A 57,671-nucleotide genomic window follows, 5' to 3' on the forward strand; every position below is an offset into this window, starting at 1 on the left:
AATCGAAGCAGACAACCAGATTGAAGGCGCATTGAAGTCAATCTTCGCACTGGCAGAATCGTATCCGGATTTGAAAGCGAACCAGAACTTTCTGCAGCTTCAGGAAGAACTAGCGACAACGGAAAATAAAGTGGCTTATTCACGCCAGCTGTATAACAAAACGGTAAAAGACTACAACATTAAAAGGGAATCTTTCCCGAGCAATATCATTGCCAAAATGTTTGGATTTCAAAGAGAAGAGTTGCTTACTATTCCTGAGGCGGATCGTGAAGTGCCAAAGGTTACCTTTTAATGGAGGCTGCTCATGCTCTATCAACAAATTCAGCAAAATAAGCGAAAGACCCTTGTTCTACTCACGTTTTTCTGTCTGCTGGTATTGGCGATCGGCTGGGCGGTTGGCTATTTTTTGAATGGCGATTCCATTTCAGGGCCGGTGATCGCAGCAGTCGTTCTCGCTTTTTATATCCCGATTACCTTTGCCAGCGCACGTGCGCAGGTACTTGGCATGGCTGGTGCACGTGAAATCAAGAAAAGTGACAATCCGATGGTGTTCAATGTTGTGGAGGAGCTGGCGCTCGCTGCTAATGTGCCGATGCCGAAGATTTACATTGTCGATGATCCGTCACCGAATGCCTTCGCAACCGGGATGAAGCCGGAATCGAGCGTGATCGCTTTCACCAGCGGCCTGCTGGATCGATTAAATCGCGAAGAAATCGCTGCGGTAGCTGCTCATGAGTTCTCACACATCAGAAATTATGATATCCGGTTGATGACGCTTTGCATCGCGCTCGTCGGAGTCATTGTCATTGTTGCCGATATTGGGCAGCGAATGTTTTTCTGGGGCGGGGGACGGGGCAACAAGCGAAATAATGAAAAATCAAATCCCATTTTTATGGTGATTGCGCTTGTTCTGATTATCCTCGCGCCGCTCGTCGCCCAGTTTGTCCAGCTAGCGGTGTCGCGCAACCGTGAATATCTGGCCGATGCTTCAGCCGTTGAACTGACCCGCGATCCGCAGGGATTAATCAACGCACTGAGCAAAATCAGCAGCGATTCCCAAGGCATGAAGCATGTAAAAGATGCCACTGCCTCGATGTATATTTCAAACCCATTTGGCAAAAAGCATAAGAAAACCAACTGGTTTGCCACTCATCCGCCAATTGAAAGCAGAATCGAACGGCTCAGGGCGATGTGAACGGGTTGAAAGATTAATAGATTTGAATAGAAAACATACGCCGCATGGATACACCGTGCGGTTTTTAGTGTTTATTGACGCTTCAAAATAAAAGCAGAACCCAGAAATAGGTGGGAATTACAAGAGAAGATGGGGAGATTCAAAGCTTTTTAATGTAATTATTTCCAATTTGAATTTTTTCTCCTAGTCTGTAAGACCTATTTGTATTACGTTTGCGTAACAGATATGTAAAAATGTTAATGGATGTAAGCATACGCTTTCATAACATCAGTTATTACAACAGATCATCGCGCGCAACGTGATGCTCCACGGAAGAGACTTCTCAATTAATTTTTGCGAAGTCTCTTTTTTATCGCGAAAGATTACGAGATTTTTTTACAAACGTAAAAATAATCCGTCAAAAAGACCTAGAAAATCCGCAGTTTCCGGAAGGGAAATTCCCTCTGATTTCCTTGATTTGGTGCATTGACGGTTTCGGCTGATACCAAGTATTCTTGTGGAGACCCATCAGCAGAAGCGCTGCTGGTTGAGCAGAGAACTCCGGATTTACCGAAGTCGCTACAACAGAGAGAAGCGGGCACATGATGTCTACTCAGGTTTCGGGAAATGGTGATCTCAAACTAACAGACAGGGAGAGGACAACATGAAGATTGGAAGACGCGTAAAACAGACGGCTGCTCTTGCCTTGGCTGCTGCATTCCTATTTGGCGGCACAGGGCATGTGTCAGCGAAACAGAAAGATAACTCAGGAATAAACGAGACTTATGGGATTTCACATCTCACACGTTACAATATGAGCAAAATACCTGATCAACAGAAGAATGAACGTTTTCAAGTGCCGAAATTCGACGCTTCAACGATAAAAAATCTGCCGTCAGCGATTGGCAAAGATAAAGACGGAAACAAAATTGACCTGGATGTTTGGGACAGCTGGCCGCTGCAGAATGCGGACGGAACTGTGGCAAATTACAAAGGCTACAATATTGTTTTTGCACTCGCCGGTGATCCGAAAGTCAGCAGTGACACGTTCATCTATCTGTTCTATCAAAAGAAAGGCGACACATCGATTGACAGCTGGAAGAATGCAGGACGCGTATTCAAAGCGGATGACCATCTGAAAGCAAATGATCCGATCCTGAAAAATCAGGCAGAAGAATGGTCCGGTTCAGCAACGCTGACCTCCGACGGCAAGGTTCGCTTATTTTACACCGACCGCCATCCGTGGGATCCGGATAAAAAGCTTTATGGTAAACAGACGTTGACGACCGCTCAAATCAACCTTTCTCAGCCGGATGCGGATTCATTGAAGGTTGACGGCATTGAAGATTTGAAATCTATTTTTGATGGCGACGGCAAGTACTATCAGAACGTTGACCAATCCTTTAATGTAGACGGAGACAACCATACTTTCCGTGATCCGCACTATGTTGAAGACAATGGACACAAGTATCTCGTATTTGAAGCGAACACCGGCACTGATGTTGGTTACCAAGGCGATGATCAATTTGACAACCGCGCATTCTATGGCGGTGACAACGAATTCTTCCAGAAGGAAAGACAAGCACTGCTTGACAGCCCTAAGAAAAAGCTTGCCTCTCTTGCGAACGGAGCATTGGGTATCATCGAACTGAACGACGACTACACCTTGAAGAAAGTTATGAAGCCATTACTTGCATCGAATACAGTTACTGATGAGATTGAACGGGCAAACGTATTTAAAATGAATGGAAAATGGTACCTGTTCACCGACTCTCGAGGAGCGAAGATGACGATTGACGGCATCGGAGACAAAGATGTCTACATGCTCGGCTTTGTGTCTGATTCTCTGACTGGGGAATACCGTCCGTTGAATGACACTGGCCTAGTACTGCAAATGGATTTGAACCAAAATGATGTGACCTGGTCATACTCCCACTTCGCTGTTCCGCAGCAACATGGGAACAAGGTAGTCATTACAAGTTACATGACCAACAGAGGGACATTTAATGACCATCATTCCACCTTTGCGCCGAGCTTCCAAGTGAAGCTTAATGGTTCAAAATCATCGGTTATAAAGGACAGCATTCTGGAACAAGGTCAGTTGACGGTTGGAGATTAATTACTGAATTGGTTTATAAATAGGAAGAACTGTAGAAAATGTCGTATATAGGCGACATTTTCTTTTTTTTTCGTGAAAATGTGCGAAAATGAAAAGGCATTTTCGATTGGCAGAATGTTGGGGGTTTTGGATGTGCATTGGCATTTAAAAAAGAAATTATTTGTGAGCACCAGCTTAGTTATTCTAGGCTTGCTTGTTCTGATCATAGCACTATTGTTTTATAGGTATTTCAATCCAAAGGAGAAACCAGTGGTGAAAAAGCCGGTACTTACTTACAGGTCGGTCTATCATTTTACTGTGCCGGACAAATGGATGAACGATCCGCAGCGGCCACTTTATTTTGACGGCAAGTACCACTACTATTACTTGTATAACCGTGATTATCCAAAAGGGAACGGTACGGAATGGCGCCAAGCGACATCCAAGGATTTGATCCACTGGCAGGATGCGGGTGTGGCCATTCCAAAATATACGAACAAAAACGGAGACATTTGGACCGGGTCGGCGGTGATTGATTCAGAAAACAGCGCCGGTTTTGGCAAAGGCGCTTTGGTCGCGATTATGACCCAGCCGCCGGCAAATGGCGGACAGGAGCAGTATCTTTGGTACAGCACGAATCACGGAAAAACGTTTAAAGCATATGGAGAAAATTCGGTTTTGCCCAATCCCGGTGTGAAGGACTTCAGAGACCCTAAGGTGATTTGGGACAGCCAGCGCCATAAATGGGTACTTTTGCTCGCCGAAGGAACGAAAATCGGATTTTATGAATCGGAAAATCTGAAAAACTGGCGCTATACAGGTGGTTTTTTTACACAAAATATCGGGATCGTCGAATGCCCGGATTTATTCCAATTGCGTGCTGATGACGGGACGGTAAAATGGGTGCTTGGCACAAGCGCGAATGGTAAGGCTGCCGCGCTGCCAAATACCTATGCTTATTGGACCGGCGATTATAATGGGAAAGAATTTGTCGCAGATCAGGATACACCGCAATGGCTGGATCACGGGTTCGACTGGTATGCGGCTGTGACATTCGAAAATGAACCGGCTGCCGACAAGCTTTCTTCGCGTTACGCGATCGGTTGGTTGAACAATTGGGATTATCCGAACAACACGCCGACAATGAAAGAAAATTTTAATGGTGTGAACTCGATTGTCCGCCAGATCAGGCTAATCAAGCGGAACGGGCAATACAGTCTTGCTTCGCAGCCTGTTGATACGTTGAACAAGCTTACCAAATCACCGGAGCACTTGAAAACGGTTCGAGTAAACGGTACTCAAAAGCTTGGCGTACATGGAACTGCTTATCAACTTGACGCTGATCTTACTTTGCAGGATGCACAGAATGCCGGGTTCAGGCTACGCGAATCCAAAGATGACCAACGTCATATAGACGTTGGCGTTGTTGCGAATGAAGGCTATCTCTACGTTAATCGTGCGTTTACCGGACAACCGGATCAAAGCATGAAGTATGTGGAAAGCAGGGTGCCTCTTGCCAGTGGCCAAAAAAATGTTCATCTGAAAATTTTGGTGGACCATACAAGTATTGAAGTTTTTGTTGATGACGGCCGAAACGTTTTTTCTGATGAAGTATTCCCGCGTTTAAAAGATGACGGCATCAGCTTATATTCCGATGGAGGAACAACCGTTTTCAAAAATATGGTGATCAAGACCTTTCGTTCGATTCACTAAAGCTCCAAGATAAAACGAATAAGTGAAAAATTAAAACGAATGAGGAAAAAGTAAAAGCTAACAGAGTGAGAGTTAAAACGAATACAAAGAAAGTTAAAACCAATGCTCGAAGTTAAAACAAAAAAATGAAAAGTGAAATCCAAAAATGAAACACCAAAAAGTAGAAACTAAATAAGAAAAAATCGTAACTAATCTAAGTGAAGTAGTAACAAAAACCAAAAGTGGTAACGAAACACCAAAAAGTTGTAACTAAATAAGAAAAAATCGTAACTAATCCAAGTGAAGTCGTAACAAAAACCAAAAGTAGTAACAAAACCTGAAAAGTACGCCTGGAACCCTACAAAAAAAGAGCTGTGAGCAATCCGCCCACAGCTCTTTTCCTCATTCGAATCATTCAAACACATTGATAACGCTTTTGAATAGGTCTTTGTTCTGCTGAATTTTGCTTTCGTTACCGAGCACGCACACGAGTCCTTGGTCTGTAACTGCTTTTAACAGCTTGGCGAATTCGTGAATGTCAGCGAGTGTTGTTGCCAGTACATTGTCACGCGTTTCTTGAATATCGGCTTGTGTAATCTTTTTAAAGTACTGGGCGTCCGCCATGCTACCCTTGCTTCTTGGGGTCAGTGGCGTATCAAGATCGGACAGGGTTCCGATAATGTATTTCGTCATTTCGAAATCATCGGCGTCGAAGGATTCGGCGAATTTAGCCGATTCATCATAGATCGTCAAGGTTTCCTTCAGGTTCGGGTCACGATACGACCAGAAAATGATGTTTCCAGCCGATTCGAGCGCAATGCCGCATCCGTAAGCGCCGCCCATCACGCGCACCTGATTCCACAAATAATCGAGCGACAGAATCTTTTTCAAAACCTGAAGCTTGCCACTATAGGAGAAGCCAAGCGATTTGAAGTTTGCACCTTTGGCCGCGTATTGAACCTTGCTCGAGGTCATCAGGCCTTCATTTTTCGAAGTCGGTTCAGGCAGCTTCTCCGTACTTGTTTCACGGGAAGCAGCTTGCGTCTGCAGATCCAGCTGATTAAACTGGCCTTGAACCGCGCTGAAAATCGACGCGTCTCCGGTAATGCTGGCCACAAGCTGATCCTTGCTGAACAGTTGTTTCGCCAGATCGGATAGGGTACCGGTCAGTTGATCGAAACGATCATCCCAATTTTTGTCGAGATCAGAAATAAACTGGTAAAAATCAAGACCTCTCAGTTTCTCGCTATAGGCGGCTGCCTGAGAAAAATAGGAGCCTAGCCGGCGGACAACGACCGATTGACCGTTCTGATTAAAAGCCATTTCCACCCGAGATTTGATTTCTTTGACAATCTCTCGGATTCGCGATGCATCGTCAAATTTGCTATGGTAGAGGATCTCATGGATCAGCGCGAACGCTTGTGGCAATTTCTCTGTAAGAACTTTAGTTTTCACTGAGAATTTCGGTGCATAAGCGTCGTCATCTGATTTATCGCCATAGGTCTGGTTATCAAAATCGATACCGCCGGTTTGAATATTGATTTCGCTGACGAGATCCGAGTACGGATATTTTTCCGTGTCGACTTTGCCGAGGATTTCCTGTAAAAGCGACAGGCAGGAGATCTGATCGACCGAGACATTGGATGCATCAAAGTACAGGCTGACATAAGCGATTTTATTGGTTTCAAGATCATGCTGAAGTGTTTTGATTCCTTCAATAGAGACTTCCTTCAGAGGGAGCTCTTCCGCTTTCTTCTCTACGTCATCAAGCGAAAGCATCGGGATCTTGCGCAGATCTTCAGGCTTGTCGGCACTGGACTGCCGTTCTTTCAACTGTTTTGTTTCTTCGATGATTTGCTGCAGGCCATCTGCGTTCAGATTTTTCTTAACGTCCGCAAGCTTGGCTTCGACTTGCTTGGCTTCTTTATCCGCAATGGTTTTCGAAGGGGCAATCGTCACAAACGTTTGGTGATTGCTGTTCAGCAAGTATTTTTCAATCAGCGCTTCAAAATAATTTGAAGTCAGCGCTTGTTTGATTTTAGTCAGTGTGCCTTCGAATTTCAGGTGGATGGTCGGATCCTCATCATAGAGCCAGCTGTCCATTGCCATAATGCTGTAGATCAGACCTTTTGGCATGGAGCCGTAATCAGCCTCGCGCAGCTGGAATTCTTTCACAGTGATGGCAGCTTCGATTTGTTTTTTATCGAGTCCATCTTTGACCAGTTTCTTGAGCGTGTCGACAACGACTTTTTTGAAGTCCTCTTTCTGGTTCTCGTTTGCGTTCTTAACATTTACTGAGAAAAACGGTTGAAGAATGCTGTTGTCGTAAGCGCCGAACACGTCCTGACCGATGCCTGCGTCGAGAATCGCTTTTTTCAGCGGCGCCGCCGGGCTATCGAGGAGCAGATAGTCCAGAATGTCGAAAGCAAGATACGTTTCCGGATCGGTAGATGTTGATACCGCAAAGTTCATGCTCAGGTAGGTTTTATCGTTCAGATCTGAATCGGGCAGAACAGGATATTCTTTGATCACTTCATTAATCTTGCCAATCGGCTTTTGCACAGCGATGGCAGAGTCGACATCGATACGGTCATAGCTGCTTAGATATGCTTGATCCAAATAAGCAAGTTTTTCTTCAATATCCATGTTCCCGTAGAGGTAGATATAACTGTTGGCGGGACTGTAATACTTTTTATGGCACTGTTCGAAATAGTCTTGGGTTAGGTCGGGGATGTAGAGCGGATCGCCGCCGGACTCATATCCGTAGCTCGTGTCGGGAAATAGTGAGTTCTGGTTGGCGCGCATCAGCAAACCTTCCGGCGAAGAGAACGCACCTTTCATTTCGTTATACACGACACCTTTGTAATTGATCGGATCCTCAGCGTTTTCCAGTTCGTAATGCCAACCTTCCTGCTGAAGAATTTCCTTGTATTTATAAATATTCGGATGGAAAACGGCATCGAGATAGACATCCATCAGGTTTTTAAAATCCTTGTCATTTTTACTGGCAACCGGATACATCGTTTTGTCACTGAATGTGAATGCATTTAGAAAAGTATTCAGTGAACCCTTGAGTAATTCAACAAATGGTTCTTTGACGGGGTATTTGTCGGAGCCGCAAAGGACGGAATGCTCAAGAATGTGAAAAACGCCGGTGTTATTTTCCGGAGGTGTGCGGAAACTGATCGAGAAGACCTTGTTGTCGTCATCGTTTTTCAGAAACAATAATCTCGCACCGCTTTTCTCATGCTCGAACACGTATGCTTCTGAGTGAATGTCTTGAATCGTGTCGGTATGGAGAAGTCGAAAACCGTGGCATAACTTGTTTTGAATGAGTGTTTCCATTAAGTAACCTCCTAATCAAACGTGTTTCATTCCCGAGAAAACGGCACCATGCTAATCGGAAAATGGCAACACCTTTATTATACAGTATTATTTAGAAAAAAATGCCTTTGACAAACCGTACTTTCTTGATCTCACGCCTTTGTTTAAAATGTACAGTAAGGGTTTATTTCATACCAAAAAGAGTTATGAGAATATGAGTAGCGATTATAAAATGGACGAGGTGAGCGGATATGGTATATGAATTGAAGACAAAAGAAAACGAGAACAGCGTCATTGAATTCATTGAATCGGTGGAAAGTCCCAAAAAAAGGGAAGACGCATATCGTTTACTCGATCTTTTTACGGCAGTGACCAGTTATCCGGCAAAAATGTGGGGACCAAGCATTATCGGTTTCGGCTCTTATCATTATAAATATGCCTCCGGCCATGAAGGCGATGCACCGCTCACCGGGTTTTCACCGCGTAAAGCGAAAATCAGCCTGTATTTATCTATGGAGGAAGGAACATACAAACGGTTGGCGGCCAATTTCGGCAAACACACAAGAGGTAAAGCATGTATTTACGTGAATAAAGTCGCTGATATAGATGTCGAGGTGCTGAAAGAAATGATCAAGCAATCCGTCAACTTTTCGAAAAAAATGGGTCAATCATAACAAGGTCTGGGGCGGGGGGAATAAGGCATATGGTAACTCAATTAAAGGAAGCATTTTTACACGGTGATTTGATTCAGCTTGTGCCAACAAATGAGGAAGATCTGGACTTCGTAAAAATGGCGGAGCAGGCGCCTGAAAATGCGCAGTTTGTCGGCGACTGGCCTCGTGAGCAGCATCGCGCTGCCTTGTCTGATCCAGATATTCTTCATTTTACCGTGTTCAACACCAGCCATAAACGTGCGGGTTATGTGATTTTGACAGGTGTGTCCGGCAGCGATCACAATATTAATCTCAGGCGTCTTGTTGTCACACAAAAAGGGACAGGGTATGGTACTGAAGTGTTGCACCTTGTGAAACGGGTGTGTTTTGAATCACTGGATGCTCATCGTCTTTGGCTGGATGTCGTCGATGACAATACTAAGGCTCAGCATATATACAAGAAAGCAGGTTTTGTTTGTGAGGGCGTAATGCGAGAATGTATGCGTTATCCGGACAAGTATAAATCGCTGATTATTATGTCAATTCTCAGTCAGGAATACGATTTAGTGAAATAGGTGAACGTCATCCGATTTTTGAAAAAAACTTTTTGCGGCACTTTTCATGGATGGGTACTTTTTAGTACCTATAGCACATTAATGTGCGTACTTCCGAAAAAAGGATCCATAGATTAAACTGAATATGAATCATGATTGTGAAATAAGGAGGGACTCATTTTGTCACTTACAAGTTTGCAAGATACAGTTACTTTAAATAATAGCGTTGAGATGCCATGGCTAGGCTTAGGCGTCTTCAGAGTGGAAGATGATGCGATTGCAGCGGATTCCGTGAAAGCCGCAATCAAAGCCGGCTATCGACTGATCGACACAGCAGCGATTTACCAGAATGAAAAAGGTGTCGGCCAGGGCATTAAGGAAGTACTCGCAGAAACAGGTCTTTCCAGGGAAGATTTGTTCATCACGTCCAAAGTATGGAACGCGGATCAAGGATATGACACAACGATCGCAGCTTATCAAGCGAGCTTGGACAAGCTCGGTCTTGACTACCTAGATCTCTATCTGATCCATTGGCCGGTCGAAGGAAAATACAAAGATACTTGGAAAGCCTTGGAGTACCTGTACAAAGAAGGTAAAATCCGTTCAATCGGCGTCAGCAATTTTCAGATCCATCATCTAGAAGATTTGTTGAAGGATGCTGAGGTGATTCCGGTTGTTAATCAGGTAGAACGTCACCCGCGCCTGACCCAAGAACCACTGAAAAAATTCAGCGAAGCACACGGCATTCGCTTGGAAGCATGGGCACCACTTATGGTTGGCGGTCTTTTTGATAATGAAACAGTTGTCCGGATTGCCGAAAAGCATCAAAAGACGCCGGCACAGATTATCCTTCGCTGGCACATCCAAGATGGCGTCATCGTCATTCCGAAATCAACGAAAGAAAAACGTATTATTGAAAACGGCGACGTGTTTGACTTTGAACTATCTGCCGAAGATATGGCAGCGATCAGCGCATTAAACCAGGATCACCGCACAGGTCCAGATCCCGATAATTTTGATTTTTAATAAGATAAAAACAATGCCGGTTCCCCATGGAGGGAGCCGGCATTGTTTTTTTACGAAGTGAAACACGATCGGGCTATGAAAAAAGTTAGACCGATCCCATTGAAAGTTACACCGAAATCCGAAAAACGGAACCGAAAGTAAGAAAAACCATAATTAGCGGAAACAGAAGAGGAGCAACTTTCCCTCAACCTTTAGAAGAAAAAGTTGGGTCGATTTTCAAAATGTATTAGTTCCTATTCCGATATTTGGATACAACTTTGAAACAATTAGTTACCACTTTCTCGGAATTGGTTACAACTTTTTGAGTGTTGGTTACTGCCCGGGATTTTCGATCTTTTCAATAACTAGTTCACCTGTCTCAAATCCTTTTACTCCTGCTTTGTTTATCACGAAACCATTTTGATACATTTCAGCACTACAACAGCTTGCAAATGGATTAATTTTGACTCAAGAACTGGAGCAAAGCTTTGTTAAATTCATCTGACTGGTCAACTGGTGAGCCATGTCCGCTATTATAAAGAGGATAAAGTGCGGAGCCTGAGATTTGGCTTTGTGTTAACTGGCCGCTTGCAAAAGGAATGATCTGATCATGGACACCGTGAATCACCAAGGTCGGAACGTTGATTTTGCTTAAATCTTTGGTGACATTTTCTCGTGCGAGTTCCTGCAGTATTTTAATCGTCGAATAGGACGCAGCTTCAAGGGAAAGCGATACGAACCAATTGAGTATACCGGGACCAAGATTTCGATTGAAGAACATCAATGCGAGATCTTCAAGAAATTTGGGGCGATTCACGTAAATTTGGTTAAGCATTGCGTTAACCTGTTCCATCGGCACCCCGTAAGGAGAGTCTGCCTGTCGAACAAGCGAAGGTGATGCTGCATCGGCGAGCACAAGCTTTGAGACATGCCTGCCGTTGTAACGCGCCATATAACGAATCGAAGTTGCTCCCCCTACCGAAAAACCGAGCAAAGTCACATTTTCAAGCTGAAGTGCCTGCAAAACTGTATAAAGGTCATCAGCCAGACGGTCATATGCATAGCTTCCCCATGGTTTATCAGACATACCGAATCCGCGAAGATCGATGCCGATGCAGCGGTATCCATGTTCCGGAAGAACATTGGTTTGGTATTCGAACATTTTATGATTTAAAGGCCAACCATGCACGAAAACAATGGGTTTAGAATCTGGGCCGGGATTCACGTCATGAACAAAAATTCGGACATCTTTTTCCACTTCAACGTACACGATCAGTCCCCCTGTTCATCAGTCAACTGCTCATTTCGATATATGAGCACAGGATCGGTATTATGTGTATTATTGGTCTCAAAAGGGATGGTACAAGAGACAAATATCGATGGGAGATCACTGAAAAATAACTGTTCAAGTTTCCTTAATGCATGTACACTTTTTGACAGAGCTGGTATTCGAACGCTTAGAGGTGAAAACATGCTTCCTTATAAAAAAATACATATTATCGGTTCTGTCGGCAGCGGGAAAACGACGTTGGCGCGTAAGCTATCCTCTGAATGGGGCATTCCGGCTTTCGAGTTGGATAACGTGGTTTGGGAAAGGCACCCGGATGGCGATCGACGCCGAACTCCGGCAGAACGTGATGCTTATCTTGCGAGAATTATAGAAAAAGAGGCGTGGATTGTAGAAGGCGCTCATTACCATGCGTGGGTAGACCCCGTAATGCGACAAGCAGATTTGATCATCTTTTTGGATACGCCATCCTTTGTCCGCAAATACAGGATCGTTAAACGTTTTATCCGCCAAATGATCGGCTATGAAAAAGCGAACTATGAACCATCATTCGAGATGTTGCTGGACATGTTCCGGTGGACTGCGCAGTTTAATCGTGAGGGTCGACAGAAAATCGTGCAAGGGCTTAGGCGCTTCTCAGATAAAGTTCTGATTCTGAAAAATACGAATGAGATGCAAAAGAAATTCAATTTTCACAGGCAGAGGCGATGAACAGGTCTCTGCTCTTTTTAATAAAATCAGTTGCCAATAAGTGGAACTCTTGATAATATGGTTAAAAGTAATTAATTAAATATATTTAATTAAATTAATTTAAATAATATATTGGAGGTGCACAGTGCTTCAGGAAAAATTGGCGATCATCGCTAATTACATGTGGAAACAATCCATTGTTGCGTTGAATCAAACGCTATCAGAGACAGAAATCCGTCATTTCAATATGAACGATTATTATTATTTGACTGTGATTGATCAGATGGAAAATCCAAAGCTTGGCCAGCTGGCGGACGAGCTCCGATTAACAAAACCGGCTATATCAGCAATTGTCAAACGATTAATGAAGAATGACCTAATTGAAAAAACGCAATCGGAAGAGGACAAACGCATTTTCCATTTAAAGGTCACTGAAAAAGGACAGAAAATCATTGAAGGCGATTATAAGTCGTTTAAAGATCTGTCAGAATTGCTCGAGCATACGGTTTCTCAAGAACAGCTCAACGTCTTGAATCAAGTACTTGATCAAGTTGTGGACCAATTGAAAGAGAACAATGCAGAGGAGTGATCTAAATAGGCAGAATGAAATGGTTTTTCTACGTCACTGATGTTGGTTTTTTGCTTTATTGGCTCATTACCTTGCTGCATGTGATCCCGGAGTCAATGCTATTTAAGGATTATCATAATCCGCTGCTCGTTTCCTGGAATTGGTCGTTTCTGCCGCTCGATTTATTCATATCGTTTACCGGATTAATGGCACTCTATTTTTACCGAAAAGGGAAGGACACGTGGCGGAATTTTTCGCTTATATCGCTTGTGTTGACTTTTTGTTCGGGATTACAGGCGATCGCCTTTTGGGCCATTCGATTCGATTTTGATTGGATTTGGTGGGTGTTTAACCTGTATCTAATGATCTATCCGCTGTTTTTTCTCCCCAAGTTGCTTATACAATCCAAACTGGCGAGGTGATTCAAGTGAGCTGGCTCTATCTCGGGTTGGCGATTATGTTTGAAGTCTATGGAACAGTGTTGATGAAATATTCGAAAGGATTATCGAATCTATCGCTTGATGTATTGATGATGCTTTCTTACATAATCAGTCTTAGTATGCTTCCACTTGCGCTGAAAAAGATTGAGATTGGAACTGCCTATGCAGTCTGGTCGGGTATGGGCATCGTGTTCATTGTGACTATTGGCGTTATCTTTTTCAAAGAGTCGCTTTCGTTACAGAAAATCGTGTTTATCGCGTTCATTGTGATCGGCGCAATAGGCTTGAATTTAGTAGGCGAAGCACATTAAATAAGCAGGGGATCAGGACTTTCGGGGTATTGTGCCTGCTCTATTTCATCAATCACATATAATTGTGAATATTTTCTTGCTATAATTAGAGAATTAAAACTTAGGAGGAACAAACATGCAAAAAGTACAACTCTTCTTTTCAAACCGGGAAGTAGGAGGGTGCACGCTCTAACAATCGCTGTACGTTCTCCTGCTTCTCCTAATTAAACCTATACTTTAATTAGAAAGCGGGAAACGGAAACATGACTATTGCTTCATATAATATTCGTTTATTATTTTGGTCCGACTTTTTCGGCACCATGAATTTCTTGCAGCCGGTTTTGACGCTGTTCTATCTACAGCGCGGCTTGAACGCTCAGGATATTTTTATTGTGCTGTTCTGCTGGAGCGCCGCTGTGCTGGTCGGCGAAATTCCGACCGGCGTGTATGCGGATCGCTTTGGTCCGAAATGTTCATTCATTACCGGTGCTATCTTCAGGATTGCCAGTATCGCTCTGCTGATTTTTGCATCAGAACCATGGATGTTTTTCCTTTACAGCTTTATCAATGGATTTTCCGCAACTTTTTATTCAGGGGCTGATGAGGCATTTATCTATGAATCTCTGAAAGAAAGCCATCAGGAAAATCAAATGGATCGAGCGATGGGTAAAATCCAATCCGGCAGCTTTATCGCCATGATCGTCTCGGTGTTATTCGGGGCTTACGTAGCGAAAGATTTGACCACATCACAGTTTGATCTGCTGATTATGCTCACGATTATTTTTCAAATAGCTGAGCTGGTTCTGACGCTATTCTTGAGGAAACCAAAAAGATCCGCCGAACCGTTCGAGAATCCATTTCGCCAGATCAAGGAAGGCTTTCTTGTCATCCGTCGGAAACCGCTGCTGCTCTTGATGTTTCTGAATGTGACACTGGTGTTCATTCCGGTCGGCGCAGTCTTTAAAAATTTTGACCAGCCATTTCTGACCCACGCCGGTGTTCCGGTAAGCGCGATCGGCTTTTTCTATGCCGGAGCAGCCGTGCTTGGCTTCTTCGCCTCGCGATCCATCGGCTGGTTGAGCAGTCATTATTCGCGAATTGCATTGATGTTCGTGACCGGTGCGTTATCGGTTGCAGGTTTGGTGCTGGCTGCGTATGCCGGCTCGGGATTGTGGCTGGCGATCGGCGTCTTTATTTTGCTACGGATCGTTCAAGTGATCCGTTACCCGATCTATTCGCAGATCAGTAATGATTACATTCCGTCGTCAGTTCGAGCGACGACAATTTCACTACTGTCTATTGTGGATTCTTGCTGTGATTTGGCCGTTTTTCTCACACTGTCATTTGTTGCAGCCGGAAATTCGATGCATCCGATTTTTCTCGGCGCCGCGGGTATTGCGCTAGTCGGCATGCTGCTGCCGATCCGTCCGTTAAATGAATAAAATGAGAGAAGAACCAGGTGCAAGCCTGGTTCTTTTTCCAACCAACGAGTGAAAAGTGAAAACGAATTTCGAAAGTTAATCAAATGAGTGAAAAGTTAAAGCGAACCAAGAAAAAGTGAAAACCAACGAGCGAAAAGTGAAAACGAATCTCGAAAGTTAAAGCTAATGAATGAAAAGTTAAAACGAACCAAGAAAAAGTGAAAACTAAAAAAAGAAAGTGAAAACGAATCTCAAAAGTTAAAGCTAATAAATGAAAAGTAAAAACGAACGGAGCCAAAGTGAAAACCAACGAGAATAAAGTAAAAACGAAATCACCAAAAGTGAAACCAGAATCTATTAAAGCGGAACCGAATATCAAGAGTAATGATCTACAATAGACGATATGTTCATCTAACCCCATATATATAAAAACTGCTTGACAGGAGTGTCTGCACAAATTATATTTAGTTGTACATACAAATGAATCGATCAGTTAAGAAAGGAGTTGCAGACTATGGGGGACTTTTTGAAAGATTGTCTCTATTTTACGACAAATCGTCTTAGCCGGGTGATTACGAAAATGGCGGATGAGGAATTTGCAACGACCGGATTCAGCCCAATGTACGGTTATCTATTGCTTCTGGTGATTAGAGATCCGGGGAGCACACAGAAAAAGTTAGCGGATCAACTTGATATTGCACCTTCTACGCTGACTCGATTTATTGAGAAGCTGGAAGGAAAGGGGTTAGTGAACAGAACTGCCCAAGGAAAATCCGTATTGGTTTATCCGACAGAGAATGGAAAGGCACTAGAAGAAGAGATCCGCATGGCGTCAAAGCGGTTGCATAACAGGTATGAACAAATTCTTGGAAAAGAGACAGCCGGTTTTTTATCTAAAGAGCTTGTGCGATCAAGCGATCAACTTGAAGAATAATGAATTTTGAATAAAGTTGTATGTACAACGAAGCGAAAACAGGAGATGGAGTGAACATCAAGTGGAAGTGCGTGTAAAATCAGCAAAGCTTTATTATGGATGGGTTGTTGTTCTCGTAACGTTTATTACGCTTCTCGTATCTGCGGGTGTCCGGGCAATGCCGAGTATTCTCATTGTCCCATTTCAACAAGAATTTGGTTGGAGTCGCGGAAGCATCTCCAGTGTGATTTCAATTGGTATTTTATTATACGGACTGGTGGGTCCTTTTTCAGCGGCGTTGCTGCAAAAGTTTGGTATTCGTCGAGTGGTGGTAGGCTCGCTGGCGGTTCTTGCGCTCAGTTTGGCGATCACACCAATGATGACTGCTCTGTGGCAATTTGAGCTTTTATGGGGTCTGATCTCGGGACTCGCTACAGGGATGATGGCGAATGTGCTTGGTGTAACGGTAAGTAATAACTGGTTTGTTGAGCGCAAGGGACTTGTTGTCGGTATGCTGACTGCAAGCAGTGCAACCGGGCAGCTGCTTTTCTTGCCGATGCTCGCATAAATTACAGTTGGTGCGGGTTGGAGATACGCCATGTATACGGTTGTTTTGGTAGTCGTCTTGGCAATGATCATTGTCGCACTCTGGATGCGGAATCATCCTTATGATATGAACTTGGCTCCCTATGGATCTAAGGAACTTGTTCAACCGGAACCAATCAAGGGAAACTCATTTCTCGTGCCGCTTATAGCGCTTCGTTCGGCGCTGGCCAACCGCACATTCTGGCTGCTGGCAGGCACATTCTTTTTCTGCGGCTTTTCAACCAACGGCTTGATCGGCACACATTTGATTCCGGCTGGCCATGATCATGGCATATCTGAGGTAACGACCACGGGACTCCTGGCGTTGATGGGTGTGTTTGATCTCGTGGGCACAACACTTTCGGGCTGGCTGTCGGATCGGATGGACAGCCGTAAACTGCTTTTCTGGTATTACGGTCTGCGCGGACTTTCTTTGCTCTTTTTGCCTTATGCACTTGACGAGGCGAGTCCGATGCTGATGATCTTTTCCGTATTCTATGGTCTTGACTGGATTGCCACGGTTCCGCCGACGGTTAAACTCGCTGCAAAGGAATTCGGTAATGCTAAGGCGGGCATGATTTTCGGCTGGGTTGCAGATGCTCACCAAGTCGGTGCGTCCGTAGCTGCATTTGGCGCGGGCGCGATGCGCGACTGGCTTGGAAGCTACACGGTTCCTTTCATAGCAGCAGGAGCAGTTTGCTTACTTGCAGCGTTTATGTCGATTTCGATTTCAAAACATCCAGTGGAAGCATGATATAAATAGGGTGTGAAAATTGAAATAGATTAGTATTGAGTTTGTCCGAGGAGAAATTAAATTGTTTTCGCTACAACCCTAATGATGTATAATGTATATATATGATGTATATGATTGGCGGTTGCTCGAAATGAAACGAAAACAAATCTACTTAACTGATCATTTGGATAAGCAATTGTCAGAATTGGCTGCGTCTAAAGGCGTGCCTCAGGCTGAAGTCATACGCGAAGGATTGGAACTGTACTTAAAGTCGTTCGAGGACAAAGATCAAGAATGGGATGAATTGATTCATCAGATGAAAAAATCGACGCTTCATGACTTAAAGTGGAGCAGAGACGAACTGTATGAAGATCGTTACCGGAGGAACTCCGATTATGAGCAATGAGACAATATTGGTTGACACGAACATACTTATCTATGCGTGGGATCACAAAAAAGGCAATAAGCAACGAAAAGCGATTGAAACGCTTGATCGTTTTAAAGGTCAATTATGCCTTTCCACTCAAAATCTGTCGGAGTTCACCGCTGTAATGATGAGAAACCAATGCGATCTTAATTGGCTGCATCAAACAGTTCGCAGATTCACTCATCTGATGACTGTTCTGCCTCTAACACAGGAAGAGATAGTGATGGCCATCCAAGCGGTGCAAAAGCATCAGATGCATTATTGGGATGCACAAATTTGGGCTGTCGCTCATACGAATGGTGTTGCTTCAATTTTTACAGAAGACGGCCCAATCGGAGAAACAATCGAAGGGGTCAAGTACATAAATCCTTTGGCGGGAAAATGAGGTGCAGCTGCCCTATTTCTTTTTTTGCTGAAAATAATGAAACGAGAGGATGCTCGTGAACATGGCCCAACAATCATGGACAAACAACGATGGATTTACCATCGACACAAATAAAAACTTCTTGGATGTAGATGTGATTTATGATTTTCTGCACAATGAATCGTATTGGGCGAAAGAGATCACAAAAGATCTCGTAGTGGAGGCTATTCGAAATTCGACTCTTTGCTACGGAATCTATGAAGGGAATCCTACAGAAGGAAAGGCAAAGCAGGTCGGTTTCGCCCGGGTCGTTTCCGATCTTGTCCGATTTGCATGGCTCGGTGATGTGTTCGTTGTTCCCGAGTACAGAGGACGGGGTTTAAGCAAATGGCTGATCAGCACAATCACAAACCATCCTCAGTTGAAAGGGGTCAGTTTCCAGCTTGCAACTGGTGACGCGCATGGACTTTATGCGCAATACGGATTCCATCCGATTGACCACATTGAACGAAAAATGGAGCGGACAATGAACTGGGATGAGATACATAGAGGTCATGAACTAAATAAATGAATCATAGACAGGCTTTTTAAAAATAGTAAAATGGCTTTTCCTCGAGTGGGAAAAGTCATTTTTTTAATTCAGCATAATTTTTATTATCTAGGCTATGGAGCACAGCATCAAGAAGTCCGGGAAAAAGCGCATTCAAGTCTTTGTTCCTTATTGAAATGCATCGCTGAGTTCCCTCTATTCTCGTTTGGATCACACCTGATTCTCTTAAGACCTTGAAGTGGTGAGAAAGCGTTGACTTAGGTCCGGAAAGATTCAGAGCACCGCAGGACTGTTCGCCATTTTCGGCTAATCGCCGGACAATATCCAGCCTGATGGGGTCGCTAAGGGCGTAAAGTACCGTTGGGAGGCTCATTTCTTGGAGACTTGGGTGGTACAATGTTCGCACCGTTTTCACCTGCCGATTTTATTTCTTAATTGCATTATATCATGATCCATCTTATAATTTCTATTGTTCGATTATATTCGAATAATAGAAAAGAGGTGTTTCCATTTTTGAAAACAAAAGTAGGCGTGTTTTTCTGTATGATGTTTGTCATTGGGACAGATACATTCATTGTCTCTCCTTTGCTGCCAACCCTTCGGCAGGTTTATGGGATTTCGGTTGAGCACTCGAGCTGGATCGTGTCTGCGTATGCACTTGGGTAAACTGCGCTCGCATTGATCGTCGGTCCGCTGTCAGATGGATGGAATCGGAAAACAGTGATGGTTTCCGGTATGATCGGATTCGGAGTCTTCACATTTTTATGTGGTTTTGCCTCCAACTTTTGGATGATGATCCTTTTCCGCTTTTTTGCCGGAGTGAGCGCAGCAGTTACTTCACCGCAAGTCTGGGCAGCTATTCCGCAGTTGGTTCCGAAAGACAAAATATTGAAAGCGATGGGTATTGCAACCGCAGGTCTTGCTATTGCTCAGACATTGGGCGTCCCAATTGGCAGCTATCTCGCTTCTTTCGGATGGAGGATTCCGTTCATCGTGATTAGCGTCGGTTCCTTTGTACTTGTGTTTCTCATTGCTTTCATGCTCCCGTCGATGCCGCCGGTGCTGGAGAACGGATTACGTCGTTCTATTCTTGAAAATTATCGCTCCTTGCTTCGTACGCCGGGTTCAAACCGTGCTTTTCTCGCTTATTTTATTTTTCAGACGGGCAACTTTGCGGCGTTTTCGTTTATCGGGACATGGCTATCCGATCAATACAAGCTGGATGTAGCAAGCATTGGCACCGTATTTTTGTTCCTCGGTCTCGGGAACGTGTTGAGCAGCTTTTTCAGTAGCAGCTTTGTTCAGAAGATAGGCATGAAAGTGTCCTTTGCTTGCGGAATGGCACTCGCTATTGTGATCTACATGCTCCTTCCTTTCGTGCCTGGAATTATTTATGTAAAAGCAGCTTATTTTTGTCTTTTTTTCCTCTTAGGCATGATTTTTCCAATAATGATGAGCTTGCTCCAGCAGCTGTCATCGACAGCGCGGGGCACGATTTCTTCGCTTGCCAACGCGTTGATGTACCTTGGAACGACAATTGGCTCATCAATCGCCGGGATGCTTTACGCAAATACAGGGGGATTTGTCTCCGTCAGCCTGTTTGCGGTTATCTGTTTTTTTCTCTCTTTGATTTTATATATGAACAGCGGACTTTTTCCATTCAGCAGGCAGGCGCAAACTGAAAAGAAGCAAGTATAATATAAAATTTAAAGTTAGACCGAATCGCGAAAAAGTTAGGCCGAATCCCGAATTTGTTAGACCGAAAAACAAAAGTTAGACCTAAACAAAAAAAGATAGACCAAATCCCAAAAAAGTTAGGCGGGAATCCAAAAAAGTCAGACCGAATCGAGTTCCTACTGCATCAATTGCTTGTTCACCAGTGCTAATCATGAGCTTGTTCGCCGATTTGTCTAAATTGTAGAAAGAAAACACCTAGTTAAAAAATGTTAGTAGGTAATTTATTGTATGTGTAGTACAATAGATACAGGGGTGAATAGTTATGCAGAGATCAATTTCAGTCTGTCCCAAACTCGAAAAGGCTTTTCAAATTTTAGGCAAAAAGTGGAATGGTTTGATTATAGAAGTGCTCTTAAATGGGGAAACTCATTTTAGTACGATCTCCGGGTCGATACCGGAATTAAGCGATCGGATGCTGTCCGCACGATTAAGAGAACTGGAAGAAATGGGCATCATTGAACGGCTTGTCGATACCGGATATCCAATCCAGGTTACCTATCGTCTATCTAAGATGGGGAGAGAATTGAAACCTATTTTGGATGAAGTCCATAATTGGGCGGATAAATGGTATTCGGGAACCGGAACCGAAATCGAAGAAACAAAATGATTTACTTTTTTTTAATCAAGTACTATACTTATGTAAGTAAAGAAAAATTAATTAGTTAGGGAGTGTTTTACCTATGTCATTTATCGAAGCAATTGAAAACCGCAGATCCATTTATGCCCTAGATAAAAACGTTAAGGCAAGCAAGGAAGAAATTGTTAAGGCTATCCAAGATGCTGTAAAATATTCGCCATCAGCGTTTAACTCACAAACTGCACATGCAGTTGTCCTGTTTGGCGAGGAAAGCAATAAACTGTGGGGCGAAGGCGGCATTGCAGAACAAGCACTGCGCAAGGTTATCCCTGCAGGTCAATCGTTCGATCCAACTGCCCAAAAGCTTGCTTCATTTAACGCCGGCGTCGGTACAGTCCTTTTCTTTGAAGATCAGGATGTAGTTAAAGGCCTTCAGGAACAATTCGCACTTTATGCTGATAATTTCCCGATTTGGTCGGAACACAGCACAGGAATTGCACAATTCTCTGTTTGGACTGCACTGGCTGAAATCGGTGTTGGCGCGTCACTTCAACACTACAATCCACTGGTTGATGAAGGCGTTCAGGCAGCCTTTGACATTCCAAAGAGCTGGAAACTGCGTGCTCAGATGCCATTCGGCAACATCGCTGCTCCAGCAGGCGAAAAATCATTCGCACCGATTGATGAACGAGTAAAAGTCATCGGTTGATAAGTTCTAAAAAAATATACTTAGTGAACCGAAGCGGTCATAATTGCCGCTTCGGTTTATTTTTTTGTATTTAATCTGACTCCAATGCATTCGTCAAAATGTCTTTAATTTTTTTAAAATTCAACTTTCGTATTGCCATTGCTCCAATGGACAGGGTATAATTATAAATGTTTTAATTACACATACTAATCAGAAAGAAACAGGGGGCAATTTTGATGATAAAGAAGTTATCCTTGCTTTCAGTGTTACTTGTATTCGTCATGATCTTCTCTGCCTGTTCGGCAGGAAGCAGTTCTTCAAGTTCCGATAAGAAAGTTACAAAGGAAAAAGTTCTGCGCGTCGTTAATGATGCAACATACCCGCCATTCGAAACGCTGGACAAGGGTAAAATGGTTGGCTTTGATGTGGATATCATGGACGCGCTCAGCAAAGCTTCCGGCTATAAATACAAGCTGGTTAACGTCGGCTGGGATCCGGTCTTTGCCGAACTGAAATCAAAAACGGCAGCCATGAGTATTTCCGCAATTTCAATCACCAGTGACCGTGAAAAAACCTATGATTTCTCAAATCCTTACTTCAGATCTATCAATGAAATCATGGTGCCTAAAGATAGTAAAATCAAAACAGCTCAAGACCTGAAGGGGAAAACCGTAGCCGTTCAACAAGGGACAACCGGACAATTTGCCGTTGAAAAGGTACTTGGCAAAAACAATCCGAAGATCAAAAAATTCAAAACCGTGAACCTTGCAATTATGGAATTGCTCAACCATGGAGCTGACGCTGTTGTTGCCGATAACGGTGTAATGGATTATTACGTGAAAAACAACCCAGGCAAGAACCTGAAAACAGTTGGCGACGAAAACACATTCGAAGGCGAATTCTATGGCATCATGTATCCGAAGGACAGCAAGCTGAAGCCGGTTTTCGATAAGGCGATCAAAAAAATTATTGATGACGGCACCTATACGAAGATTTATCAGAAATGGTTTGACAAAAAACCGGATCTTGCGAAATTGCAAGCACAGAAATAATTTGTCAATTTAGGAATTGATAAATGAGAGTTGCTTAACATTTTGTTAAGCAACTCTTTCAAGTTAGGGGAGGATTTAGTTGGGCGTTAACCCTTTTGAGATTATTAAAGAATACTTGCCCTTCTTTGCTAGTGGAACATTGTTTACGATCGGATTTTCGCTTGCCGGTATTGTTTTCGGAACGATCCTCGGGCTGCTCGTCTGCTTTGGGAAAATGCTCAGTAACAAGTGGTTGTCGTTACCTTTTGTCTGCTACATAGCTTTTTTTCGGGGAACGCCGTTATTTGTTCAGATCCTGATCATTCACTTTGGCGTTGTTCCGGCGATTTTTCATCAGTCGAATGGTATTGCTTCCGGCATTATTGCGCTATCGTTGAATGAGGCGGCCTATATCGCCGAAGTCTTCCGCGCCGGTATTCAATCAATTGACGAGGGACAAACCGAGGCTGCGCGTTCTTTAGGAATGGACAAGGTTCAGGCGATGCGCTACATTATATTGCCGCAGGCTGTTCGCCGAGTGCTCCCGCCGATGGGGAATGAATTTATCAGCTTAATTAAGGACAGTTCACTGCTTGCTGCTATTGCAGCACCGGAACTAACTTATTGGGCGCAAGCGATGGGCGCACAGTATGCGATCGTCTGGACTCCGTATCTGACCATCTCCTTCATCTATCTCATTTTGACGCTTGGCATGAGTTTCCTTGTTAATCGCCTGGAAAGGAGAATGGCAACGAAATGATGATAAAAGTGGAAGATCTGAAGAAGTCGTTTGGCGACAATGAAGTCTTAAAGAAAATCAATCTTGAAGTAAACAAGCAAGAAGTAGTGGTGGTCATCGGTCCGTCCGGTTCCGGCAAATCCACATTGCTTCGCTGCATTAATTTGCTTGAGACCATCACATCCGGACACGTATACATCGAAGGCACAGACATTGCCGATAAGAAGGCGAACATCAATAAAATTCGCCAGGATGTAGGCATGGTGTTCCAGCAGTTCAATTTGTTTCCACATATGACCGTACTCGATAACATTATGCTCGCACCGACCAAAGTGAAAAAGGTAAGCAAGGAACATGCAAAGGAAAAAGCACTGGAGTTGCTTGGCAAGGTCGGACTTGCGGAAAAAGCGGATGCTTATCCGGATTCATTATCCGGAGGCCAAAAACAGCGTATCGCAATTGCGCGGGCGCTGGCGATGGAGCCGAAAATGATGCTGTTCGACGAACCGACCTCCGCGCTCGATCCGGAAATGGTCGGTGAAGTGCTCGACGTTATGAAGCAGCTTGCAAAAGACGGAATGACGATGGTTGTGGTCACCCACGAAATGGGCTTCGCCCGCGAAGTCGGTGATCGTGTCATCTTCATGGACGGCGGCTATATAATAGAAGAAAACGAACCACGCCAATTGTTCGAACACCCTCAAGAGGAGCGAACAAAAGCATTTTTGAGCAAGATTTTGTGAGCAGGCAGGGAACGAACGAAATTGTGTTCGTTTCCGGCCTGTTTTTTTGTTTGGAAATTTACGAGTATGGTGGGATGCTCAGCAGGCGCAACCGATAGCAGTTCTTCGCTGTTTCGCCGAGCCGGTCAAGCAGATTGTAATTGACGACCGCGCCGACCGCTGCACCGATTCCAGGCATCAACTGAAGCATTTTAGCAAAATCAAGATAGTCTCTGTATTCTTGCTGGAATTCCTGCCAGTCCATATCCAAGAAATCTTGTTTGCGCTCATCCCAGTCTTCAATGATCTTGAATGTTTCGCTCCGAACGTCATCACTCGAAAAAGCCAACTTGAAGATTTGTAAAATGAAGATCCGCTCTTCGTATTTTTTTGTATCAAATCCGTAAATAGAGGCGGCATCGAAAAGAAACTTCATCTTGATCGAAAGAAGAAGCGGAAAATCAGCGAGACCAAGCAGAATACCGCCGGCACCTGTTCCCGCGCCTTCCAGAACAGCTGTTTTCCTGTATGCCGACAGTTTTTCGGTGACTAAGCGATCTTTTTCAGCCAAAGTAAGCCCCTTGGAATGATTTTTCTTCGTGATCAGATGGGATCCAGTAAGTGTTGCCTGAACCATATTTTTTATTGCCGCGGTAATCGCGTTCTGGATTTTTTCGGGGAAATAATTATTGATCTTCGTCTGCATCTTTTTCGACATACGATTCAACAAGCTCGAGGGCTTAAGCAGCTTACGCTTCCATGCCATGACTTCCTCATAAGCGTGCAACTCATATTCGTTCATCGGGAACCTCCTCGCATTTTACTATTAGAAAACTTGGCTTCGCCAAGCCTTTAACAAAGGCGAAGACTTAGTTGCACTTATACTATTTTCCTTAAAATTTATGAACTTTCTTATAGTATAAAAAAGTACGCTGGAAAGGGAAAATGCGTTTCATAAAAACGGATGAGTCAGAGCGCTTTTAATAAAGTTTTGGCTTTCTTTGGAGAGTAATGATACCGGAGATCATGAGCAATGCGGCTGAGAACATGCCTGGATTTGGTCCGGCGACAAGCAGGTTGCCGAGGATGATGACTCCTGCAGAAACGAGCAGAATACCGGATTTTGTTCCCTTCCTTTTTGCACTTAACAGGCAAATCGCACACAGGGCCAAAACGAATGCAAGACCGCTAAAAATTAAAAAGCTTGTGCCGACTCTGTTCATTTCGGCAAGCTGCGCATGAACATGATCTGCTGAATCGGCACTTAACATTTTTGATTTCAGCATGGAACTATGTGCAACGACAAGAGAAAAGATTCCCGCACCAGTTTGAAGACCGGCGATGACTAATCCAATGATACCTACAATTCGTTCAACTGTTCGTTTGTACATGGGTGAACCTCCTTGAACTTAAATGATATTAAACTTTTTCTTCGCCCAGAAGCAGATCAGCCACAAGAGTGCGCCGTTGACCAGGGACGGCAACCATCCGAATGTGAAAGATGGACCGAAGTTGGGGATGAAATAGCCACTCAGAATATTGAGAGCGAAAAATCCTGCACCAGCCAGCCGGCTTTAATCGCATCTTTTCGTTTACTCGAGCGTTCATTAAAAAGTGTTTTACGAACAAGAAAAAAAAGATACCAAATGATCGCTCCTATAGAAACAATAAAGAGAATGGTTGAGAGACCTGATTTTACAATGTAAACCGTCTCGTCCACATGCTTGAAAAAGGAGAAGACGAATGTCACGGCGCCTCGAATAATTAATAGCCAGGAAATCAGATTGAAAGCAAGATAAGCAATAAAAGAGAAAATATGTCCTGGCCGCTCATTAGGCAGCTCACTGATGATTTCATCCGCATACTTTTTCGGGTTATCGCCAAAAATTTGCTGCGCCGTTTTGCCCTCGCTTTGTCCCTCGATTAAGTGATCAAGCAGCTCCATCAGTAGTTCTTCACTCTGCTGCTCAGAAAGCCGCATTTGCAGCCGGATATAGAGCAGCAAATCTCCATAATATTTTTCATTTTCCTTGTTCAGCAGCTTGCGTTTTTCATTGTTTTCAGAGATTAACTGTTTGGAACTAATCATTTTTGTTCCCCCTTTTCATAAGTGAAGTGACCGGCTCGGCAATGCGCTCCCATTCCACCGCCAGTTCATTAAGCGCGGCACGGCCTTCATCGGTCAGCGAATAATATTTGCGGTTCGGTCCCGATTCCGACGGGCGCATATCTCCGCGAATATAACCATTTTTCTGCAGCCGCAGCAGCACCGGGTAGATCGTCCCTTCACTGACATCATCCAATCCGGCCTCCTGCAGCTTTTTCGACAATTCGTAACCATACACCGTTTCCTTCTCAATGATCGAAAGCACACAACCATCAAGCACACCTTTCAAAAGCTGGCTCCGTACAGACATGGCAGCTCCTTTCCTGACAGGTATTATGTAAAGCAAGATACCGATGTTAAAAAACAGCTACTTTGTAATGCAAAATAGCTACCCTAAAAATAATATATGTGCAATTCACTGTCAATAGGTAAAAATAAAAATATTGAGATGCAGACATCCGAACAGCAGAATAACAAACTCTCTGAGAAAAATTGAAACAGTAAGTGAAAACCAACGAGTGAAAAGTGAAAACCAATGAGGAAAAATAGAGGATAGACCCAAACCCAACAAAATTAAGCTCCAACAATATAAGCTAAAAAAACACAAAGAAGTGTTTACACCAGTAAAAACCATCAACTTCCCAAAAATACAACTTTTTTAGGCTCATGTACTTGGGTACCTGCCCATCCTAATGAAATCGCCCGGCATACATTATTACAAACCAGATAGGTAGGTGTGTAAAGAAATGTATGATGATCCACGTGAAGATGGGTACACGTTCTACAATCCCTATCAGTTTCCAATTGAAGAAGATCCGGTCGTCTATTACGACGATGAACGTGAACAACCGCAACCGTTTCTTGTTCCGCCGAGTGCGATTCAGCAGGAGCTCAACCGTGGCAGACGGGGACATTTTTACCAAACGCGACTGGCCAGCTATGGCCGAATGATGACGATCCAATTGCTTGGTATCAACCCGAATACTGGTATGGTAAGCATGAATGTCTATCTGCCGCAACAAAGGAGATGGGTTCAGCACCAAGAGCATTATACGGATATGTCCGGGTTGACGTATCTTGGTCCGACTCCTCCTCCGGGTGTTCCGTGGCCGCCGTCTTCTCGTCCGCCAAGACCATGGTGGTGCCCGCAATTTCCGTGGCATCCGGCATGCCGGTAAATCAAAAAGATGGTTCCGTGATAAACGGAGCCATCTTTTTCAGTATCTGGTACACTATTAACAAAGAACAAGCGAAGAAAAAATGCTCGCCTTTTTACCAATTTTTTATAGCGAGCAACTGCTCCGCACCATTCATCGTTTCTGGCAGCCTATTTTAAAAATACCTTCCAATCTAAGGAGGTGAGCCTATGTTCTTTTATATTACGGCAGTCGTTTTCGGTATAGCTCTTTTGTGCTTGCTAATAGGGTACATTCAATTATTAAGATACAATTTTGAAAGCAGCTTGCTCCACCTGATTCTGAATAAGCGTAACATTAAACTGTTGAGTAAAAATGAGGTTTCGCCAGAGAACTTCAATAAAATCACCTTACTCGTGATGACGGAAGTTGCCGTTGTTGGCATGCTGTTCGCTCTTTTTCTTTTCCCTGAAATCGTGGGGCTGAATGATGATCGCCATTTGCTTGTGTTTGCCATTGCTGCGGTCAGGTATTGTTTCGATTATCTAATTACGAAAATCCTCAAAAAAGACGCAGCCATCAAGGCGTAAAAAAATCGAAGGCCTCAACCTCCGATTTCTTCTCATATTTCTTTATAAACTTCAACTTCCTTAATTTCTGGAATCAGGCTGAAGGCGGTTAGCCGATGCTGCCCATCATACAAGCCGAGATCCTTATTGACGATCATTGGAGGGAGTGATCCGCCTTCTTTTATATAATCGACCATTTGTTTAATGTTCTCGGTGTGATAATCGTCGTAGTTTTCCGGATGGTTTGCCCATTCCTTGTAGGTCACCAGGTTTTTTCCGTTGCTGCTGAAGGCGCAAGCCGCGTCATATAGCGCTTCTTTCGCTATTTTTGTGAGCGTAAATCGGTGATCCTCGGATCCGAACGTGTCGTTTTCAATATCGTTGTACTGGCCGCAAATGTCTTTTCCCGTCAAAATGTCTGCCATGCGCAACCCCTTCTTTATTTTTTTCCCTAAGCGCCGCCAAATCTTAAGTGTGGCAAACGCAAACATAGTTTAAATTTATAATAGATCAGTAGATTTTGCAAAGTGAAAATTGAGTGACATCATGAATTGACAGATCACCATTTTTTGCTAAACTGAACGGTAAACGTAAATTGAACGGGGGCATCATCATGTCTGTTGATAAAGTAAAAGCTTATTTCCGTACGGTCGGTCGTGAAAAGGATGTTATTGAACTGAAACTCTCAAGTGCAACGGTACAACTGGCGGCGGAGCATTTGCATGTCGCCTCGGAACGGATTGCGAAAACACTTGCCTTCAGGGGTGAGAATAAAGAAGGCGCCATGCTGGTTGTCATGGCGGGGGACGCGAAAATCGACAACAAAAAATTTCGTGGCGAGTTTGGTTTCAAAGCGCATATGCTTTCGCCGGAAGAAACGCTGGAACTCGTTGGCCACGCGGTCGGCGGGGTATGCCCGTTCGCGCTGAATCAAGATTGGCCGGTGTTTATGGATGAGTCGCTGAAACGATTCGAAACCGTATTTCCCGCATGCGGAAGCAGCAATTCAGCAATTGAGCTGACGATTGATGACTTATATACGCTCGGAAACGGTAAATCATGGATTGATGTCTGTAAAGGATGGCAGGACGAGACGGAAGCTTAATCCGTTTTTGTTCGCTAATGCTTAAGTCTTATTTTTTTATATTACGCCGGACGGTTTTTTAATCGCCGGTGTTTTTTTATACTATACATACAAAAGAAAAATTGCCGGTTGGTACGCGTGAAAATCAACGGTTTATATAGGAAAAAGTAAAAGGAGAGATTGGATCATGAAACGCTTTGCGATTGTACTGGCAATTGTTGTTGCGCTGTATGTTCTGTTTTTTAACCCGATCCGTTTTCAATGGCTGCCATTTGGCAAGCAGCAAACATCAGCAGAAGTGACGAATCAGGTAGAAAAAATCAATGTAGATGTGTCTAATGTAGGGACAGAAGTCAAGCTTGGCAATGGCAATAAAGTAAAGGCAGTGCTCAGGGGCAGAGGAAAAGTTAGTGTCCGGAAGACAGGCGATACCATTCAGGTGAGTGTATCACGATACTCTAGCGTCTTCTCATGGTGGAACCGTGACAAATTAACAATTACACTTCCGCGATCCTATAAAAGGTCGCTACTCTTTCATGCCGGATCCGCAACACTCAGATTTGATGGAGGAATGCGCGATCAAACATACAGCAAATTTGCGGCAAATGTATCTTCAGGATCGATGAATGTGTCCCATGTTATGGCGAAATCATTTCAAGCTGAAGTAAAATCAGGCAATTTGAGCCTAGACCGTTTGACTGCCAATTCGGCGGATCTTAACGTACAATCTGGAAATCTCGGCGTAAAGCATTTATCGGGTTCGGTCATTGCTCAAGTAAATTCGGGCAACTTGAACATGGGTATAGACGCTCTAAGCGGACCAATTCGTGTCACCGTAAATTCCGGAATCGCACAGCTTGCTCTTCCCAATAGCGCAGATTTCCGCCTAAATGGCACATCATCAAGTGGAATCATTCGATGCAGCATTCCATTAAAAAATAGACAATCCGATGAAAACGGGATCAGCGGTATAAAAGGAACGGGCAAATATAAAATTAACGTTCAGGTGAACAGTGGGTTGGTGCGGATACACTAAGTGCGGATCTTGCCGGGGTTCAGGCGGTCACATGTACATTGAACATGATTTTTGGTACAGGTATTTGGAGAGTTTCGTAGTTCTATCACAATCGAATTTTTCATGATATGATGAAAGGGTTGCCCGGTGCTGATGATCGTTGCGTTACATAATCGGCATTGTCAATCATGAATGTGAAGAAAGAAGTGATGGAATGAGTGTAGTGGAGGAGAAACGATTCCAAGTACACGAAAATCTTAACGTTGTGCCGATCGTTCTTGTGCTTATCTCGGGCGGTTTTGTAACGATCCTGAATCAGACGTTGCTGGTCACCGCGCTTCCGAGTATCATGCACGATTTGCATTTAACTTCGGTCATGGTGCAGTGGCTCCAGACCGTATTTTTGCTTGTCAATGGGATCATGATTCCAATTACGGCCTTCCTGGAGGGTAGGTTCACAACGCGAAGCCTGTTCCTGTTCGCGATGGGGTCATTCACCTTTGGCACGCTTGTTTGCCTCGTCTCGAATGATTTTATCTTTTTGATTGTCGGAAGAATTATCCAAGCGATTGGCGCAGGAATCATGATGCCGCTGATGATGGCGGTGATGTTTATTATTTTTCCTATTGAAAAACGCGGCTCGGTGATGGGTATTTTCGGGCTCGTAATCGGCTTCGCACCTGCGATTGGGCCAACGCTGTCCGGATGGCTGATCACCCATTATTCCTGGCGAATTCTCTTTTATGTCGTGCTTCCAGTCGCCTTGATCGACTTTATCCTTGCCTATTTTATCTTGAAAAATGTAACCAAATTGACCTATCCGAAGCTGGATGTGCTGTCGATTCTTCTGTCCACATTGGGTTTCGGCGGTCTGCTTTACGGATCAAGTATCGCCGGAAGCCGTGGCTGGGGGGATTCTGAAGTACTCATCACATTGGTTGCGGGTGCTGCAGCATTAACCGTCTTTATTCTGCGACAATTCAGGCTTGAACAACCGATCCTTGAATTTCGCGTGTTTCGTTATCCAATTTTTACATTGACAACGACGATCGGCATGCTATCCTTCTCGGTCTTCATCGCCGGCGCGACAATGCTGCCGATCTATATGCAGACGATGCTCGGGTTTTCGCCACTGAAATCAGGTTTGATGCTCTTGCCCGGTGCGATCATCATGGGCGCGATGTCGCCGATCACGGGAAGAATTTTCGATAAAATCGGCGCGCGCGGACTGTCAATCACCGGGATCAGCATATTGCTCGCAATGACGCTGCTAATGAGTCGACTGAGCGCAAACACATCATTCACTTATCTCGCCATCATCAATGCGGTGCGGATGATGGGCCTGTCAATGGTGCTGATGCCAACGACAACCGCTGGTCTCAACCAGCTGCCGCGTCACCTGATTCCGCATGGTACAGCGATGAACAACACGATGCGTCAGGTCGCGGGTTCAATTGGTACGGCGCTTTTGTTCACAGTTATGGCATCAAGCGCGCTCAATCCACAAAAGTACGGCGTCGGCGGCCTGATCCACGGCGTTGACACCGCCTTTTTCGTGGCATCCTTTTTATGCCTAATTGCCTTGATCCTCACCTTTTTCGTGAAAAAACCAAGTACCTGATCTAAGAAATCTGGATCTTTCCGGTGAGCCGGAAAGGTCCTTTTTTACTTTTGTGGGGAGAGTGATAACCTGAGATTTGCAATGTAATAGTTATTACGCAGAAATATGGACTTCTCCAAATCTGAATTTTTAACGAGTTACGAAAAAGTAGTAACTAACCGCCGAAAAGTCGAAACAAAATCGCAAAAAGTAGTAACAAAAATTTGGGATCGTAACGAGTTACGAAAAAGTAGTAACTAACCGCCGGAAAGTCGAAACGAAATCGCTGAAAGTAGTAACGAAAATTAGGGATCGTAACGAATGACGAAAAAGTAGTAACTAACCGTTGGAAAATAGTAACAAAATCGCAAAAAGTAGTAACGAAAATCAAATTTAACAACGATAATCCTCTCAGGGTTCCACAACCCCAAACCGAATCCACGTCAATTCCGAATAACCGCAAACAAGCGGTTCGCATAATACTATAATAAGGTCTATTCGAAAATGTGATACTTAACCGAATTGGGGAGGGCCTGATCGATGCACAACAATGAGCTTAGCGGCGAACCACAATTTTGCGATGCGGATTGGCTGAGGACGCAGATTTTTGAAACAATACGTTTTTATGATCCGCAGTGTATCGATCAGGTGAATGGTGGTTATTATCATTGCTACCTGGATGATGGCACGATTTGCGACTCGGAAATCAAATCACTCGTGGGCACCGCACGCTTCATTTACATATTCAGTGTCGGTTTCATGCTTGGCGGACCAAAGCATTGGAAATCCATGGCGGAACAAGGTCTGCGTTTTCTTGAAGAAGTCTTTCACGACCATAAATATGGCGGCTATTTTTGGATGGCGGAAAAGCGGACAGTGACCGATGCCGGAAAATATATGTACGGCCAAGCTTTTGTTTTGCTTGCACTGGCGACGGCAAACAAAGCGGGCATCGGCGGAACACGGCCGCTGCTAGATGAACACGTGCAAATTCTTGAAAAGAACCTATGGGATCCTGCGTATCAGCTTTATCTGGATGCGAAAAACCGCAACTGGACAGTGACCGATCCGTATCGCGGCCAAAATGCCAACATGCATACCTGCGAAGCAATGATTGCCGCTTTTGAAGCGACCGGCAACAAGGAATTTCTGCGCCGAGCGCTCACGCTTGCGCATTCCGTAACGGTTACGCTTGCAAATCAAACCGGTGGGCTGATTTGGGAGCAGTATGATCAGCAGTGGCATCCGGACTGGATCCGGCGTGAAGCCTACAAGGACAATGAATTCCGGCTGTACGGATACATTTTCGGCCATTCGATTGAATGGAGCAAACTTTTGATGAAGCTGCATCACTACGTGCGCAAGCCATGGCTCAGAGATCGTGCAATTTTTCTGTATCGCACGGCTTGGAAAGCTGCAGCCGATCATACGTATGGTGGCCTTTATTTTTCGATGGCTCCGGATGGCCGGATTCTTGACGCTTATAAATACTATTGGGTGATGGCTGAAGCGCTCGGTGCCTCGGCGCTTCTCGCCAAAGGAGCGCCTGATACGGCCTTTTATCTGCGCCATTATCGAGATCTTTTCGGCTACTGTTGGGCACACTTCATCGATCATCGTTACGGTGCATGGTACCCGAAGCTGAGTCGTGCAAACCTACGCATCGGTTATGAGAAAAGTCCACTGACAAAAACGGATTATCATCCGATCACCAATTACTACGAGGCCATGCGTGTGTTTGAAAAATTAAAAAACAAATAAGCCCTCTGCATTTTTAATCAGCAGAGAACTTATTTATGTGGTGGTATCTTGAATGAATTAGCTTTGCGGGGTGAAAGCTCCGGTCATCTGCTGAGCTGTTTTACCTACCTGTTGTGCGGATTGTTTTGCCCATTGCGGCAGGATGTTCTGATTGTTTCTGAACAAAAAGATAGCGGCAGTAGCTGCTCCGCAACCAACTAAAAACGACCAAAAATTATTACGATTACGCATCTTTTTCACCTCCAATATGTTTGGTACAAAGTTATTTTGAGCTTTTCGGCAAAAATGAATCATGTAAAAACAGGAAACAGTACAGCGTCAATGAGTGGTTTCAAATGCAAATAAATTAAGCAAAAATAGGTGAAAATAAGATCAATAAAAAAGATTCAGCTTGAGTTGAATGAAAAGTCATTCACAACTATTCATCAAGATCCCCGTTACTCAAGCGGATGTCCACAATATTTTGGATAGGCAGTTTCCAACGGATTCCGTAGAGATCTCGGATCGTCAGTTGTTTTTCAAGTACGTCAAGCCGAGCCGGATAACATATTTTTTGCCGAATAAATCCGTCTCGGAAATAACTTAGCTCGATCAGTTTGCGTTCACGAATCGATATTTTTAGCGTTCGGCCGATCTCCTGCAGTTCATCTTCTGCCAGATCGGGACGAGGAATCTTCTCCTTATTTTTACATTCTCCCGTAAGTGGTTCCGCTTGTTCGGGCAGTACTGACTCCAACCGCATATGACTGCCTAATGTCTCTTTACTCATGACAGTACCGCCTCCCAGCGCAAATTGTTGCCTAATGTCTTTTTACTCATAGCAACATCCCTCCATCTATCTTTCGCGTTTGCCGCACTTTATCTATTGCTGCTTTCGCTTCCTCTAGAGTTCGACCGGTTCGATACGCGATATCGGCTGCATCGGAAGTACGCCCCATAATCATGTCATTCTGCAGGATCTGCGCAACTTTTCTCTCATAATGATTCAGCATAAAATCATCTCCCTGTTACCTATTATACACGAACATATGTTCTTTTTGTTCCTAAAAATAGAGAAATATGTTCGGATTAGAGATGCAACTCGGAATATAGCGCTGATAAGCCAGAATTTCTAAATAGTCATATGAACGAGATCGAATTGAAAAAGTCGAAATAACTATAATTTTCCGTGTAAAATGCTGCCATTGGCATTTTTACAGTATTCGGCAATTGATTTTATAAACTGTATCTATTATAATTACACTAATCTCCGAGAAGGGGAATCCTAGAATGAACAGTCAGTTTACTATAGCGGTGCATTGTCTGATTGTGCTCGCGAAAGCGCCCGAACATGTGTGGAACAGCGAGTCACTGTCTCAGAAGGTCCACACGCATCCGGCCAGAGTTCGCAAGATCATGAGCGCTCTGAGAAAGAGCGGGCTTGTCGAAACGAAGGAAGGGCTAGGCGGCGGATACCGGATGGGCTGCGATCCCCATGAATGCACACTGGCGTGTATCTATCAATCTATTTCATGTGATCCTCTGAAACTCAGCTGGTGTTCGGCCGGATGTGAGCAAGATCTCGAATTCGACAAGATCCAGACGATTATGGATTTTGCCTTTGCCGGCGCAGAACGGAGTCTTGAGGAGTATCTTGGTCAATGGTCGATTGCCTCGCTTCTAACGAGACTTAATAAGTCGTCCGAGGAACGGCCGGAGCAGGTGTCACAACAAAAAATTCCGGTTGCTGTACGAATGAAAGAAGAAATCGAAAGACATATAAACAAGATCGGTGGTGAAGGATGATGCAGCAGGAATCCAAATGGAAAAAGGGAGATTGGGTAAAAGGAAGGACAGTGAACGGCGAGCTCATGCATGGTTTTGTGGTCGGCTATAATCATGAAGAAGGAACCGTCAAAATTCAAGTTGTCGCCTGCGACCGAGATTCAACAGTCGGCCGGGTAATTGAAACACTCAGCTACCTGATTAAACCATTCCCGATTATGCCGTTAAGCGGCGAACAATTACGCAGCATGACAGACCTCGCCTTGATCACATCCGATCGCGATTGGTTCATGGATCTGTCATCACAATTGTCGGAAATGGGCGAGACAACAAGCAATAGTTCTGCACAAATGAGCTCATGGTCCTGGTCGGCACAGCATTAACAATTCAAGATTTACGAAATATATTGAGCGCGCGCGTCTACGGATGCGCGCGTTCTTTTTTCAGAATAAGCGGGTCACGAATTTGGATCAATTTTGGCATAAACTCAAGGTTCGTTCTCATGGTCGCATTCCCGAGCCCAGTAGAATTTCAACTTTTTCGGACGTGAAGTAAATTTCTTTTCTCGAAATCGATTGTATGAGAAAATGATAGAGATAAGGGGGTCGGATGAAATGATCAATGCTTTAAATGACACGGTGAAATTAAACAACGGTTTGTCGATACCTGGCTTTGGGCTCGGTGTCTGGAAAGTTAAAGACGGTGAAGAAGTGATTCATTCTGTTCGTTCTGCGTTAAAAGCGGGCTACAAGATGATCGATACAGCGGCAATTTATCGTAACGAGGCCGGCGTCGGCGAGGCGCTACGCCAATCCGGACTTTCAAGAGACGATGTATTTGTGACGACGAAAGTGTGGAACGCAGATCAAGGGTACGATTCCACGCTGGCCGCGTTTGAGACAAGTATGAAGAAGCTCGGCATCGAAACAGTCGATTTGTATTTGATCCACTGGCCAACCGCCGGAAAATACAAAGAAACATGGAAGGCCATGGAAAAATTGTATAGAGACGGCAGAGCGCGCGCGATTGGCGTCTGCAACTTCCATGAGCACCATCTGGAAGATCTGCTTCAGGATGCTGAAATCATTCCGGCAGTCAACCAGATCGAACTGCACCCACTTTTGTCTCAGGTTCCGCTGCGAAATTACTGCTACAAAAAAGGCATCGCAGTTGAAGCCTATTCACCGCTTGGAAGCGGCGGACTGATCGATCATCCGACTCTGAAAGCGATCGGTGAGAAATATGGCAAGACAGCAGCCCAAGTGATGCTGCGTTGGGATGTGCAGAATGACATTATTACCATTCCGCGTTCAACCAAAGAAGCGCATATCATCAGCAATGCTGAAATTTTTGATTTCGAATTGTCTCCAGAAGACATCGATAAAATTGACGAGTTGAATGAAGATAAACGATTTGGCGCGGATCCCGACAATTTTGATTTCTAATGGATTTGGAGAAACTATAAGAAAAGATTCTGGGAAAAAGGTAGGAAGGATTTTTGCAAGAAATTAAGGAATTTGGCGAAAGAAAGGATCTTTCGCAGGAACTTAGGAACGTTGACTAAAAACATTCGTAATGTGAGCGACGTTGAAGTCAGCACATCCTGCTGAAGTACGTCCTGTGACTAACATCGAAGTCACCGCCTCCTGTGTAAAGGTCAACATTTTATCATACAACAACCTAACTGAAAAAAGCTTGGCGGAATGATCGGGCGTTTCGCTAAGCTCTTTTTCTTCTTTACTATACAACGTATAAGGAGCTTCAAAAAGATGACGAATAGTACGAAGACCATGCAAGAAATCAAGCGCGGCCCCATTACCGTTGCACTGATAATCGGTGCGTTTGTCGCCATCTTGAATGAGACATTATTGAATATCGCGCTTTCCGATCTAATTCATTATTTTCATGTTACACCGACAACGGTTCAGTGGTTAACCACCGCTTATTTGCTGGTTATAGGCATTCTGATGCCGGTGACGGCGCTGCTGACCGGCTGGTTTACCACGCGCCAGATGTTTCTTGGTGCGATGAGCCTTTTCTTGCTCGGTACGGTGATTTGCGGGTTTGCCCCGAGCTTTTCATTTCTCTTGCTTGGCCGAATTATCCAGGCTGCGGGCTCCGGATTGATTCTTCCGGTCCTGATGAACACAATATTGTTTATTTACCCACCGGAAAAAAGAGGCGGGGCGATGGGCCTGATCGGACTTGTGCTCATGTTCGCGCCGGCGCTTGGTCCAACTTTGTCCGGCCTAATCATTGCGTCATTATCCTGGCGCTGGCTGTTCTATCTGGTGATTCCGCTTGCCATATTCTCGATTCTGTTCGCCGCCCGCTTTCTGACGAACGTGTCGGAGGTGACACGCCCGAAAGTGGAAGTTCCTTCAATTATTCTTTCCACACTCGGTTTCGGTGGTCTGGTCTATGGTATGGGATCAGGCGCGGAAGGAGGCTGGCTGAGCCTCGTATTTATGGCTATCGGGGTGGTCAGCCTGGTTCTATTTGTCTGGCGCCAGCTGGTCGTTTCGAATCCGATTCTCGATTTTCGAGCGTTTAAATATCCGATGTACACCTTGGCAACGATCATTCTAATTCTGGTCATGGTGACCCTGTTCGCTACCATGATTCTGCTTCCGCTCTATCTGCAGCGGGCTTTGCTTCTGTCTTCATTCGCTGCAGGAGTTGTCCTTTTGCCGGGCGGATTGATCAATGGTCTGCTGTCCCCAGTGATGGGCAAGCTGTTCGACAAATTCGGCCCGCGCTGGCTGGTTACGCCTGGATTGTTGATCATGTCCGTAGTGATCTGGCTCTTCAGCAGGCTGACCGTTTCTGAAAGCATGCTGTACATCATCATTTTATACGCCGCATTGCTGATTGGCATGTCAATGGTGATGATGCCGGTGTCGACAACCGGTCTGAATCAGCTCCCGAAACATATGTATCCGCATGGCACAGCGATCATGAACACGCTGCAGCAGGTGGCCGGCGGTATCGGCACAGCTGTTTTTATCGGCATCATGGTGTCTGGCCAGCAAGCGTACCTAAACCATTCCGCAAATCCTGAGGCACCGTCCCAAGTACTGCAAGGGCTGGTTGCCGGCATGAGCCGCGCCTTTTTCATCGCATTGGCGGTCGGCGTAGTTTCGCTTGTGCTCTCGCTGTTTTTAAAACGAACCTTCGCACCGAAAGAAGAGCAATCAGAAGGATAAAACGAAGGCATACATGATATCCGCAGAATTGCGGCATCCTAAGTTCATCTGTAAAGTATCGGGGTGAAAACATGGATACCTATCTCTGGCCTGTGAGCATGAACCTGTCATTTGTTCTTTTTTCAGCGGAACATATATGTACACTGATTATTATCGCGATACTAGGGGTCTGCCCGTTTCTTTTTCAGAAACAACTGAGGCAGGCCCTTTTTGCGCGCCGCACACTTCGCTATTTTTTCGCGGCCATCCTTTTACTCGGGGAGGCCGGTTACCAGATTTGGACACTTTCAATTGGAGCATGGTCGGTAAAATCGTCGCTGCCCCTTGAAGTCAGTGATCTCGCCGCGCTGCTCACGGCTGTCATGCTGCTGACTAAGCGTTGGCCGCTTTTCTCCATTTTGTATTTCGCCGGAATTGGGGGCGCAGTCCAAGCACTGCTGACACCTGACCTCGGCAGAACAACCTTTCCGCATTTTCACTACATCCAGTTTTTCGCCACTCATGGCACAACCGTAATCGCTTGCTTGTTCATGATTGTGGCCGAGCGTTTCAGGCCAACATACCGCTCGTTGTGGGTGGCTTTTGGCGTAACAAACCTGTACGGCGTAATGATTTTCTTTTTCGACCGGTTGATCGGCGCCAATTATTTGTATTTGATGCACAAGCCAAGTATATCCGTCCTGAATTTTTTAGGACCCTGGCCATGGTACCTGATTTGGACCGAGGTCCTCGCCATCGTAGAATTCCACGTCCTCTACGCACCGTTCTATCTTTGGAAAAAACGAGAAAAAGCGAAAGAAGAGAGGAAAAAAGTTGGGGGAAGTAGAGAGGAACTGTGTGAGGAATGAGAGTCTGCAATAACGGATGAAAAAGTGAAAGGACCTATTTTCTGAAGCGGAAAAATCGTTGTTTAAAAGAGGAAAAATGGGTGTTTATGTCGAATCGAGACATTATCAAAGATAAGGGATGATGCCTATTGATCGTAAATAAACTATATGTTCCCTGGCGGGTGCTCGCTGATCAAGCACTGCTCGAACATCTTGAAAACGACCATCCGGCGCGGGCACAAATTGAAGCGGATCTCGCCAAACGTCAAGCCGGATTTCGCGGCGAACAGAATCTCGCCTATTACCTCGACACATTCCAGAAAGAGGATTGGCACATCTTTTATGCACTCAAGCTTGAAGATTGCCAAATCGATACACTCCTGCTTACACCCACGTTTATTTCACTTCTGGAATCGAAAAATTACTCTGGTGTAGTTCGTTTTGAACCTGATGGACAGTTCATGCGCCGCGTCGCCGATCGGTACGAAGGCTATGCTAATCCCCTTTTACAAGTTGGTCGACACAGAGCCTTGCTCCGAAAATGGCTCTCCAATCATGGCTTGCCAAAACTGCCGATTGAGGCCGATGTCGTAATCGCATTTCCGGCAACGATCATCGAGAACCCGGGAAAATTACGCCATGTCCAAGAACATGTATTCCATGCAGAACAAGCTCCAATGAAACTCGAAAAATTGATTGAAAAATACAAGCATACCCACAATTTTTTTGAATTCATTCCCCAAATTGAACACCTATTGCTCCAAGAACACAATGACAAACCCATCAACGTTTTAAACCTATTCAACATTCACCCATCCGAGTTGAGGCGCGGCGTTCGCTGCGACAAATGCCGCTCCTTCGATATGCAACGCATCTACGCAAACTGGTTCTGCCCAAGATGCGGCTACAAATCCAAAACCGCCCACATACCAATGATCCTCCACTACTTTCTCCTATTCGGAAGCACAATGACCAACAAACAATGCAGAGCGTTTTTGAGAGTCGACAAATGCAAGACAATGACAGATTTGTTAAGCAAAATGAATTTACAAAGAGGCGGATCTGGTTTCGGTAATGGTTTATATTATAAGTCTCCATCTCATGAAACATTTGATCGTTATTTTCGCGATAAACAAGATTGGAGAAAGAGAATCTGGAACAGAAAATAATGAATTACAAAGTAGTAACTAACGAATGAAAAGTAGTAACCAATTCTGGGAAAGTAGAAACAAAACGATTAAAAGTCGTAACGAAAATTTAGAGTAGTAACCAACGAATGAAAAGTAGTAACTAATCCTGGGAAAGTAGAAACAAAACGATTAAAAGTCGTAACGAAAATTTGGAGCAGTAACCAACGAATGAAAGTAGTAACCAATCCTGGGAAAGTAGAAACAAAACGATTAAAAGTCGTAACGAAAATTTGGAGTAGTAACCAACGAATGAAAAGTANAGTAACCAATCCTGGGAAAGTAGAAACAAAACGATTAAAAGTCGTAACGAAAATTTGGAGTAGTAACCAACGAATGAAAAGTAGTAACTAATTCCGAAGTAGTAGAAACAAAACGATTAAAAGTCGTAACGAAAATCTGAAGTAATAACCAACGAATGAAAAGTGAAAACGAAACAGGAAGAAGTAGAACCGAAAAATCATTGTTTTTCAAAATCAGAAGGAATTTCCCAAGTGAAATTCCTACATCCTCCACAAAAAACGAACCAACTTTCCACCTAGCAGCAAGGAAAAGTTGCTCCTTATCCGAACATCAAATAGGGCAAGGATTTTTCGCCTAACATGAAAGAAAAATCCCTCCACGAAGAGCAATAACATGATCAGAAGGAATTTCCCAAGGGGAATTCCCACATCCTCCATAAAAAGTGAATCAACTTTCCGCCTAGCAGCAAAAGAAAGTTGCTCCTTATCTGAACATCAAATAGGGCAAGGATTTTTCGTCCAACATGAAAGAAAAATTCCTCCACCACGTGAAATAGAGACGCTGTTTTAGATATTTTGAAATCGCATGAAATCAACAAATTGTGTCTGGAAGTGTCTCAAATAACACCAAATATGGGTTATGATTGCAAAACAAAAACCGACGTCTGTCGGCTTTTTAATTTTATGGACTTTAGTCCGTTGAGCACGCGTAGCGTGCGAAACAAAAAACCACCCGCTATGCGGGTGGAAGACAAGTCGTTATACAGNTTTTATGGACTTTAGTCCGTTGAGCACGCGTAGCGTGCGAAACAAAAAACCACCCGCTATGCGGGTGGAAGACAAGTCGTTATACAGAAAAGCTCTTCCTTTCGATAGAATATAGGTGTTCAGGCTATATTGCTAAAAGAAAGGAAGAGCGGAATGGCTAATCAAACAAATAGTTTAGCCCACACAAAATGGATGTGCAAATACCATATTGTATTCACACCAAAGTATAGACGAAAAATAATCTACAATCAATATCGGGCGAGCATTCAAGACATCATCCGACAGCTCTGTCGCTATAAAGGCGTAGAAATTTTAGAAGGACATATGATGCCCGATCATGTTCATCTATTTCTCAGTATCCCGCCTAAGATGAGTGTGTCTAGTTTTATGGGTTACTTAAAAGGAAAAAGCGCATTGATGATGTTTGATAAGCATGCAAATTTAAAGTACAAGTTCGGAAATCGACACTTTTGGGCAGAAGGCTACTACGTCAGTACCGTTGGACTCAATGAAGCAACGATCAAGAAATATATTCAAGACCAAGAAAAACATGATATAGCTCTGGATAAATTAAGCGTCCGGGAATATGAGGACCCCTTCAGAGGTCACTGAGTAGTACGAATACCCATTTATGGGTAAGCAAAAGAGGCAAAGGCAATATAGCCTGAACAAAGTGAAGGCCAGCGCCTTGAGACGCTGGTCGGTAGCAAAAGGCTTATAGCCTTAGAGCAAACCACCCTTTTGAAGGGTGGTTTTGATTNAGTGAAGGCCAGCGCCTTGAGACGCTGGTCGGTAGCAAAAGGCTTATAGCCTTAGAGCAAACCACCCTTTTGAAGGGTGGTTTTGATTACCTCAAATATTGTCCCATTTTCAAAAATAAAAAACACTTCCAAAGCATGTGCTAATAAGCTCCATATCGAGGTGCTTTTTACCGAGATCTGATTATAATTATTAAAATTGTTCGGCTTAGAAAATTGCCTTTATTTTAATGAAAAGTTATTCCCATTGCAGCAATTCCTGTACCTAGATTTTTTTTAAGCAATCCAGTGGTTGAAATTTCCATATAAAATTCACCGACTTGAGAACTTAATATAGAGTGAACTGCTAATCGTTGAACTGCTATTTGCCGAAGTCCTTCAGCTAAACTCATTAGTTGCCTTTCAAAATCTTTGCCTTTTTCAACATTATTTTTAAAAGTAATTAACACGTCGCGTTCGTCAGCTTGTATTTGTTCATCCAGGATAAGATTATAGACTTTTTCTAGAATTGTATCTTCTTGTTCTTTCCGACTCAATTTTTTTTTGTTTAACATAAAAAAGTGCTCCCTTTTTTTATGGAACGATATAGCCACTGGCAGCTGAACTCACCTAATCGTTGGCAATAACTTGAAGGTGTATGAAAGATTACCTTGTGTCTGAATCCAACGATACTTGTGTGTTTTGTATTAGATTCAACCGTAGCAATTGTCTTCCATTTTCCTGTCTGAGTCTGTTGAAGCTGACCCTCTGATAATGAATCAAACTTACTCAACGATGCCAATGCGTCCTTAGTTAAACCGACTTTTTTATTTGACATGAGTATGTCTTCCTAAAATAGTTTATAACATTATTTATTATAGAAAATTCATTTTAAAAGTGCCATAACATCTGTCTTATTTGCGAAGAAACATCTTAAATTATTCGGAAACAATTCCATCTAGTGACTTGCCTGCAATAGTGGTTCCTTTAGCTAAGTACTTAACCTTTTTGGTATTTGGCATAATATGCAACACACCTGTTTGTAGCGCTATTAATCGGTTGTCTGCCAATGTATCTTGGTTAGACCAAACGAAAGAAAAGTTAGACCGAAACCATGAAAAGTTAGGCTGAGTCAATTGAAAGTTAGACCGAAAACTAGAGGTTAGACCGAACGAGAGAAAAGTTAGACCGAAACCTTGAAAAGTTAGGCTGAATCAATTAGAAGTTAGACCGATAACCTGATCAGAAGGAATTTCCCGAGGAAAATTCCCACATCCTCCACAAAAAGTGAACCAACTTTCCACCTAGCAGCAAAAGAAAGTTGCTCCTTATCCGAACTTCAAATACGGAAAGGATTTTTCCGATCAACACGAAAGGAAAATCCCTCCACCAATCCCAATAGAAAGTTGCTCCTATTGTTTTCCTCTGACCTAAAGAACTTCCCATCAGGCTTCAATTGGGAAGTTCTTTTTCGAAATTGCTCGTTCCTGTGAACCCTTGTCCTCATTGACTTTTTGGCATATAACCGGAACTCGTTTAATAAGATGTTACAAACTCACATACGGGGTTTCGAGGTGAGCGCGGCGGGCTTGGAACGAGCATAATGCGTTGTTTGGGTTCCGTTTCCTCCAAAGATTGTCTCATTTCGCATCTTCATGACTACAGGAGGCGAGTGGTGTGCACGATTACATCAAAGAGCGTACGATCAAGATTGGAAAGCATATCGTGGAGACAAAAAAGACGGTACGGGTGATTGCCAAAGAGTTCGGAGTCTCGAAAAGTACTGTCCATAAAGATTTGACGGAGAGGCTTCCGAACATTAATCCGGAACTTGCAAACGCAGTGAAGAATGTGCTCGATTATCACAAGTCAATCCGCCATCTTCGAGGAGGGGAAGCGACAAGACTGAAGTATCAAAAGGATACCGAGCAAGCGGTTCAGCACTAAAAAGCTGGGCATCTAACCGCATAGTACGTGAGACCTACACATCCGAATCCAAATCACACCACATAACCATACACAAATGCATCACCCAGACACCTATTGAACCCACATCATCCACATAAACGACACATAAAAAGCATGACCAAAAACCGCAGAGGCAAAGCAAAAAATCGACCTAATGTTTTAATTTAGTGTTTTTTTCGACAGACTCCCTGTTTGTATTGTTTTGTGATAAAATGAAATAATGATTGATAAATATCCTGGATTCAGTCCAGGTGTTTTGACAGGGAGGATTTGGCGTGTTTTCTAGAGATATCGGAATTGATCTCGGAACGGCGAACGTATTGATTTATGTTAAAGGACAGGGCGTGGTCCTTAATGAACCTTCAGTGATTGCATTAGATACGGATACGAAACAAATGCTGGCGGTCGGTGAAGAGGCAAGACGGATGGTGGGACGTACACCAGGCAACATCGTTGCGATCCGTCCGCTTCGTGATGGCGTAATTGCTGATTTTGAAATCACAGAATTAATGCTGACACACTTCATTAATAAAATTAATGTCAAAGGTTTCTTAAAGAAACCGAGAATTCTAATCTGCACGCCGACACATATCACATCGGTTGAGCAAAAGGCGATTCGTCAGGCGGCTGAACGCAGCGGCGGCAAACAAGTCTACCTTGAAGAAGAACCGAAAGTAGCTGCAGTCGGCGCAGGCATGGATATTTTTCAGCCGAGCGGCAACATGGTTATCGATATCGGCGGCGGCACGACCGACATCGCCGTCCTCTCTATGGGCGATATTGTGACCTCTCAGTCCATCAAACTGGCAGGCGACAAATTCGACCAAGAGATTCTGAACTATATTAAGAAAAAATACAAACTGCTGATTGGTGAACGAACAGCGGAACAAATAAAAATGACCGTCGGCACGGTTTTCAAAGATGCCCGTGACGAAAGCATGGACATTCGCGGCCGCGACATGGTCACTGGCCTTCCGAAAACATTGACCGTTCATTCCAATGAGATTGAAGAGGCACTCGCTGACTCCGTCGGCACACTCGTCCGTGCGGCGAAGAATGTGCTGGAACAGACACCTCCGGAATTGTCTGCCGACATTATTGATCGCGGCGTCATTCTGACCGGTGGCGGCGCTCAGCTGCACGGCATCGACCAGCTGCTTGCAAGCGAGCTGAAAGTACCAGTGGTTGTTGCCGATAATCCAATGACTTGTGTCGTTGAAGGCGCCGGCAAAATGCTTGAACACCTAGATAAACTCCCAAAGCGCAAAGCAAATTAATTGCTCTGCGCTTTTCGCGCCTCATAAATAGGACGTAATAAAGCACACAAAGTCACGCAATACACGATAAAAACGCTACTAGGCAGGTGAAGGACATGATAAGAGGACTATACACTTCTGCGGCAGGGATGATTTCCCAGCAACGGCGACAGGAGACCTTGTCGAACAACTTGAACAACATCGATACACCCGGATACAAAAGCGACCAGAGCAAACTTCGCACTTTTCCCGAACAGCTGATTAATCGGCTCGGTGGTGACGAAGAGGCTTCTCGTACGGTAGGAGGCCTGGCAACCGGTGTCTATATGGATGAGACCGTACCTGATTTTTCGCAAGGGACGATCACGGAAACGGGTAAAGCAACCGATGTCGCCTTGATCACTTCGCAGCTCCCGGTCAACCCTCAGACAGGCGCACAGGAAGGTGCTCTGCTCTTTAACGTCCGGACACCTGCCGGGAACACGCGTTATACACGGGACGGACATTTTACGCTTAGCCCGACCGGATTCTTAACCGACGACTCAGGCAATCAGGTATTGAACGCAGCGGGTCAGCCGATCCAGCTCCCGTCGGATCAGTTTCAGATCGCTGGCGACGGCACGATCCAAGCTAATGGAGCGAACTATGGACAGATCGGCGTCAGCTACGCGGCCAACACCAATCAACTGGTCAAAGAAGGCAACGGACTTTTTCGGTTAAATGGAGGAGGCAATCTGCCTCAGGCAACCGGCACCGCCAATGTCAGTTATAATCTGAAACAAGGCTTCGTTGAAGGTTCAAACGTTCAGGCTGATCAGACGGTGACCGATATGATGGAATCGTATCGATCGTTTGAAGCCAATCAGAAGGTACTGCAGATTATCGACGGTTCATTGGATAAAGCAGTGAATCAGGTCGGCCGTATCAACTAACGCGTAGGCAACTATTAATCAAAAACAGGGCAGGTGAGTACGATGCAAAGGCAAATGATGGCAACATCCGTGACTTTAGGACAGATTCAGCAGCAGCTGGCTACCGTCGCTGATAATATCGCGAACGTCGGCACAACCGGATATAAAAGCCGTGACGCGAAATTTACCGATCTCCTTTTTCAGCAAATCGACAATATGAGAGCGAACGCCGATCAGGTTGATCAGAACAATCGCTTGACCCCGTCCGGTATACGTGACGGCTCAGGCTCCAAAGTTGGCGATACACAATTGGATGTCTCTTTAGGTGCAATTAAGCAGACCGACAATCCGCTCGACCTCGCTTTGACCAATGACCATCAGTTTTTCACGGTTGCTTTGACAGGGACAAATGGCGTAACAACGACAGCTTATACACGTGCCGGCGCATTCAGCGCGCAGCCGGATCCACAGAATCCCAATGTCGTTAGACTTATGACGAAAAATGGTAACCCGATACTCGGCACAAATGGTCAGCCGATCGTGTTACCGGCCAATTATAGAGATGTCCATATTGATAATGCCGGCGCGATCACGGTTGAACTGGCGAATGGCACTCAAGTCAATGCTGGTCAGCTTGGCCTCGTCACAGTTAACCGCCCGCAACTGCTGGAAAACCAAGGCAACAGCCTCTACACGCTACCGAATCTCGCCCAACTTGGAATCGGCTTGAATCAAGTCGTTCAACCGGTTGCCGCGGGCAATGGAAGCGTGGCACAAGGCAAACTGGAAAATTCGAATGTCGATTTAACTAAAGAGATGGCTGATCTGATTAATCTGCAGCATAATTATCAGCTGAACGCGCGATCCATTACCATCGGCGATCAGATGGCGGGACTGGTTAACGGTCTGCTGCGTTAAGCGAGGTATTTGTGATGGGGAATAATGAAAAGCTACATAGTACTAAAAAAAACATAACGGCCGAACCAGAAACGAGACAAGCAGCCCGCACAGCCCGGCTCGAGGCACAGAAGGCTGAACGTAAGCCATCGAAAGAAAAAAGGCGCAAACCCGAAGTGAGCGAAGAGGCTAAGCCGCTTTTCAATCCATTCTTCGGCTACAAAAAACGAAAATTCCCAATCTGGCAGCGCCTGATTGCTTTGGTCAGCTTTTGCGCGATCGCGCTCGTTGTCGGAGCAATGTTTGGTTACGGCGGATTAGGTCATAAAAGTCCATGGGCAGTATTCGAACCTGGCACATGGCAACATATCCTCGATTTTCTGAAAACGGATTGATTGAAGGGAGCGAATTCGCGCACAATACGCGAGATCCTATGTTAAACATTGATGAAATTAAAAAGATATTGCCGCACCGTTATCCATTTTTACTCGTTGATCGTGTACTGGAAGTAGAAGATGGTAAGAAAGCGGTCGGTATTAAAAATGTATCGGTTAACGAACCATTTTTTCAAGGACATTTTCCTGATTACCCAGTTATGCCGGGTGTGTTGATTGTTGAAGCACTTGCTCAAGTCAGCGGCATTGCTGTCCTGGGAAATGGAGAGGCCAAGAATATGCTGACGCTTTATGCCGGTATTGATAAATGCCGATTCAAACGTCAAGTACGTCCAGGCGATCAATTAAGGCTGGAAGCAGAAATTCTTCGTTTCCGTGGCGGATTTGCCAAAGCGAAAGGCGTGGCGACCGTTGATGGCGAAGTCGCTTGCGAAGCAGAAATGATGTTCGCACTCAAAGAAGCAGAATAAGCAGGAAGAATCACAGACGCCCGCGATCAATCCGGCGTCTTTTCTTTTTTTTTCAAAATAACGCGTTCTAGACTTTTCTAATAGCTGTGGATAGTAATGGCTCTCCGCTAGGCCAGTTGTTGCCGAACTGTCGGAAATTGTCAACCGGATGACATACGAAAAGACAAGTAGACTGAGTATTGGAGTGTTAAAAAAATGAGAAAGATAATGAAGCAGCAAGAAACGTTTTTTCCAGCTAGGGGGTTTTGACATGAGTCAGGAACCGGATCTGTCCGTGAAAATTGCCAATCTGATACTGAAGAGTCCCGTGATGAATGCAAGCGGCACATTTGATTTAATCTATGAGCCGTCCTATAGCGCCAATGGGCTTGGCGCTTTTATCCCGAAAAGTGTTGCTTTGCATGAGCATCATGGCGAACAGGCGGCAAGCATCTTTGAGGCAGAAGGAAGTTTATTTAATGCGGCAACTTTTCTAAGTGACGGCATTGATTTTTTTGAAAAACAAGTCATGCCCGACTATACGATAGATGAGCTGCCGCTGATCATCAACATTTCCGGCGAGACAGCAGACGAGTTCGCTTCGGTTGTCGAGCGTTTAGAAAAGCACGACACAATTAAAGCACTCGAATTGAATTTATCGTGTCCGAATCTCGATGATAATGGAGAGATGTTTGGGCTGCTGAGCGAAACCACATACAGCTTGGTTAGTAAAGTAAGATCTGTTACCGATAAACCGTTAATCGCAAAGTTGTCACCGAACGTCACGCGTATTCAGGAAATCACGCTTGCAGCGGAACAGGGAGGCGCAAACGCGTTCACCATGGCGAACGCGTTTCAAGCCATGTCGATTGATATAGAGACACGTAAGCCGAAACTCGGAAAAGTTGCCGGAAGTCTTTCCGGAGGGGCTATCAGGCCGCTTATTGTCTATCTGATTTTTCAGGTCAATCAGGTGTCACATCTGCCGATCATTGGAAGCGGCGGCGTCTTGAGCGGCCACGACGCAATTGAGATGATACTGGCCGGAGCTTCCGCTGTACAGGTCGGAACTGCAAACGTTCTGAACCCAGCCGCAATGATCAAAATCACGAACGAAATCAGAGACTATTTGATCGCTCATAAAATCCCATCCATTTCTGATCTGATCGGCCAGGTTGATCTCAGCTGATAAAAGTATAGTAAAAATGTGCGTACTTAGAGAGCAAATATGCGTGCGAGTCCGGATTTATGCGCGGAAAGAAGCCGCGTCGGCGCAGCTCCAACGAAAGTCGCGCAGGAGGAGCTGAAAAAAGAACTCGAAATTAGGGACGACCCTACACGTCCGGTCCATTTTTACATAGATTCGATACAACATTTCATGGATTTGTCGCGTTTTAAGGGTTTCGCCCCATCTTTTTCAAATCGTTTAAGTGTTCTCAAGAGCAGCAAGAATGGATAAAAGCAGTAATTAGTGGATGCGGATGCTCTTTACTGGTGTTCATTGCAGGTTGAAATAACGTTAAGAAATAAAAATCATGATCAGGTAGTTCAAGCATTCGGGCTTCTCCATCTTCATTGACACCCGCAACAATGAAACCATGTTCATCTAAAAGTTCTTGATATTTAGGGTTTAATCCATAATTACAGTTGTATGTCTCCGTTATTTTCTTTTTTTGAATGATTTCATATGCCTTAGTCTCTTCGTTAATAAAAACAGATTGGTCGATATTTCCACGGAGTGAACAGGATAATTGAGACACAACGATATTTCCTGCATGGGCATCAACTTCTTCTGTATTTACGTCAACTAACCTGATTACATTTTTCATAAATTCAATAATGCCATATTGACAACCACTGCAATTTCCAAGGAAGGGCACGTGTTTTGATTCCCTAATCCATTTTAAAGCAGCTAAGACATTTTCATCGGATTGATAAGGACCACCAGGTGCTAACCAAAGCCCATCATAATTACTTAGTTCACCGATGTGCAGATTTTTAGTGGATAACCATTCGAAATCCAAGACGGGGTAACGTTCTTGTCTACTGATAGTAAGTGCTTCATTAATTGCTGTATGATTTTTTAAATGTTCATTGAAGTCCCCAATAATTCCAATTCTTTTAGACATAGAAATTCTCCCCTCGTTACTGATTTAAAAAGATTATTATAAATAAAGCAAATCGAGTTGTAAATGATTTGTCACATTTTATTTTTAACGAATGTGAAGATCTTGATTTGTGCGGATTAAGCACCGATTATCACAGGTGAAAAATTTGTCGAAATGAAAAATAATTTGTCATAAAATCTAACATAGTTCTTTTCTTTTTCAAGAAAGGATTATACAATGAGCATATTCTTAAAAATTTAGTTTATTCAAAATAGAAACGTCGTTCCACCAAGCGGAACGAACGTGAATGGGAGATTGAATAAACAACACTGGGGAAGCCATAACACAATTTAGAAAAAGAAGGGTAGAGAACAAGAATGACAGAGTCAAGCAACACTTTGGAAATGAACGAGGAAGTTGGGTCTTATCAGCACAAGACTCTATGGGCGTCCATTGTTGGGTATGCAATGGACGGGCTTGATATGATGATGCTCGCATTCGTACTGCCATTAATTATTGCATATTATAGCCTTAATCCGGCACAAGCCGGAAGCATCTCGACCATTACCATGCTCGGCGTGGTTGTCGGCGGTTATGCCTTTGGTATTCTTGCCGACAGCTATGGACGTGTTCGCGTATTTACATGGACGATTCTCGTATTCTCCGTATTTACCGGACTATGCGCGTTCGCCCCGAACTTCGAAACGTTTAACATTTTCCGCTTCCTTTCCGGACTCGGTCTTGGAGGCGAGTTCGGGATCGGCATGACGCTCGTTACCGAAACGTGGCCGAAAAAACTGAGGACACGCGCAACCTCTTATGTTGCACTAGGTTACCAAGGCGGAACCATTCTAGCGACACTGGCCGCAGCGTTCATCGCGCCGCATTTCGGCTGGAAAGGCGTCTTCCTTGTTGGTGTTGTTCCTGCGCTGCTCGCTTGGTGGTCTCGTCGCAGTCTGAAAGAACCCGACATTTGGCTGAAAACAAAGGACGAAAAGAAAACGTCGATTTCGATTGTTGAGCTCTTCAAAGGCTGGCGCATTACCGGCACAACCATCGGTCTGATCATCATTTGCAGCGTGCAGAACTTCGGTTATTTCGGCATTATGAACTGGATGCCGACGATGCTTGCGACGCAACACCACTACACAATTAACGGCACCGTGGTTTGGACGATTTCCACCGTTATCGGGATGGTTATTGGAATTATAACTTTTGCTTGGCTCGCAGATAAATGGGGCCGCAAACCAGCATACATGACGTTCCAAATTTGCGCAGCAATTATCGTATGGATTTATTTCCACATTGATAACCCGACGCTGCTTGTTGCTCTTGGCTCTGTCCTTGGTTTCTTCGTAAACGGAATGATGGGCGGTTACGGCGCGCTGCTTGCCGAACATTATGCAACGCGAGCACGTTCCACCGCTGAAAATATTATCTTTAACACCGGACGATTCATCGGCAGCTTCGGCCCGCTGATTATCGGATTCATGGCACTCAATCATTCGCTCAGCGCGGCGCTCGGCACCATTTCATTTGTTTATATCGTTGCGGCTTTGTCAATTCTCTTCCTTGTTCCGGAGACCAAAGGCAAGGATCTCGCGTAATCATCAAAAGGTATAAAGGGAAAGGACGTGATCACGATCGAATGGATGGACCGGTTTGTGAAGCTGATGGATCAAATCAGCGATTGTCCGGCTGCCGGCATTGGGATTGCGGAACTTTCTCGACAGACCCTGCTCAGTAAAGGCACCTTGCACCGCATGCTGCAGAGCATGATCGGTTATCAATTAGTGGTGCAGGATCCGGAATCGAAAAAATATATGCTCGGACCAAAATCAATGGCCTGGGGCAGCAGCTTTCTCCAGAACCGCGATCCGGTCGGCCTGCTTGCTCAGTACTGCAAGCAGGTGGGGGAGGAAACAGGCTTGTATGCATTCATCTGCCGTTATCAAGTCGATGAAATCTTCTGCACGCATACGCATCAGCCGTCAAGCACCGGCAACAGCTTTTTCGTCCATGTCGGGCAGCGCATGCCGATCCATGCGGCGGCTGCGGCCCAGATCATTCTGGCATTCCAACCGGACGAGGTTATTAATCGCCTGCTGGAAAAAGAAGCGCCGGATCCCTTTACGCCATTTACTTTGACCGACCCTGACGAGCTTAGAAACAAGATTCATGAAGCGCGAATCGAAAAAGTAGCGTATTGTGAGCAGGAACTCGAGCTTGGCACATCGGCATTGTCCGTTCCCATTTTTCATGGCAAAGATCGGACATCGATCAGTATGAGCCTAGTCGGCGAGTATCACTACTTTGACACGAATAAAGAAAAATTGATTAAGGCATTGCAGCGAGTGGCGGAGCAAGCAAGCGACCATCTCACCTCAATGCAGGCACTTAGTTCACTATTTTAAAAACAGCTGGCCAAAGAGAGATTTTCTCAAAAAGGCCAGCTCTATTTTCTTCATTGCATGCGAGAGAAAAGCGATTATGGAAAAGCATGGAGAGACGATCAGTGACGTAATCATTTAGGAAATGCAGTAAGGATGGCGATAAGCAATGGTAGAGGCACTTCGAGTCAAACAGACAATGGATGAGGTTGGAAAAATCGGCAGCACGGACCGCGGGATGAAGCGGCTGGCATACAGTATAGAAGAAAAGCAGGCGACGGACTACTTTCGTGCGCAATGCAAAGCTGCAGGTTTGACCGTACGTATGGATGCAGCAGGTAATGTGATTGCCCGCAGGCCAGGCACTTGCCCGGATTTGCCGGCGGTCGGCATCGGTTCCCATCTCGATACGGTGATTGAAGGCGGAAAATATGACGGGACGATCGGCGTGCTGGCAGCATTGGAGATTGTGCGAGACCTGAACGATCGACACATACAAACGAAGCATCCGATTGACATCTTTGCCTTTGCCTGTGAGGAATCTGCCCGATTCGGATTCTCGCAAATCGGCAGCAAAACGATGGCCGGGCTGATCGAACAAAAGGATATTGCCAGCCTCACAGATAAAGAGGGACGGAGCATTCAATCCGTGTTTGCTGAGCGCGGGCTCGACTTTACCCGCCTAGAAGAAGCGCGACTTCCAGAACACGCACTCGCTGCTTTTATGGAAATGCATATTGAACAAGGGCCCATGCTCGAAGGAAAAAATCTGCCGATCGGCGTGGTGAGCGGAATCGCTGCACCCACACGTTTCAACATCTGCGTGAAGGGGCATGCGGCTCATTCCGGATCGACACCGATGAACCAGAGACAGGACGCCTTGATTGGCGCTGCTGAGATTACGATCGAACTCGAAAAAGCTGCGCGACTCGAGATGGAGCACGGTACGGTAGCCACGGTTGGCGATATCGAGATTGCTCCGGGTGCGATGAATGTTGTCCCAGGAGAAACCCATCTTAAGGTCGATATTCGCAGCATCTCACGCGCGTCCAAAGACCGTGTCGTTCAACTTCTCTACACATTCCTCGATCATCTGCGCGAGGCGCGTCATTTGCAGATCGATTGCACCTTGCTCAGCGACGAAACGCCGGTTCGTATGGATCCGGGCGTGATTGCCACTTTTGAAAACGTCTGCCGGGAGAAAAAGATTGACTTCATCTGCATGCCGAGCGGAGCAGGACATGACACCATGAACATGGCTGCCCTGTGCCCCGTGGGAATGATCTTTGTTCCATCAATCGGCGGGATCAGCCACCATCCCGATGAGCATACCGATCTGTCCGACATCATCACCGGAATCGAAGTCTTGGAAGCGGCTGTCCTCGAACGGGCGGTCATCGAGTCAACCACGAAAGCGGGTGTAAAAGGCGCACTATGAAAACGTTCAATGCAAAAATTATGACCAATCAATCGGTAAGCACGCGTTACTGGCAGATCACGCTTGACGTATCCGCAATCGATATGCCGGTTCAACCCGGCCAATTTTTCCATATCCAGTGCGGTGATGCGTGGAAAAATCCGCTTCGGCGCCCGCTCAGTGTTTATCACTATAACCGAGAATTGCGAACACTCGAATTCCTGTATCTTGTCAAAGGAACCGGCACGCAGCAGCTGACCCTTAAGAAAAAAGGCGACATGCTGAACCTGATCGGACCGCTCGGGCAAGGGTTCACGCTGCCGGAACAAGGAGCTCTGCTTCTGGTTGCACGCGGTGTCGGCGTGGCAACGCTGCACGCCTTAGCGCGGGAGGCGCGTTCCGAAAATAAGCGCGTGCACGTGATTATCAGCGCGCGTACTCCCGAGGATCTGTTGACCGTTGAGACACTGACCCATATTGGTGCAACGGTGCACACGGTGACGGATGAAGAGGAGACCAGCTCAGTAGAATCGGTGCGGAGCCTTTCGGAAAAATTGATTCGAGAAGAAGGGATCTCAGCGATCTATACCTGCGGATCACGCCGGCTGAGCAAGCTCGTTCAAGAACTGGCAGATGAATATCAGTTGAAAGGCGAGCTCGCGACCGAAGCCCATATGGCATGCGGCATCGGCGACTGCTATGCCTGCGCCTGCACCATCCGTAAAGGTAACCAGCTGAAAACGGTCCGCGTTTGCACCGACGGCCCGGTATTCCCAATCAGTCAGGCGGTGCTGCAATGACAGATTTAACCGTGAAAATCAGCAGTCTGACCTTGAAAAATCCGATCATGCCTGCATCCGGCACGTTCGGATCCGAGCTCGCGCCTCTGCTCGATATCAACCGGCTCGGTGCCATTGTTCCCAAAAGTATTACCCTGTCCGAACGCGGCGGCAATCAAACACCGCGCGTCTGCGAGACAGACGGAGGGATGATCAATTCGATCGGCATTCAAAGCAAAGGCATTGAGCATTACATTGCGAACATCCTGCCAAGTTATCAGGACTTCGAACCGCCGTTGATCGCCAGCATTTCCGGGGAATCCATCGAAGAATTCGAGAACCTCGCCGAACGACTAGACCGAGAGCCAAGCGTCGCCGCACTCGAACTCAATATCTCATGCCCAAATTTGCGTGATCACGGACAAGCCTTTGGCATGAGCGCGGACACAACCTATCAGCTGCTCGGAAAAGTGCGTGCGGTTACTACCAAACCGCTGATCGCCAAACTGACGCCGAATGTCACCCGGATCCAGGACATCGCTGAAGCAGCAGAACGTGGCGGTGCCGATGCGCTCACGGTCGCCAATACATTCCTTGCGATGGCGATCGACACAGAATCACGCAAACCGCGGATTGGCAATGTAATGGGCGGGCTATCCGGAGCAGCCGTCAAACCGCTCATCGTTCGCTTCATTTATCAAGTGCACCAAGCGACTAATCTGCCGATTATCGGCAGCGGCGGCGTGATGAACGGGCAGGATGCCATCGAAATGATCCTCGCCGGCGCATCAGCTGTACAAGTCGGCACCGCAACCTTTATCCAGCCAAACGCCATGAATACGATCACGGACGAGATCACCGACTACCTCGTTCGTCATCATATCAGCGCAGTCAAAGATCTTATCGGCCAGGTCAATCTTGACTAAAGGCAAGAAAATAGACACCTAACGTCTCGGGAATTATGATAAAGAAAAGATATTCAGGAGGGACTATCCATGACCGATGCAATCACACTATCCGACACCGGCTTTCATTTCGGTGTTAAAGACGCACCACTAAAACTCACTGTGATCACCAATCTCGCTTGCCCGCACTGCTCAGCCTTTTTCGACAACTACGAAACGGAGCTGCTTCCGGCAATCGAGAACAAACAGCTCGAACTCGTGCTCAAGCCGTTCGACAAGCCAAAGGAAGGCCTACTCAAAGGCAACCTGGTTCACCTGTTCCTCGATTACAAGGACCAGGCGAAAACCAACCCGATCATCCTGCAGCTGTTCAAGGATCAAGCAGAATGGAAACAGCTCACCGATAACGAAATCAAAACCTATTTATCCGAAAACTACGGCCTGACCGCCCAGCCGGACAACACCGACTACAGCCTGACCATCACCCAGGAAGCAGTCAGCTTCGACGCGACCTCCGTGCCAACAGCGCTGCTCAGCCGCAAAGGCGCAGCTCCAGTGAAAGTTACGCAGGAAGAGCTGAAAAAAGAGCTCGAAACTTTAGCCGTAAAATAATCAGAATCGAAACTGAGGCCGGGCAAACATGTCTGGCCTCTTCTTTTACATAGAGTCGATACAACTCGAGGATCGAGTTGTAACCATTTTAGAGAAATTCGTATCGAATCAGCGGAAAGCTGTAACTAGTTGAGAAAAAGTTGTAACGAATTCCAAAAGTAGAAACGAACAAGAGAAAAGTCGTAACGAATCCAGAAAAAGTAGTAACTGAATGAGAAAAAGTTGTAACGAATTCCAGAAGTAGAAACGAACAAGAGAAAAGTCGTAACGAATTCCAGAAGTAGAAACTAACAAGAGAAAAGTGAAAACCAATCCTGAAAGTTAAAACCAGCGCATGAAAAGTTAAAACGAACAGGATCAACAAGGTGTGAACTTCATGGCTGATATCGATCTGAGGTACTATTTCGATAAAGTTACAGCTTCGGATAATCGTGACACTGATCTTTAGGTCTTTTGGCAGTGCTCATTTTCTGATACTATGGAAAGACATAGAAGTCCAGCGTATTTTTTGGACTGCCCGGAAAAAAGGAGTTCGTCGATGTGATTGGTGTCAGTGAAACTGTACAAAAGTTCATCCTTGATTATATCCGCAAGCGCGTGAAGCCTGGGGACAAATTGCCATCTGAACGCGAGATTGCGCGCATGCTTGAGGTCGGCCGCTCATCGGTTCGCGAAGCGCTGCAAAGCTTGTGCGATCGCGGGATTATCGAGAAGAGGCCGGGTAAGGGCAATTATCTGACGAACCGCACGATCGATGTGAATCAATTGGATTTGCGGCAATTGCTGCCGATTATCGATGCCGAGTCGTCACTCGATCTCCTTGAATTTCGCAGATCGCTCGAAGCCGAGAACGCCTATCTTGCAGCGCGGCGCCATACGCCCGAGACCATCGAACGTCTGCAAAGCGCAGTCGAAGAATTGGCCTTATGTGTCAAGAACAAGCAATCCATCATTGTGCCGGATTTTAAATTCCATAATACGATCGCACATGCATCGCAGAACAAGGTCATGATTCAAGTGTATGACTCACTGACCGACCTGTCCAAGAAGGTCCGGATTGAGATGGCGAGCAATGACGATATCGAACACGCGCTTTACTATCACACCGAGATTCTCGAAGCGATCAAAAAAGAAGACGGCGAGAAAAGCAGCAGCCTGATGCGCCGTCATATTGAAGATGTCCTACTCCATTATAAAAAGATGCTCACAGAAATAAGCGGCATCGAACAATAATCGACCTCATTTAAAAACATCTCCGAACAAAAAATAATTTCACGGCTCCTCGATCGCGAACCCCGCGAGCAGAGGAGCCGATTCA

Annotated in this window: 61 protein-coding genes and 2 pseudogenes (1 of these 63 cut by a window edge); 50 read left to right on the forward strand and 13 right to left on the reverse strand. The window is 45.0% G+C overall.

The features are described 5' to 3' along the window. From P343_RS24455 to P343_RS24470, 4 genes are all read left to right on the forward strand, one after another. Positions 1-292, forward strand: the 3' portion of a protein-coding gene (locus tag P343_RS24455) for a LemA family protein (RefSeq protein ID WP_023509399.1). It extends 254 nt beyond the left edge of the window; 292 of the gene's 546 nt are visible here — the last part of the coding sequence; the start codon falls outside the window, past its left edge; it ends in the stop codon at positions 290-292. Positions 293-304: 12 nt separating this feature from the next. After that, on the forward strand, positions 305-1,195 hold the full coding sequence (htpX, locus tag P343_RS24460; RefSeq protein ID WP_023509400.1) for a zinc metalloprotease HtpX: 891 nt from the start codon (positions 305-307) through the stop codon (positions 1,193-1,195). 643 nt (positions 1,196-1,838) lie between these two features. Beyond that, a complete protein-coding gene (locus tag P343_RS24465; RefSeq protein WP_023509401.1) occupies positions 1,839-3,293 on the forward strand; it encodes a glycoside hydrolase family 68 protein in 1,455 nt (484 codons plus the stop codon). A 132-nt stretch (positions 3,294-3,425) separates the two neighbouring features. Continuing rightward, on the forward strand, positions 3,426-4,985 hold the full coding sequence (locus tag P343_RS24470) for a glycoside hydrolase family 32 protein (protein ID WP_023509402.1): 1,560 nt from the start codon (positions 3,426-3,428) through the stop codon (positions 4,983-4,985). 390 nt (positions 4,986-5,375) lie between these two features. On the opposite strand, the gene P343_RS24475 is transcribed toward P343_RS24470, so the two are convergent. Further along, the gene (locus tag P343_RS24475) at positions 5,376-8,309 is read right to left on the reverse strand and encodes an insulinase family protein (RefSeq protein WP_023509403.1); all 2,934 of its coding nucleotides are present in this window, start codon (positions 8,307-8,309) and stop codon (positions 5,376-5,378) included. Positions 8,310-8,539: 230 nt separating this feature from the next. Here P343_RS24475 and P343_RS24480 point away from each other — a divergent pair, with 230 nt between their 5' ends. The 3 genes from P343_RS24480 to P343_RS24490 all read left to right on the forward strand — a co-directional run bounded on the left by P343_RS24480 (position 8,540) and on the right by P343_RS24490 (position 10,521). Next, positions 8,540-8,962 carry a DUF1801 domain-containing protein gene (locus P343_RS24480; protein ID WP_023509404.1) on the forward strand — a complete coding sequence of 141 codons (423 nt, stop codon included), beginning with the start codon at positions 8,540-8,542 and terminating at the stop codon, positions 8,960-8,962. Between the two features lie 29 nt (positions 8,963-8,991). Continuing rightward, positions 8,992-9,516, forward strand: a complete 525-nt coding sequence (locus P343_RS24485) for a GNAT family N-acetyltransferase (protein WP_023509405.1) — start codon at positions 8,992-8,994, stop codon at positions 9,514-9,516. A gap of 210 nt (positions 9,517-9,726) precedes the next feature. Beyond that, positions 9,727-10,521 carry an aldo/keto reductase gene (locus tag P343_RS24490; protein ID WP_051384726.1) on the forward strand — a complete coding sequence of 265 codons (795 nt, stop codon included), beginning with the start codon at positions 9,727-9,729 and terminating at the stop codon, positions 10,519-10,521. Positions 10,522-10,957: 436 nt separating this feature from the next. On the opposite strand, the gene P343_RS0118590 is transcribed toward P343_RS24490, so the two are convergent. Then, a complete protein-coding gene (locus tag P343_RS0118590) occupies positions 10,958-11,770 on the reverse strand; it encodes an alpha/beta fold hydrolase (protein ID WP_031263696.1) in 813 nt (270 codons plus the stop codon). A gap of 201 nt (positions 11,771-11,971) precedes the next feature. On the opposite strand from P343_RS0118590, the gene P343_RS24495 reads away from it, so the two are divergent. The 10 genes and pseudogenes from P343_RS24495 (at position 11,972) to P343_RS24540 (ending at position 18,790) form a co-directional block, all read left to right on the forward strand. Further along, positions 11,972-12,499, forward strand: a complete 528-nt coding sequence (locus P343_RS24495) for a P-loop NTPase family protein (protein WP_023509407.1) — start codon at positions 11,972-11,974, stop codon at positions 12,497-12,499. Positions 12,500-12,623: 124 nt separating this feature from the next. Further along, positions 12,624-13,067, forward strand: a complete 444-nt coding sequence (locus P343_RS24500; RefSeq protein WP_023509408.1) for a MarR family winged helix-turn-helix transcriptional regulator — start codon at positions 12,624-12,626, stop codon at positions 13,065-13,067. A gap of 5 nt (positions 13,068-13,072) precedes the next feature. Beyond that, positions 13,073-13,468 carry a DUF5360 family protein gene (locus tag P343_RS24505; protein ID WP_031263697.1) on the forward strand — a complete coding sequence of 132 codons (396 nt, stop codon included), beginning with the start codon at positions 13,073-13,075 and terminating at the stop codon, positions 13,466-13,468. Between the two features lie 5 nt (positions 13,469-13,473). Next, positions 13,474-13,797 (forward strand): DMT family transporter, encoded by a 324-nt coding sequence (locus P343_RS24510; RefSeq protein ID WP_023509410.1) that lies wholly within the window; start codon positions 13,474-13,476, stop codon positions 13,795-13,797. 242 nt (positions 13,798-14,039) lie between these two features. Then, a complete protein-coding gene (locus P343_RS24515) occupies positions 14,040-15,218 on the forward strand; it encodes an MFS transporter (RefSeq protein WP_023509411.1) in 1,179 nt (392 codons plus the stop codon). 493 nt (positions 15,219-15,711) lie between these two features. Continuing rightward, positions 15,712-16,131, forward strand: coding sequence for a MarR family winged helix-turn-helix transcriptional regulator (locus tag P343_RS24520; RefSeq protein WP_023509412.1), 420 nt, complete (start codon positions 15,712-15,714; stop codon positions 16,129-16,131). Between the two features lie 67 nt (positions 16,132-16,198). After that, a pseudogene (locus P343_RS24525) lies at positions 16,199-17,449 on the forward strand (MFS transporter). Between the two features lie 130 nt (positions 17,450-17,579). Beyond that, positions 17,580-17,834: a ribbon-helix-helix domain-containing protein gene (locus P343_RS24530; RefSeq protein ID WP_023509413.1), complete on the forward strand. Its 255-nt coding sequence runs from the start codon at positions 17,580-17,582 to the stop codon at positions 17,832-17,834. Beyond that, positions 17,824-18,240, forward strand: coding sequence for a PIN domain-containing protein (locus tag P343_RS24535; protein ID WP_023509414.1), 417 nt, complete (start codon positions 17,824-17,826; stop codon positions 18,238-18,240). Before P343_RS24530 ends, P343_RS24535 begins: the two co-directional genes overlap by 11 nt. A gap of 61 nt (positions 18,241-18,301) precedes the next feature. Next, positions 18,302-18,790, forward strand: a complete 489-nt coding sequence (locus P343_RS24540) for a GNAT family N-acetyltransferase (RefSeq protein WP_023509415.1) — start codon at positions 18,302-18,304, stop codon at positions 18,788-18,790. 55 nt (positions 18,791-18,845) lie between these two features. Here the strand turns inward: P343_RS24540 and P343_RS24545 are convergent, their stop codons facing one another. Continuing rightward, the gene (locus P343_RS24545) at positions 18,846-19,175 is read right to left on the reverse strand and encodes an ArsR/SmtB family transcription factor (protein ID WP_023509416.1); all 330 of its coding nucleotides are present in this window, start codon (positions 19,173-19,175) and stop codon (positions 18,846-18,848) included. 107 nt (positions 19,176-19,282) lie between these two features. On the opposite strand from P343_RS24545, the pseudogene P343_RS24550 reads away from it, so the two are divergent. The 6 genes and pseudogenes from P343_RS24550 (at position 19,283) to P343_RS24575 (ending at position 24,284) form a co-directional block, all read left to right on the forward strand. Next, positions 19,283-20,467: pseudogene (locus tag P343_RS24550) on the forward strand (MFS transporter). Positions 20,468-20,768: 301 nt separating this feature from the next. Next, positions 20,769-21,113 (forward strand): winged helix-turn-helix transcriptional regulator, encoded by a 345-nt coding sequence (locus tag P343_RS24555; protein ID WP_023509417.1) that lies wholly within the window; start codon positions 20,769-20,771, stop codon positions 21,111-21,113. A 73-nt stretch (positions 21,114-21,186) separates the two neighbouring features. Then, a complete protein-coding gene (locus P343_RS24560) occupies positions 21,187-21,792 on the forward strand; it encodes a nitroreductase family protein (protein ID WP_023509418.1) in 606 nt (201 codons plus the stop codon). Between the two features lie 215 nt (positions 21,793-22,007). Then, positions 22,008-22,823 (forward strand): basic amino acid ABC transporter substrate-binding protein, encoded by an 816-nt coding sequence (locus P343_RS24565; protein WP_023509419.1) that lies wholly within the window; start codon positions 22,008-22,010, stop codon positions 22,821-22,823. A 79-nt stretch (positions 22,824-22,902) separates the two neighbouring features. Further along, positions 22,903-23,562: an amino acid ABC transporter permease gene (locus P343_RS24570; protein ID WP_023509420.1), complete on the forward strand. Its 660-nt coding sequence runs from the start codon at positions 22,903-22,905 to the stop codon at positions 23,560-23,562. Continuing rightward, complete coding sequence (locus tag P343_RS24575) at positions 23,562-24,284, forward strand: amino acid ABC transporter ATP-binding protein (protein ID WP_031263699.1); 723 nt, start codon at positions 23,562-23,564, stop codon at positions 24,282-24,284. The genes P343_RS24570 and P343_RS24575 overlap by 1 nt, the downstream gene beginning before the upstream one ends. Positions 24,285-24,342: 58 nt before the next feature. Here P343_RS24575 and P343_RS24580 read toward each other — a convergent pair whose 3' ends face one another. The 4 genes from P343_RS24580 to P343_RS24595 form a co-directional block, all read right to left on the reverse strand. Beyond that, positions 24,343-25,065 carry an EcsC family protein gene (locus tag P343_RS24580; RefSeq protein ID WP_023509422.1) on the reverse strand — a complete coding sequence of 241 codons (723 nt, stop codon included), beginning with the start codon at positions 25,063-25,065 and terminating at the stop codon, positions 24,343-24,345. A 178-nt stretch (positions 25,066-25,243) separates the two neighbouring features. Further along, positions 25,244-25,654 carry a DUF4064 domain-containing protein gene (locus P343_RS24585; RefSeq protein WP_023509423.1) on the reverse strand — a complete coding sequence of 137 codons (411 nt, stop codon included), beginning with the start codon at positions 25,652-25,654 and terminating at the stop codon, positions 25,244-25,246. A 140-nt stretch (positions 25,655-25,794) separates the two neighbouring features. Next, positions 25,795-26,352 (reverse strand): DUF1129 family protein, encoded by a 558-nt coding sequence (locus tag P343_RS24590; RefSeq protein WP_023509424.1) that lies wholly within the window; start codon positions 26,350-26,352, stop codon positions 25,795-25,797. Beyond that, the gene (locus tag P343_RS24595; protein ID WP_023509425.1) at positions 26,345-26,680 is read right to left on the reverse strand and encodes a PadR family transcriptional regulator; all 336 of its coding nucleotides are present in this window, start codon (positions 26,678-26,680) and stop codon (positions 26,345-26,347) included. Before P343_RS24595 ends, P343_RS24590 begins: the two co-directional genes overlap by 8 nt. A 436-nt stretch (positions 26,681-27,116) precedes the next feature. Between P343_RS24595 and P343_RS24600 the strand changes: the two genes are divergently transcribed. Together P343_RS24600 and P343_RS24605 are read left to right on the forward strand one after the other, a co-directional pair. Beyond that, a complete protein-coding gene (locus P343_RS24600; protein ID WP_023509426.1) occupies positions 27,117-27,548 on the forward strand; it encodes a hypothetical protein in 432 nt (143 codons plus the stop codon). 188 nt (positions 27,549-27,736) lie between these two features. After that, a complete protein-coding gene (locus P343_RS24605) occupies positions 27,737-28,096 on the forward strand; it encodes a hypothetical protein (RefSeq protein WP_023509427.1) in 360 nt (119 codons plus the stop codon). A gap of 32 nt (positions 28,097-28,128) precedes the next feature. Here the strand turns inward: P343_RS24605 and P343_RS24610 are convergent, their stop codons facing one another. After that, positions 28,129-28,500 carry a ParB N-terminal domain-containing protein gene (locus tag P343_RS24610; RefSeq protein WP_023509428.1) on the reverse strand — a complete coding sequence of 124 codons (372 nt, stop codon included), beginning with the start codon at positions 28,498-28,500 and terminating at the stop codon, positions 28,129-28,131. 188 nt (positions 28,501-28,688) lie between these two features. On the opposite strand from P343_RS24610, the gene P343_RS24615 reads away from it, so the two are divergent. From P343_RS24615 to P343_RS24630, 4 genes are all read left to right on the forward strand, one after another. Further along, complete coding sequence (locus P343_RS24615; RefSeq protein ID WP_023509429.1) at positions 28,689-29,180, forward strand: YbaK/EbsC family protein; 492 nt, start codon at positions 28,689-28,691, stop codon at positions 29,178-29,180. A 166-nt stretch (positions 29,181-29,346) separates the two neighbouring features. Beyond that, positions 29,347-30,195, forward strand: coding sequence for a DUF4097 family beta strand repeat-containing protein (locus P343_RS24620; protein WP_023509430.1), 849 nt, complete (start codon positions 29,347-29,349; stop codon positions 30,193-30,195). A 193-nt stretch (positions 30,196-30,388) separates the two neighbouring features. Beyond that, a complete protein-coding gene (locus P343_RS24625; RefSeq protein WP_031263700.1) occupies positions 30,389-31,795 on the forward strand; it encodes a DHA2 family efflux MFS transporter permease subunit in 1,407 nt (468 codons plus the stop codon). Between the two features lie 519 nt (positions 31,796-32,314). Continuing rightward, positions 32,315-33,535 (forward strand): AGE family epimerase/isomerase, encoded by a 1,221-nt coding sequence (locus P343_RS24630; RefSeq protein WP_023509432.1) that lies wholly within the window; start codon positions 32,315-32,317, stop codon positions 33,533-33,535. Between the two features lie 57 nt (positions 33,536-33,592). Here the strand turns inward: P343_RS24630 and P343_RS37090 are convergent, their stop codons facing one another. From P343_RS37090 to P343_RS37095, 3 genes are all read right to left on the reverse strand, one after another. Beyond that, positions 33,593-33,766 carry a hypothetical protein gene (locus P343_RS37090; RefSeq protein WP_023509433.1) on the reverse strand — a complete coding sequence of 58 codons (174 nt, stop codon included), beginning with the start codon at positions 33,764-33,766 and terminating at the stop codon, positions 33,593-33,595. Positions 33,767-33,953: 187 nt separating this feature from the next. Further along, entirely contained in the window at positions 33,954-34,304 is a 351-nt protein-coding gene (locus tag P343_RS24635) for a YolD-like family protein (protein ID WP_023509434.1), read from the reverse strand. 46 nt (positions 34,305-34,350) lie between these two features. After that, positions 34,351-34,527 carry a hypothetical protein gene (locus P343_RS37095; RefSeq protein ID WP_023509435.1) on the reverse strand — a complete coding sequence of 59 codons (177 nt, stop codon included), beginning with the start codon at positions 34,525-34,527 and terminating at the stop codon, positions 34,351-34,353. Between the two features lie 277 nt (positions 34,528-34,804). Here P343_RS37095 and P343_RS24640 point away from each other — a divergent pair, with 277 nt between their 5' ends. The 7 genes from P343_RS24640 (at position 34,805) to tnpA (ending at position 42,141) form a co-directional block, all read left to right on the forward strand. Beyond that, positions 34,805-35,320, forward strand: a complete 516-nt coding sequence (locus P343_RS24640; RefSeq protein ID WP_023509436.1) for an Rrf2 family transcriptional regulator — start codon at positions 34,805-34,807, stop codon at positions 35,318-35,320. Next, a complete protein-coding gene (locus tag P343_RS24645; protein ID WP_023509437.1) occupies positions 35,317-35,682 on the forward strand; it encodes a hypothetical protein in 366 nt (121 codons plus the stop codon). The genes P343_RS24640 and P343_RS24645 overlap by 4 nt, the downstream gene beginning before the upstream one ends. A 234-nt stretch (positions 35,683-35,916) precedes the next feature. Further along, on the forward strand, positions 35,917-36,744 hold the full coding sequence (locus P343_RS24650) for an aldo/keto reductase (protein ID WP_422784806.1): 828 nt from the start codon (positions 35,917-35,919) through the stop codon (positions 36,742-36,744). A 324-nt stretch (positions 36,745-37,068) separates the two neighbouring features. Further along, entirely contained in the window at positions 37,069-38,505 is a 1,437-nt protein-coding gene (locus tag P343_RS24655; protein WP_023509439.1) for an MDR family MFS transporter, read from the forward strand. Positions 38,506-38,576: 71 nt separating this feature from the next. After that, positions 38,577-39,353: a YwaF family protein gene (locus P343_RS24660; RefSeq protein ID WP_023509440.1), complete on the forward strand. Its 777-nt coding sequence runs from the start codon at positions 38,577-38,579 to the stop codon at positions 39,351-39,353. 128 nt (positions 39,354-39,481) lie between these two features. Beyond that, positions 39,482-40,501, forward strand: a complete 1,020-nt coding sequence (locus P343_RS24665; protein ID WP_023509441.1) for a nuclease-related domain-containing protein — start codon at positions 39,482-39,484, stop codon at positions 40,499-40,501. A 1,181-nt stretch (positions 40,502-41,682) separates the two neighbouring features. Next, positions 41,683-42,141 carry an IS200/IS605 family transposase gene (tnpA, locus tag P343_RS24670; RefSeq protein WP_023509442.1) on the forward strand — a complete coding sequence of 153 codons (459 nt, stop codon included), beginning with the start codon at positions 41,683-41,685 and terminating at the stop codon, positions 42,139-42,141. Between the two features lie 373 nt (positions 42,142-42,514). On the opposite strand, the gene P343_RS24675 is transcribed toward tnpA, so the two are convergent. Continuing rightward, positions 42,515-42,841 (reverse strand): bacteriocin immunity family protein, encoded by a 327-nt coding sequence (locus tag P343_RS24675; protein ID WP_023509443.1) that lies wholly within the window; start codon positions 42,839-42,841, stop codon positions 42,515-42,517. A 1,102-nt stretch (positions 42,842-43,943) separates the two neighbouring features. Between P343_RS24675 and spoIIID the strand changes: the two genes are divergently transcribed. The 7 genes from spoIIID to P343_RS24715 all read left to right on the forward strand — a co-directional run bounded on the left by spoIIID (position 43,944) and on the right by P343_RS24715 (position 49,331). Continuing rightward, on the forward strand, positions 43,944-44,213 hold the full coding sequence (gene spoIIID / locus P343_RS24685) for a sporulation transcriptional regulator SpoIIID (protein WP_023509445.1): 270 nt from the start codon (positions 43,944-43,946) through the stop codon (positions 44,211-44,213). Positions 44,214-44,509: 296 nt separating this feature from the next. Continuing rightward, positions 44,510-45,511 carry a rod shape-determining protein gene (mreB, locus tag P343_RS24690; RefSeq protein ID WP_023509446.1) on the forward strand — a complete coding sequence of 334 codons (1,002 nt, stop codon included), beginning with the start codon at positions 44,510-44,512 and terminating at the stop codon, positions 45,509-45,511. A 95-nt stretch (positions 45,512-45,606) separates the two neighbouring features. Further along, positions 45,607-46,422: a flagellar hook-basal body protein gene (locus tag P343_RS24695; protein ID WP_023509447.1), complete on the forward strand. Its 816-nt coding sequence runs from the start codon at positions 45,607-45,609 to the stop codon at positions 46,420-46,422. 42 nt (positions 46,423-46,464) lie between these two features. Next, positions 46,465-47,319, forward strand: coding sequence for a flagellar hook-basal body protein (locus P343_RS24700; RefSeq protein WP_023509448.1), 855 nt, complete (start codon positions 46,465-46,467; stop codon positions 47,317-47,319). A 14-nt stretch (positions 47,320-47,333) separates the two neighbouring features. Next, positions 47,334-47,693, forward strand: a complete 360-nt coding sequence (locus P343_RS24705; RefSeq protein ID WP_023509449.1) for a DNA-directed RNA polymerase subunit beta — start codon at positions 47,334-47,336, stop codon at positions 47,691-47,693. Positions 47,694-47,731: 38 nt separating this feature from the next. Continuing rightward, positions 47,732-48,163, forward strand: a complete 432-nt coding sequence (gene fabZ, locus P343_RS24710) for a 3-hydroxyacyl-ACP dehydratase FabZ (RefSeq protein WP_023509450.1) — start codon at positions 47,732-47,734, stop codon at positions 48,161-48,163. Positions 48,164-48,413: 250 nt separating this feature from the next. Further along, complete coding sequence (locus P343_RS24715) at positions 48,414-49,331, forward strand: dihydroorotate dehydrogenase (protein ID WP_023509451.1); 918 nt, start codon at positions 48,414-48,416, stop codon at positions 49,329-49,331. Positions 49,332-49,578: 247 nt separating this feature from the next. On the opposite strand, the gene P343_RS24725 is transcribed toward P343_RS24715, so the two are convergent. After that, positions 49,579-50,271, reverse strand: coding sequence for a glutamine amidotransferase-related protein (locus P343_RS24725; protein ID WP_023509453.1), 693 nt, complete (start codon positions 50,269-50,271; stop codon positions 49,579-49,581). 356 nt (positions 50,272-50,627) lie between these two features. Between P343_RS24725 and P343_RS24730 the strand changes: the two genes are divergently transcribed. From P343_RS24730 to P343_RS24760, 7 genes are all read left to right on the forward strand, one after another. After that, entirely contained in the window at positions 50,628-51,857 is a 1,230-nt protein-coding gene (locus P343_RS24730) for an MFS transporter (RefSeq protein ID WP_023509454.1), read from the forward strand. A gap of 27 nt (positions 51,858-51,884) precedes the next feature. Then, a complete protein-coding gene (locus P343_RS24735; protein WP_023509455.1) occupies positions 51,885-52,664 on the forward strand; it encodes an IclR family transcriptional regulator in 780 nt (259 codons plus the stop codon). Between the two features lie 145 nt (positions 52,665-52,809). Next, a complete protein-coding gene (locus P343_RS24740; RefSeq protein ID WP_023509456.1) occupies positions 52,810-54,078 on the forward strand; it encodes a Zn-dependent hydrolase in 1,269 nt (422 codons plus the stop codon). After that, the gene (locus P343_RS24745) at positions 54,075-54,857 is read left to right on the forward strand and encodes a dihydroorotate dehydrogenase electron transfer subunit (protein ID WP_023509457.1); all 783 of its coding nucleotides are present in this window, start codon (positions 54,075-54,077) and stop codon (positions 54,855-54,857) included. The genes P343_RS24740 and P343_RS24745 overlap by 4 nt, the downstream gene beginning before the upstream one ends. Continuing rightward, complete coding sequence (locus tag P343_RS24750) at positions 54,854-55,762, forward strand: dihydroorotate dehydrogenase (protein ID WP_023509458.1); 909 nt, start codon at positions 54,854-54,856, stop codon at positions 55,760-55,762. Before P343_RS24745 ends, P343_RS24750 begins: the two co-directional genes overlap by 4 nt. 69 nt (positions 55,763-55,831) lie before the next feature. Continuing rightward, positions 55,832-56,353, forward strand: coding sequence for a thioredoxin domain-containing protein (locus P343_RS24755; protein ID WP_023509459.1), 522 nt, complete (start codon positions 55,832-55,834; stop codon positions 56,351-56,353). A gap of 540 nt (positions 56,354-56,893) precedes the next feature. Further along, entirely contained in the window at positions 56,894-57,586 is a 693-nt protein-coding gene (locus P343_RS24760; RefSeq protein WP_023509460.1) for a FadR/GntR family transcriptional regulator, read from the forward strand. Positions 57,587-57,671 lie beyond the last annotated feature (85 nt).

This window comes from Sporolactobacillus laevolacticus DSM 442, from assembly GCF_000497245.1.
Taxonomy (GTDB): Bacteria; Bacillota; Bacilli; order Bacillales; family Sporolactobacillaceae; genus Sporolactobacillus; species Sporolactobacillus laevolacticus.

What these genes read in the sequence shown, in the direction of transcription:
- htpX (WP_023509400.1), top strand. Translation starts at nt 305, where the DNA reads ATGCTCTATCAACAAATTCAGCAAAATAAGCGAAAGACCCTTGTTCTA.
- P343_RS24465 (WP_023509401.1), top strand. Translation starts at nt 1,839, where the DNA reads ATGAAGATTGGAAGACGCGTAAAACAGACGGCTGCTCTTGCCTTGGCT.
- P343_RS24475 (WP_023509403.1), bottom strand. Translation starts at nt 8,309, where the DNA reads ATGGAAACACTCATTCAAAACAAGTTATGCCACGGTTTTCGACTTCTC.
- P343_RS24480 (WP_023509404.1), top strand. Translation starts at nt 8,540, where the DNA reads ATGGTATATGAATTGAAGACAAAAGAAAACGAGAACAGCGTCATTGAA.
- P343_RS24485 (WP_023509405.1), top strand. Translation starts at nt 8,992, where the DNA reads ATGGTAACTCAATTAAAGGAAGCATTTTTACACGGTGATTTGATTCAG.
- P343_RS24490 (WP_051384726.1), top strand. Translation starts at nt 9,727, where the DNA reads ATGCCATGGCTAGGCTTAGGCGTCTTCAGAGTGGAAGATGATGCGATT.
- P343_RS24495 (WP_023509407.1), top strand. Translation starts at nt 11,972, where the DNA reads ATGCTTCCTTATAAAAAAATACATATTATCGGTTCTGTCGGCAGCGGG.
- P343_RS24515 (WP_023509411.1), top strand. Translation starts at nt 14,040, where the DNA reads ATGACTATTGCTTCATATAATATTCGTTTATTATTTTGGTCCGACTTT.
- P343_RS24520 (WP_023509412.1), top strand. Translation starts at nt 15,712, where the DNA reads ATGGGGGACTTTTTGAAAGATTGTCTCTATTTTACGACAAATCGTCTT.
- P343_RS24530 (WP_023509413.1), top strand. Translation starts at nt 17,580, where the DNA reads ATGAAACGAAAACAAATCTACTTAACTGATCATTTGGATAAGCAATTG.
- P343_RS24535 (WP_023509414.1), top strand. Translation starts at nt 17,824, where the DNA reads ATGAGCAATGAGACAATATTGGTTGACACGAACATACTTATCTATGCG.
- P343_RS24540 (WP_023509415.1), top strand. Translation starts at nt 18,302, where the DNA reads ATGGCCCAACAATCATGGACAAACAACGATGGATTTACCATCGACACA.
- P343_RS24555 (WP_023509417.1), top strand. Translation starts at nt 20,769, where the DNA reads ATGCAGAGATCAATTTCAGTCTGTCCCAAACTCGAAAAGGCTTTTCAA.
- P343_RS24560 (WP_023509418.1), top strand. Translation starts at nt 21,187, where the DNA reads ATGTCATTTATCGAAGCAATTGAAAACCGCAGATCCATTTATGCCCTA.
- P343_RS24565 (WP_023509419.1), top strand. Translation starts at nt 22,008, where the DNA reads ATGATAAAGAAGTTATCCTTGCTTTCAGTGTTACTTGTATTCGTCATG.
- P343_RS24575 (WP_031263699.1), top strand. Translation starts at nt 23,562, where the DNA reads ATGATAAAAGTGGAAGATCTGAAGAAGTCGTTTGGCGACAATGAAGTC.
- P343_RS24580 (WP_023509422.1), bottom strand. Translation starts at nt 25,065, where the DNA reads ATGAACGAATATGAGTTGCACGCTTATGAGGAAGTCATGGCATGGAAG.
- P343_RS24585 (WP_023509423.1), bottom strand. Translation starts at nt 25,654, where the DNA reads ATGTACAAACGAACAGTTGAACGAATTGTAGGTATCATTGGATTAGTC.
- P343_RS24590 (WP_023509424.1), bottom strand. Translation starts at nt 26,352, where the DNA reads ATGATTAGTTCCAAACAGTTAATCTCTGAAAACAATGAAAAACGCAAG.
- P343_RS24595 (WP_023509425.1), bottom strand. Translation starts at nt 26,680, where the DNA reads ATGTCTGTACGGAGCCAGCTTTTGAAAGGTGTGCTTGATGGTTGTGTG.
- P343_RS24600 (WP_023509426.1), top strand. Translation starts at nt 27,117, where the DNA reads ATGTATGATGATCCACGTGAAGATGGGTACACGTTCTACAATCCCTAT.
- P343_RS24605 (WP_023509427.1), top strand. Translation starts at nt 27,737, where the DNA reads ATGTTCTTTTATATTACGGCAGTCGTTTTCGGTATAGCTCTTTTGTGC.
- P343_RS24610 (WP_023509428.1), bottom strand. Translation starts at nt 28,500, where the DNA reads ATGGCAGACATTTTGACGGGAAAAGACATTTGCGGCCAGTACAACGAT.
- P343_RS24615 (WP_023509429.1), top strand. Translation starts at nt 28,689, where the DNA reads ATGTCTGTTGATAAAGTAAAAGCTTATTTCCGTACGGTCGGTCGTGAA.
- P343_RS24620 (WP_023509430.1), top strand. Translation starts at nt 29,347, where the DNA reads ATGAAACGCTTTGCGATTGTACTGGCAATTGTTGTTGCGCTGTATGTT.
- P343_RS24625 (WP_031263700.1), top strand. Translation starts at nt 30,389, where the DNA reads ATGAGTGTAGTGGAGGAGAAACGATTCCAAGTACACGAAAATCTTAAC.
- P343_RS24630 (WP_023509432.1), top strand. Translation starts at nt 32,315, where the DNA reads ATGCACAACAATGAGCTTAGCGGCGAACCACAATTTTGCGATGCGGAT.
- P343_RS37090 (WP_023509433.1), bottom strand. Translation starts at nt 33,766, where the DNA reads ATGCGTAATCGTAATAATTTTTGGTCGTTTTTAGTTGGTTGCGGAGCA.
- P343_RS24635 (WP_023509434.1), bottom strand. Translation starts at nt 34,304, where the DNA reads ATGAGTAAAGAGACATTAGGCAGTCATATGCGGTTGGAGTCAGTACTG.
- P343_RS37095 (WP_023509435.1), bottom strand. Translation starts at nt 34,527, where the DNA reads ATGCTGAATCATTATGAGAGAAAAGTTGCGCAGATCCTGCAGAATGAC.
- P343_RS24640 (WP_023509436.1), top strand. Translation starts at nt 34,805, where the DNA reads ATGAACAGTCAGTTTACTATAGCGGTGCATTGTCTGATTGTGCTCGCG.
- P343_RS24645 (WP_023509437.1), top strand. Translation starts at nt 35,317, where the DNA reads ATGATGCAGCAGGAATCCAAATGGAAAAAGGGAGATTGGGTAAAAGGA.
- P343_RS24655 (WP_023509439.1), top strand. Translation starts at nt 37,069, where the DNA reads ATGACGAATAGTACGAAGACCATGCAAGAAATCAAGCGCGGCCCCATT.
- P343_RS24660 (WP_023509440.1), top strand. Translation starts at nt 38,577, where the DNA reads ATGGATACCTATCTCTGGCCTGTGAGCATGAACCTGTCATTTGTTCTT.
- tnpA (WP_023509442.1), top strand. Translation starts at nt 41,683, where the DNA reads ATGGCTAATCAAACAAATAGTTTAGCCCACACAAAATGGATGTGCAAA.
- P343_RS24675 (WP_023509443.1), bottom strand. Translation starts at nt 42,841, where the DNA reads ATGTTAAACAAAAAAAAATTGAGTCGGAAAGAACAAGAAGATACAATT.
- P343_RS24695 (WP_023509447.1), top strand. Translation starts at nt 45,607, where the DNA reads ATGATAAGAGGACTATACACTTCTGCGGCAGGGATGATTTCCCAGCAA.
- P343_RS24700 (WP_023509448.1), top strand. Translation starts at nt 46,465, where the DNA reads ATGCAAAGGCAAATGATGGCAACATCCGTGACTTTAGGACAGATTCAG.
- P343_RS24705 (WP_023509449.1), top strand. Translation starts at nt 47,334, where the DNA reads ATGGGGAATAATGAAAAGCTACATAGTACTAAAAAAAACATAACGGCC.
- fabZ (WP_023509450.1), top strand. Translation starts at nt 47,732, where the DNA reads ATGTTAAACATTGATGAAATTAAAAAGATATTGCCGCACCGTTATCCA.
- P343_RS24715 (WP_023509451.1), top strand. Translation starts at nt 48,414, where the DNA reads ATGAGTCAGGAACCGGATCTGTCCGTGAAAATTGCCAATCTGATACTG.
- P343_RS24725 (WP_023509453.1), bottom strand. Translation starts at nt 50,271, where the DNA reads ATGTCTAAAAGAATTGGAATTATTGGGGACTTCAATGAACATTTAAAA.
- P343_RS24730 (WP_023509454.1), top strand. Translation starts at nt 50,628, where the DNA reads ATGACAGAGTCAAGCAACACTTTGGAAATGAACGAGGAAGTTGGGTCT.
- P343_RS24740 (WP_023509456.1), top strand. Translation starts at nt 52,810, where the DNA reads ATGGTAGAGGCACTTCGAGTCAAACAGACAATGGATGAGGTTGGAAAA.
- P343_RS24745 (WP_023509457.1), top strand. Translation starts at nt 54,075, where the DNA reads ATGAAAACGTTCAATGCAAAAATTATGACCAATCAATCGGTAAGCACG.
- P343_RS24750 (WP_023509458.1), top strand. Translation starts at nt 54,854, where the DNA reads ATGACAGATTTAACCGTGAAAATCAGCAGTCTGACCTTGAAAAATCCG.
- P343_RS24755 (WP_023509459.1), top strand. Translation starts at nt 55,832, where the DNA reads ATGACCGATGCAATCACACTATCCGACACCGGCTTTCATTTCGGTGTT.